Source organism: Mucilaginibacter sp. L3T2-6, from assembly GCF_030519355.1.
Lineage (GTDB): Bacteria > Bacteroidota > Bacteroidia > Sphingobacteriales > Sphingobacteriaceae > Mucilaginibacter.
This window is the reverse complement of record NZ_JAUMKC010000020.1, coordinates 1-57,671: the sequence shown is the minus strand read 5'-3', so window position 1 is coordinate 57,671 and position 57,671 is coordinate 1. Positions and strand designations below refer to the sequence as shown.

The 57,671-nt window shown below is 44.2% G+C and carries 42 protein-coding genes (1 of these 42 running past the window's edge); 32 read left to right on the top strand and 10 right to left on the bottom strand.

Annotation, left to right across the window (positions count from 1 at the left end; translation table 11 throughout):
• Positions 1-1,010: the 3' portion of a ribosome biogenesis GTPase Der gene (gene der / locus Q3W13_RS19510; protein ID WP_302866646.1), read on the top strand. It extends 292 nt beyond the left edge of the window; 1,010 of the gene's 1,302 nt are visible here — the last part of the coding sequence; its start codon lies beyond the left edge, outside the window; it ends in the stop codon at positions 1,008-1,010.
• Between the two features lie 59 nt (positions 1,011-1,069).
• Here the strand turns inward: der and Q3W13_RS19505 are convergent, their stop codons facing one another.
• Positions 1,070-2,284 carry a glycosyl hydrolase family 8 gene (locus Q3W13_RS19505; RefSeq protein WP_302866644.1) on the bottom strand — a complete coding sequence of 405 codons (1,215 nt, stop codon included), beginning with the start codon at positions 2,282-2,284 and terminating at the stop codon, positions 1,070-1,072.
• Positions 2,285-2,384: 100 nt separating this feature from the next.
• A complete protein-coding gene (locus Q3W13_RS19500) occupies positions 2,385-3,404 on the bottom strand; it encodes a LysR family transcriptional regulator (RefSeq protein ID WP_302866643.1) in 1,020 nt (339 codons plus the stop codon).
• An 89-nt stretch (positions 3,405-3,493) separates the two neighbouring features.
• On the opposite strand from Q3W13_RS19500, the gene Q3W13_RS19495 reads away from it, so the two are divergent.
• Genes Q3W13_RS19495 through Q3W13_RS19485 form a run of 3 tightly spaced genes read left to right on the top strand, consistent with a single transcriptional unit; the run spans position 3,494 to position 9,271 of the window.
• Positions 3,494-4,894 (top strand): TolC family protein, encoded by a 1,401-nt coding sequence (locus Q3W13_RS19495; RefSeq protein ID WP_302866640.1) that lies wholly within the window; start codon positions 3,494-3,496, stop codon positions 4,892-4,894.
• A 14-nt stretch (positions 4,895-4,908) separates the two neighbouring features.
• The gene (locus Q3W13_RS19490; protein ID WP_302866637.1) at positions 4,909-8,166 is read left to right on the top strand and encodes an efflux RND transporter permease subunit; all 3,258 of its coding nucleotides are present in this window, start codon (positions 4,909-4,911) and stop codon (positions 8,164-8,166) included.
• Complete coding sequence (locus tag Q3W13_RS19485) at positions 8,153-9,271, top strand: efflux RND transporter periplasmic adaptor subunit (RefSeq protein WP_302866635.1); 1,119 nt, start codon at positions 8,153-8,155, stop codon at positions 9,269-9,271. Before Q3W13_RS19490 ends, Q3W13_RS19485 begins: the two co-directional genes overlap by 14 nt.
• Positions 9,272-9,332: 61 nt before the next feature.
• Here Q3W13_RS19485 and recO read toward each other — a convergent pair whose 3' ends face one another.
• Entirely contained in the window at positions 9,333-10,058 is a 726-nt protein-coding gene (gene recO, locus Q3W13_RS19480; protein ID WP_302866633.1) for a DNA repair protein RecO, read from the bottom strand.
• The gene (locus Q3W13_RS19475) at positions 10,048-10,416 is read right to left on the bottom strand and encodes a diacylglycerol kinase family protein (RefSeq protein ID WP_302866632.1); all 369 of its coding nucleotides are present in this window, start codon (positions 10,414-10,416) and stop codon (positions 10,048-10,050) included. The genes recO and Q3W13_RS19475 overlap by 11 nt, the downstream gene beginning before the upstream one ends.
• A gap of 234 nt (positions 10,417-10,650) precedes the next feature.
• Between Q3W13_RS19475 and Q3W13_RS19470 the strand changes: the two genes are divergently transcribed.
• The 3 genes from Q3W13_RS19470 to Q3W13_RS19460 all read left to right on the top strand — a co-directional run bounded on the left by Q3W13_RS19470 (position 10,651) and on the right by Q3W13_RS19460 (position 15,509).
• On the top strand, positions 10,651-12,969 hold the full coding sequence (locus tag Q3W13_RS19470) for an RND family transporter (protein ID WP_302866631.1): 2,319 nt from the start codon (positions 10,651-10,653) through the stop codon (positions 12,967-12,969).
• A gap of 96 nt (positions 12,970-13,065) precedes the next feature.
• Positions 13,066-13,842 (top strand): SDR family oxidoreductase, encoded by a 777-nt coding sequence (locus Q3W13_RS19465; RefSeq protein ID WP_302866628.1) that lies wholly within the window; start codon positions 13,066-13,068, stop codon positions 13,840-13,842.
• A 68-nt stretch (positions 13,843-13,910) separates the two neighbouring features.
• Positions 13,911-15,509, top strand: a complete 1,599-nt coding sequence (locus Q3W13_RS19460; protein WP_302866627.1) for a DUF3943 domain-containing protein — start codon at positions 13,911-13,913, stop codon at positions 15,507-15,509.
• A gap of 73 nt (positions 15,510-15,582) precedes the next feature.
• On the opposite strand, the gene Q3W13_RS19455 is transcribed toward Q3W13_RS19460, so the two are convergent.
• Entirely contained in the window at positions 15,583-16,398 is an 816-nt protein-coding gene (locus tag Q3W13_RS19455; protein ID WP_302866625.1) for a phytanoyl-CoA dioxygenase family protein, read from the bottom strand.
• A gap of 126 nt (positions 16,399-16,524) precedes the next feature.
• Between Q3W13_RS19455 and Q3W13_RS19450 the strand changes: the two genes are divergently transcribed.
• Positions 16,525-17,421, top strand: coding sequence for an AraC family transcriptional regulator (locus Q3W13_RS19450; protein ID WP_302866624.1), 897 nt, complete (start codon positions 16,525-16,527; stop codon positions 17,419-17,421).
• Positions 17,422-17,487: 66 nt separating this feature from the next.
• Here the strand turns inward: Q3W13_RS19450 and Q3W13_RS19445 are convergent, their stop codons facing one another.
• The gene (locus Q3W13_RS19445; RefSeq protein ID WP_302866623.1) at positions 17,488-19,062 is read right to left on the bottom strand and encodes an alpha-amylase family glycosyl hydrolase; all 1,575 of its coding nucleotides are present in this window, start codon (positions 19,060-19,062) and stop codon (positions 17,488-17,490) included.
• A 329-nt stretch (positions 19,063-19,391) separates the two neighbouring features.
• Here Q3W13_RS19445 and Q3W13_RS19440 point away from each other — a divergent pair, with 329 nt between their 5' ends.
• From Q3W13_RS19440 to Q3W13_RS19420, 5 genes are all read left to right on the top strand, one after another.
• Positions 19,392-20,231, top strand: a complete 840-nt coding sequence (locus Q3W13_RS19440) for an alpha/beta hydrolase family protein (protein ID WP_302866621.1) — start codon at positions 19,392-19,394, stop codon at positions 20,229-20,231.
• Between the two features lie 532 nt (positions 20,232-20,763).
• The gene (locus tag Q3W13_RS19435; RefSeq protein WP_302866619.1) at positions 20,764-21,213 is read left to right on the top strand and encodes a 3-oxoacyl-ACP synthase; all 450 of its coding nucleotides are present in this window, start codon (positions 20,764-20,766) and stop codon (positions 21,211-21,213) included.
• 124 nt (positions 21,214-21,337) lie between these two features.
• Positions 21,338-21,715, top strand: a complete 378-nt coding sequence (locus Q3W13_RS19430) for an RNA-binding protein (protein WP_302866617.1) — start codon at positions 21,338-21,340, stop codon at positions 21,713-21,715.
• A gap of 400 nt (positions 21,716-22,115) precedes the next feature.
• Positions 22,116-23,312, top strand: a complete 1,197-nt coding sequence (locus Q3W13_RS19425) for a DUF5009 domain-containing protein (protein WP_302866615.1) — start codon at positions 22,116-22,118, stop codon at positions 23,310-23,312.
• 450 nt (positions 23,313-23,762) lie between these two features.
• Entirely contained in the window at positions 23,763-25,931 is a 2,169-nt protein-coding gene (locus Q3W13_RS19420) for a carbohydrate binding family 9 domain-containing protein (protein ID WP_302866613.1), read from the top strand.
• Between the two features lie 169 nt (positions 25,932-26,100).
• Here Q3W13_RS19420 and Q3W13_RS19415 read toward each other — a convergent pair whose 3' ends face one another.
• The gene (locus Q3W13_RS19415) at positions 26,101-29,712 is read right to left on the bottom strand and encodes an ABC transporter permease (RefSeq protein ID WP_302866612.1); all 3,612 of its coding nucleotides are present in this window, start codon (positions 29,710-29,712) and stop codon (positions 26,101-26,103) included.
• Positions 29,713-30,209: 497 nt separating this feature from the next.
• Between Q3W13_RS19415 and Q3W13_RS19410 the strand changes: the two genes are divergently transcribed.
• The 3 genes from Q3W13_RS19410 to ppsA all read left to right on the top strand — a co-directional run bounded on the left by Q3W13_RS19410 (position 30,210) and on the right by ppsA (position 33,725).
• Positions 30,210-30,413, top strand: a complete 204-nt coding sequence (locus Q3W13_RS19410) for a hypothetical protein (RefSeq protein ID WP_302866610.1) — start codon at positions 30,210-30,212, stop codon at positions 30,411-30,413.
• A gap of 84 nt (positions 30,414-30,497) precedes the next feature.
• Positions 30,498-30,704, top strand: coding sequence for a hypothetical protein (locus Q3W13_RS19405; RefSeq protein ID WP_302866609.1), 207 nt, complete (start codon positions 30,498-30,500; stop codon positions 30,702-30,704).
• Positions 30,705-31,097: 393 nt separating this feature from the next.
• On the top strand, positions 31,098-33,725 hold the full coding sequence (gene ppsA, locus Q3W13_RS19400) for a phosphoenolpyruvate synthase (protein WP_302866608.1): 2,628 nt from the start codon (positions 31,098-31,100) through the stop codon (positions 33,723-33,725).
• A 192-nt stretch (positions 33,726-33,917) separates the two neighbouring features.
• On the opposite strand, the gene Q3W13_RS19395 is transcribed toward ppsA, so the two are convergent.
• Entirely contained in the window at positions 33,918-34,184 is a 267-nt protein-coding gene (locus tag Q3W13_RS19395) for a hypothetical protein (protein ID WP_302866606.1), read from the bottom strand.
• Positions 34,185-34,274: 90 nt separating this feature from the next.
• Between Q3W13_RS19395 and Q3W13_RS19390 the strand changes: the two genes are divergently transcribed.
• The 3 genes from Q3W13_RS19390 (at position 34,275) to Q3W13_RS19380 (ending at position 39,973) form a co-directional block, all read left to right on the top strand.
• Positions 34,275-35,051, top strand: coding sequence for an ImuA family protein (locus Q3W13_RS19390; RefSeq protein ID WP_302866604.1), 777 nt, complete (start codon positions 34,275-34,277; stop codon positions 35,049-35,051).
• A gap of 199 nt (positions 35,052-35,250) precedes the next feature.
• The gene (locus tag Q3W13_RS19385) at positions 35,251-36,756 is read left to right on the top strand and encodes a DNA polymerase Y family protein (RefSeq protein ID WP_302866603.1); all 1,506 of its coding nucleotides are present in this window, start codon (positions 35,251-35,253) and stop codon (positions 36,754-36,756) included.
• Positions 36,757-36,760: 4 nt separating this feature from the next.
• On the top strand, positions 36,761-39,973 hold the full coding sequence (locus Q3W13_RS19380) for an error-prone DNA polymerase (protein WP_302866601.1): 3,213 nt from the start codon (positions 36,761-36,763) through the stop codon (positions 39,971-39,973).
• Between the two features lie 389 nt (positions 39,974-40,362).
• On the opposite strand, the gene Q3W13_RS19375 is transcribed toward Q3W13_RS19380, so the two are convergent.
• The gene (locus Q3W13_RS19375; RefSeq protein ID WP_302866599.1) at positions 40,363-41,541 is read right to left on the bottom strand and encodes a proline dehydrogenase family protein; all 1,179 of its coding nucleotides are present in this window, start codon (positions 41,539-41,541) and stop codon (positions 40,363-40,365) included.
• Between the two features lie 176 nt (positions 41,542-41,717).
• On the opposite strand from Q3W13_RS19375, the gene Q3W13_RS19370 reads away from it, so the two are divergent.
• From Q3W13_RS19370 to Q3W13_RS19335, 8 genes are all read left to right on the top strand, one after another.
• A complete protein-coding gene (locus Q3W13_RS19370) occupies positions 41,718-41,924 on the top strand; it encodes an RNA-binding S4 domain-containing protein (protein ID WP_302866598.1) in 207 nt (68 codons plus the stop codon).
• A gap of 2 nt (positions 41,925-41,926) precedes the next feature.
• On the top strand, positions 41,927-42,985 hold the full coding sequence (aroB, locus tag Q3W13_RS19365; RefSeq protein WP_302866597.1) for a 3-dehydroquinate synthase: 1,059 nt from the start codon (positions 41,927-41,929) through the stop codon (positions 42,983-42,985).
• Between the two features lie 141 nt (positions 42,986-43,126).
• Positions 43,127-43,951, top strand: coding sequence for a sugar phosphate isomerase/epimerase (locus tag Q3W13_RS19360; RefSeq protein ID WP_302866595.1), 825 nt, complete (start codon positions 43,127-43,129; stop codon positions 43,949-43,951).
• A 277-nt stretch (positions 43,952-44,228) separates the two neighbouring features.
• Positions 44,229-45,137 (top strand): prephenate dehydratase, encoded by a 909-nt coding sequence (locus tag Q3W13_RS19355; RefSeq protein WP_302866593.1) that lies wholly within the window; start codon positions 44,229-44,231, stop codon positions 45,135-45,137.
• A gap of 143 nt (positions 45,138-45,280) precedes the next feature.
• Positions 45,281-46,408: a chorismate mutase gene (locus Q3W13_RS19350; RefSeq protein ID WP_302866592.1), complete on the top strand. Its 1,128-nt coding sequence runs from the start codon at positions 45,281-45,283 to the stop codon at positions 46,406-46,408.
• A gap of 161 nt (positions 46,409-46,569) precedes the next feature.
• Positions 46,570-47,853, top strand: a complete 1,284-nt coding sequence (gene aroA, locus Q3W13_RS19345) for a 3-phosphoshikimate 1-carboxyvinyltransferase (protein WP_302866590.1) — start codon at positions 46,570-46,572, stop codon at positions 47,851-47,853.
• A 185-nt stretch (positions 47,854-48,038) separates the two neighbouring features.
• Positions 48,039-49,130, top strand: coding sequence for a chorismate synthase (aroC, locus tag Q3W13_RS19340; RefSeq protein ID WP_302866589.1), 1,092 nt, complete (start codon positions 48,039-48,041; stop codon positions 49,128-49,130).
• 111 nt (positions 49,131-49,241) lie between these two features.
• Complete coding sequence (locus Q3W13_RS19335; RefSeq protein WP_302866588.1) at positions 49,242-50,456, top strand: MFS transporter; 1,215 nt, start codon at positions 49,242-49,244, stop codon at positions 50,454-50,456.
• A 13-nt stretch (positions 50,457-50,469) separates the two neighbouring features.
• Here Q3W13_RS19335 and Q3W13_RS19330 read toward each other — a convergent pair whose 3' ends face one another.
• Positions 50,470-51,054: a TIGR00730 family Rossman fold protein gene (locus Q3W13_RS19330; protein WP_302866586.1), complete on the bottom strand. Its 585-nt coding sequence runs from the start codon at positions 51,052-51,054 to the stop codon at positions 50,470-50,472.
• 135 nt (positions 51,055-51,189) lie between these two features.
• On the opposite strand from Q3W13_RS19330, the gene Q3W13_RS19325 reads away from it, so the two are divergent.
• The 5 genes from Q3W13_RS19325 (at position 51,190) to Q3W13_RS19305 (ending at position 57,425) form a co-directional block, all read left to right on the top strand.
• Positions 51,190-53,808: a glycoside hydrolase family 2 protein gene (locus Q3W13_RS19325; RefSeq protein ID WP_302866585.1), complete on the top strand. Its 2,619-nt coding sequence runs from the start codon at positions 51,190-51,192 to the stop codon at positions 53,806-53,808.
• 52 nt (positions 53,809-53,860) lie between these two features.
• Positions 53,861-54,913 carry a sialidase family protein gene (locus Q3W13_RS19320; protein WP_302866584.1) on the top strand — a complete coding sequence of 351 codons (1,053 nt, stop codon included), beginning with the start codon at positions 53,861-53,863 and terminating at the stop codon, positions 54,911-54,913.
• Between the two features lie 90 nt (positions 54,914-55,003).
• A complete protein-coding gene (locus Q3W13_RS19315; RefSeq protein ID WP_302866583.1) occupies positions 55,004-55,390 on the top strand; it encodes a hypothetical protein in 387 nt (128 codons plus the stop codon).
• 168 nt (positions 55,391-55,558) lie between these two features.
• A complete protein-coding gene (locus Q3W13_RS19310) occupies positions 55,559-56,860 on the top strand; it encodes a hypothetical protein (protein ID WP_302866581.1) in 1,302 nt (433 codons plus the stop codon).
• Between the two features lie 55 nt (positions 56,861-56,915).
• Positions 56,916-57,425 (top strand): DUF3347 domain-containing protein, encoded by a 510-nt coding sequence (locus tag Q3W13_RS19305; protein ID WP_302866580.1) that lies wholly within the window; start codon positions 56,916-56,918, stop codon positions 57,423-57,425.
• Positions 57,426-57,671 lie beyond the last annotated feature (246 nt).

The following is a 57,671-nucleotide window of genomic DNA, read 5'->3' as shown; positions in this document are numbered from 1 at the left end:
ACCTTGACGATGAAATAGCCACCCTGCTCCGGAGAAGTAATAAGCCGGTATTTGTGGTAGTAAATAAGCTTGACAATACAGACCTGCTTTCGGACTCGATGGTTTTTTACAGTCTTGGTTTGGGCGAGCTTTACAATATTTCTTCAATGACTGGTTCCGGAACCGGCGAGTTGCTGGATGAAGTAGTAAAACATTTTGACAATGAACCGCTGGAAGAAAACACATTACCAAAATATGCAATCGTTGGCCGGCCAAACGTGGGCAAATCATCTATCATTAATTCCCTTATAGGAAAAGAGCGCAATATAGTAACCCCTATCGCCGGCACAACTCGTGATTCGATACACATTCATTATAATCAGTACGGTCATAATTTTATGCTGATTGACACTGCGGGTCTTCGCAAGAAAACTAAGGTGAAGGAGAATATTGAATTTTATTCGGTAATGCGCACCATCAAAGCATTGGAAGAAGCCGACGTAGTTATACTGATGATTGATGCTGTTGAAGGGTTTGAATCGCAGGATATCAATATTTTCCACCTTGCGGAGAAAAACAAAAAAGGCGTAGTAATAGTGGTAAACAAATGGGACCTCATCGAAAAGAATAGCAAGACCATTAAAGTTTTCGAGGAGCAGATACGTGATAAAATAGCACCGTTTACCGATGTGCCGATTGTGTTTACTTCCGTAACAGAAAAACAAAGGGTGTTAAAGGTTATCGAAACCGCGAACCAGGTTTATCAAAATAAGATAAGAAAAATCCCGACATCCAAGCTTAACGAAGTAATGCTGCCTATTATTGAGGCCTACCCTCCCCCGTCAATCAAGGGCAAGTATGTGAAGATAAAATACATTACACAAATAGCCGGCACATCGCCAATGTTTGCCTTTTTCTGCAATCTTCCGCAGTATATCAAGGAGCCTTACTATCGTTTCATTGAAAACAAGCTGAGAGAAAACTTTGATTTTAACGGTGCGCCGGTGCAGGTGTGGTTCAGGCAGAAGTGATCTGCGGATTGTAATTTGTGAAAATACGATCAGGGGATCTGAGGTTTGGAAATGTGATTTTACTTTACACGCCAGTAGTTTCCCGAAATAATTATCATATCAAGCAATTTAATGGTGTTGTCATAATAATCGTAATCCTTTAATTTAAAACCGTTAAGGTAATTCCATAACTTGTTAAGCCAGGCCTGGTTCTTCCCTTCAATCGTAGCCGAAACACCAAAGGGCGCAATAAAACTCAATGCTTCGAAATAACGGTGTTTGATATCGTTTCCGGCAAGAGTATAACCAGCGGAAAGGTTATAGGTATCATTATTGGTTGTCTCCATCACCCACCGGTTAATTTTACCGGCGATATGTTTTGAACGTTCATCACCGGTCATCAGGTAATCGGCGGTTATACGCCACGGAACCCGGCAGGCATTATAATTATATTGGCCGTCGTACGGCGATTCCAGGAAGTTTGGCTGCGCAGGTTTTGGCTTTTTATTGATGTTGACAATGAAGTCGGGGATTAATCCGGCATCCGGGCTATATTTATCCTGCATAGTGATAAAGAGTTTATAGCCGGTATTTATAACCTTATCCCACCGGGCATCATCGGTTGCCCGCCTGAACGCCTTAAAATGCGCAGGCATAAAATCTGATGAGCGGGTGGTAAAATAGTCCCTGCTTTCCCGCTCGATACCGTCGCTTAACAAAACCGTCCATGTTTGATGATTGATCTCGTGTTGCATAATGGCATTAATCGTCGCCTTTGCTTCTGCCTGGTAATTTATTTTACCTTTGCTGCCCCATTGCTTGTCTGCCAACAAAAGCGAGTAGGCAATATCAAGGTCACCGTCGCTGGCGGAAGTATTATCTGTGCTTTTATTATTAGCATATTGTGCCCAGGCCATCAGGTATTTGCTTTTTCCTGACGGATGGGCCCTGGCATAACGAAAAAGGTTATCATAAATATCTTTTGCCGATGCATCGAAACCAGCCATCAGCGCCATAATGATCATTCCGTATCCCTGACCTTCAGACACACATTGCTTCCTGCCTTTATTTTCAAACCAAATAAAATCTTCATTAGTACCAGGCACTTGTTTTATAAAGCGCGTTTTCCATTGGTTGTAAAAAGTTTTTACAGCATCGTCCAAACGGATTTGTGTAACATGGTTAGGCTTAATGGCCCCGGGAAAATACTTCACATGCTGAGGGAAAGGTTTAAGTATGGCTTGAGCGAAAAGAGAGTTTGTGTAGAAGAAAATTATAACCAGAAGTTTTTTCATCAATTTAGCAGGTAAATAACTAACCCAAAGTGTTTCCTGACGACTTTATTTTAGCATTGTATAGTTCATTAAAGCACTTAACCCTCTCAGATTCCGGCCGCTAATACTGATAGTTCCTGATGTCCTGTAGTCTGTTGACTACAGGGTTAGCGACTATCACGCCAGCGCGCTTCTTCACCACATGCTCATTTACAATTATTTTTTTCTCTGTTTCATCAACATTCATATCCGCACCCGAGAAATAGAGTTTCAGGCATTCCAAAAAATTTTGTATGGCTGGTGTTTGTTTGCAGGTAGCTGCAAACCAGGCGCGTTTGGCTACACTATGATGCAGCGGTTTCACAACAATATTACGCCCGGCAAGGTAGGGTTCAACAATCCAGTCCGCCATAACCGTAATGCCCAAACCCGCATTCACCATCTCGATGGTAGCATCGGTGTAATGGATACGGTGCAATGTTTTCGGCTTGACATGCTGCGTTTGTATAAGCGACTCTATCACAGGCGTATCCTGGTAAGAAGGGTCATACAACGGCAATATCAGTTCCTGCCCTTGAAAATCAGCAATTTCTATAATGTCTTTCTGCGCCAACGGGTGCTCTTTACTTATTACAGCGGTCAGGTGGTCTTCAAAAATAGGTTCATACCGGATTTTGGTGTTCACCATTTGTGTACGAATTATACCTATGTCCAGATCGCCGTTCATCAGGTATTCCAGCGGCCGGCGGGTGGCATCGCTTAAAATCTGGATATTGATATCCGGCCATTGCTTTTTATAGTATTTGATGATGCCGGGCAGCCAATGATAGGCGGTATAACATTGCATGCTGATAGTTAAATTACCAGTTTTGCCGTTTTTATAATTATTAATATCTTCCTCAAGCGATTTTATTTCTGCCAATATTTTCTCAGAACTCCGTAGAAACCTGTGACCCTGGTCAGTTAAATGTAACCTTTTACCCTGCCGGCTAAATATCTCTACCTCCAGTTCGCGCTCCAGTTCCTTTAACTGATGGCTTAATGCAGACTGCGTTAAATGCAGAGTTTGAGCCGCTTTTGTAAGTGTTCCGTCTTTTGAAATTGTGTCAATAAGCCTGAAATGATGGAGGGCGATATTCATTTATTAATTTTATTAATGATTCTCACAAAATTAATTCATTTTTTTCATATATCACCGATTTATACTTTTGCGGTGTAAAAAATACACGTATGTTAAAAACCTCGTTAAAACATTGCTTCTTAGGTTTTTTAAGTGTTTTAATCATCACCAAAGTACAGGCTCAAAAAGTACTCTCAATTAAAGACGCGGAGCAAATTGCATTAGCTAATTATAATTCAATAAAAGCAAAAGCAAACCAGTTGAATGCTACAAAAGCGTTACTTACGGAAACAAGGACAGAACAATTACCGGATGTCAATCTTTCGGCACAACAGGTTTATGGTACAGTCAACGGGCAAAATGGTCCGCTGTATGGTTACCGCGGTTTTAGCGTAGCATCCTCGGGGCCTGCACTGCCTGATCAAAACTGGAAAGCTGCTTTTGGTTCACTTTATCTTGCAAATGTTAGCTGGGATTTATTTTCTTTCGGCCGTGCGCGCGAAAAGGTGAAAGTTCAGCGCTGGGCGGTAAGCCGCGACTCAGCTGATCTGGTGCAGGAACAATTTCAGCACGAAATACGGGTTGCAAGCACATACTTGAATTTGCTTGCCGCACAAGAATTAAGCAAAGCGCAGCAAGACAATCTGCGCCGGTCTCTGGATTTGCAGAAAGTAATTGTAGCCCGGGTAAAAAGCGGCCTAAACCCTGGGGTAGATTCGGCGCAGGCAAACGCCGAAGTATCGAACGCCCGAATTGCATTGACCAACACACAACAAACCGTTGCAGAACAGAGCGCTCTTTTGGCACAATATATGGGTATTACCCCGCAGGAATTTGTACTCGACAGCGCTTTTGTTACCAAAGCGCCGGCTAATGCCGATCCACAGGCACAGGTAGGCATCGAAAATCATCCATTATTAAAATTATACCAGAGCCGCATTGGTGTGAGCGATGAGCTTGCCAGATATTACGGCACATTCAGCTATCCCACCTTTAGCTTTTTCAGCACTTTTCAGGGCAGGGGCTCGGGTTTTAAATATGATTATGCAACTAACCCCGCCGATTATAATGCCAGTTATGGCTCAGGCGTGCAGCCTACAAGGTACAATTACCTTGTAGGGGTTGGTCTGATATGGAATATCACTAATCCGTTTCGGGTGCGCTACCAGGTGAGGTCACAGAAATTCACATCGGCACAATTTAAAAACGAATACGACCTGGTGAATCAGCAGTTGCAAAACCAGCAGGCGCTCGCTGAAACCCGCATAGCCAACGCGCTGAAAAACTATCATGAGGTGCCGCAGGAAGTTAAAGCCGCGTCGGACGCTTATCTGCAGAAGACTACGCTTTATAAAAACGGGCTTGCAACCATCGTTGACCTTACACAGGCTTTATATGTGCTTAACCGTGCTGAAATTGATAATTACATAGCGCATAATAATGTTTGGCAGGCTGTATTATATAAAGCTGCTGCCACGGGCGATTTCGGGATATTTATAAATAACTTTTAACAGGCAAATAAACAATGGGAATGATTAAAGGCGCGCTGCAAAAGCCGATTACCATACTGGTGATTGTGGCCGGGTTGTTTTTTTTCGGTATAAATGCTGTCCGTAATATTAAAATCGATATTTTTCCCGATTTGGATTTGCCGGTCATTTATGTGTCGCATCCTTATGGCGGTTTTACGCCAAACCAAATGGAGGCTTATTTTGGTAAACAATACGTAAACCTGTTATTGTTTGTGTCTGGTGTAAAGAGTATCGAAACCAAAAACATACAGGGACTTACCCTGATAAAAGTAACTTTTTACGAAGGCACCAATATGGCGCAGGCGGCGGCTGAGGTAACAAGTTATACCAATCGTGCACAGGCGGGGTTCCCACAGGGTTCGCAGCCGCCATTTATTTTAAGATTTGACGCGTCGACACTGCCTGTGGGACAGTTGGTTTTAAGCAGCCCCACCCGAAGCAACAACGAACTGCTTGATTATGCGCTCGTATATGTTCGCTCTTCGTTTACAACAGTACCCGGTCTGATAGCGCCGGCCCCGTTTGGCGGTAACCAGCGTACCATCGTCATAAAAGCTGATCCGGAGCTGTTACGCGCACACAACCTGACACCGGATCAGATCGTACAGGCGCTACGGGATAATAACCAAAATTCACCCGCTGGTAATGTACGTATCGGGGACTATAATTACCTTACGCCGGCCAACACAACCATTAAAAAAGTACCGGATTTTGGCAATATCCCTTTGTTTAAAAACGGTATACAAACTGTGTTTCTTCGCGATGTAGCTACTGTTGAAGATGGCGCCGACATTACCAACGGCTATGCTTTGATAAATGGTAAACGCTCGGTTTACCTGCCGATTACCAAAGCTGCTTCGGCGTCTACATGGGATGTGGTGCAAAATTTAAAGAAAGCCATCCCCCGTTTCCAGGCCTTGCTGCCACCCGATGTTAAACTGAGCTTTGTTTTCGACCAGTCGGTATATGTAATTAACGCTGTAAAAAGTTTGGCCGAAGAGGGCGCTATTGGCGCCGTACTTACCGGACTAATGGTATTATTATTTTTAGGCGATAAACGGGGCGCGCTAATAGTTATCCTTACTATCCCAACCTGCGTTATTTCAGGCATATTCTTCTTGTACCTGTTCCATCAAACTATTAATATCATGACGCTTAGCGGCCTTTCGCTGGCTATCGGTATTTTGGTTGATGAATCTACAGTAACTATAGAAAATATTCACCAGCATTTTGATATGGGAAAGCCCAAGGCTCTGGCTGTATGGGACGCCTGTAAGGAAATTGCCTTCCCAAAGCTACTTATTCTGTTCTGTATCCTGGCTGTATTTGCGCCTGCTTTCACCATGGGCGGCATACCCGGTGCTTTGTTTTTGCCGCTTTCATTGGCTATAGGTTTCTCGATGATCGTATCCTATCTGCTGGCTCAAACCTTTGTGCCAATTATGGCCAACTGGATAATGAAGAACGAACACGAAGACAAAAGCCATGCTGATGGATTTGCGCTGGAAGATGAAGGTGAGCCGTGGGAACAAAAGGAACTGGCCATAAGGGTTGCAACAAAAGGCAACGGCCACAAGCTTACACGCTTTGATAAATTCAGACTGAAGTATCTGAATTTTATCGACAGGATGATGCCGAAACGCAGGCTGATCGTTGCCGGTTATGTGATAACCGCTTTTGCCCTGGCGTTCCTGCTGTTTAATTTAATCGGTCACGATGTGTTACCGAAGGTTAATTCAGGGGCTTTCCAGGTAAGGCTGCGCGGTGCTGACGGTACCCGGTTAGAACGTACCGAGGCAAGTACACTGAAAGCATTGAAAATATTGCAGCATCTTGCAGGAAAGCAAAATATAGAAATTACTTCAACAATCGTCGGCACTCACCCTTCATCGTTCTCAACAAATCCGATTTACATGTTTATGGCAGGACCTCAGGAAGCAGTAATGCAGGTGGCCATGGTTGAGGGTTATAAAGAGCCGCTGGATGACCTGAAAGAACGTTTCAGGCATGAGATGAAAAGGGAATTGCCGGATATAAGGATTTCATTCGAGCCAATTGAGCTTACTGATAAAATATTAAGCCAGGGTTCAACAACACCCATAGAGATAGCTGTAACCGGAAAAAACAAAAAACAGAATGTTGAATATGCCGGGAAAGTGGTAAAAAGGCTGCAACAGATTAACTATTTGCGTGACGTCCAAATTGCACAATCTTACAAATACCCGGCAATCAGTGTCGATATTGACCGTGTGAGGGCAGCCGAATTGGGAGTCAGCATAAATGATATATCCCGCACCCTTACAGCCTCGACATCTTCATCCCGCTTTACCGAGAAAAATAACTGGATTGATGAAAAAGCTGGTTTAAGCTACCTTGTACAAGTGCAGGTACCTGAGTATAAAATGGCGAGCCTTGACGATATCAGGCAGATACCGGTTTTAAGCGGACAATCACGGCCGGCGCTCGGCGATGTTGCTGCAATAAGGCAGGATACAACGTACGGCGAAAACGACAATATAGGGGCAGTGCCAACCTTGTCGGTGACGGCAAACATTCATAAGACGGATCTTGGCACTGCCACTAATGATGTAAATGACGCCATCAAATCGCTGGGTAAGCCCCCACGCGGATTAACCATCGAACTTCGCGGGTTAACTAAAACACTTACTGAAACCCTCGACAGCTTGCAGACGGGTTTGCTTGTTGCAGTAATAGTTATCTTTTTAATGCTGGCGGCTAATTTTCAGTCATTCAAAATGTCGCTTGTAGTGTTATCAACTGTTCCTGCGGTGCTGTTTGGCTCGTTATTATTGGTAAAACTTACCGGTGCAACGCTTAACCTGCAATCATATATGGGGATGATTATGTCTGTAGGGGTATCCATATCCAATGCAGTGCTGTTGATCACCAATGCTGAAGAGTTACGCAAACACAACGGCGATGCGCTAAAATCTGCCCGCGAGGCCGCCGCACTTCGCCTTCGCCCGATATTAATGACAAGCCTGGCCATGGTTGTAGGTATGATCCCGATGGCATCCGGCCTTGGCGAGGGCGGCGACCAAACTTCGCCGCTTGGCCGTGCGGTTATTGGCGGCTTGCTGGCTTCAACCTTTGCTGCTTTGCTGGTTTTGCCGCTGGTATTTGCCTGGGTACAGGGCAAGGCCTCCACCGATTCGGTTTCGTTAGACCCTGAAGATAAAGAAAGTAAATTTTATGTCCCTTTGCACCATCATGAACATGTTACAAAATAGATCAAGATTAACCCTTTTGTTGTTTTTTATAGCGACCATTTTTTTAACCTCGTGCGGTCCTGACAAAAAACAACAGGAAGAACAGGCGAAAACAATTGCCGAAGAAGATGCAGTGGAAACACCAACCGTTCAATTGGTACCGGTACAAAAAGGAAAGCTTAGCTCTGCTATAGCCGTGCCTGGTGAACTGATTCCCTATCAGCAGGTAGACTTATACGCAAAGGTAAACAGCTATGTTAAGAAACTTTTGGTTGATGTTGGCTCCGAGGTACGCCAGGGGCAATTGCTGGCCACGTTGGAAGCACCTGAGATAAACTCACAGCTGGCTGGAGCCCAATCACGTATTCAGCAGCAGCAGGCTATTTACTTTGCAAGCAAAGCTACTTACGACCGTTTAATGAATACCAGTAAAACCCCGGGGACGATATCGCAAAACGATCTGGAGCAGGCCGAAGCAAAGAAAAATGCTGATCTGGCAAATGTGGAAGCCGCCAAATCGGCCTATAAAGAAGTGGCAGCCAATGTTAGCTATCTTGAAATACGGGCACCTTTTGATGGTATAATAACCGCACGCAACGCCAATTTAGGCGCATACGTTGGTCCCGGCGGCAAGGGTACCGATCCACTCTTTGTTTTACAAGACCAACAACGTTTGCGACTGGTGGTTTCAGTGCCCGAACGTTATACCGGCGGCCTCACAAATAAGGACGAAGTTACCTTTTCTGTGCAGGCATTGTCAAACCAAAAGTTTACAGCCAGGATACAGCGTTTGGCGGGCGCTCTTGATGAAAAGCTGCGTTCGGAGCGGCTGGAGATGGATGTTTATAACAAGGACAAAAAGCTGCTTCCCCACATGTTTGCAGAGGTAAACGTACCGTTGCCGTCACGGGATAGCACGATTATCCTGCCGAAAACTGCCGTGGCTACCTCAACAGAAAAAGTATTCGTGGTGAAAGTAGTGAACCATAAAGCCGAATGGGTTGATGTTAAAAAAGGACTTGAGGCCAACGGCCAGGTTGAAGTTTACGGCAATATTAAACCCGGCGACCAGGTAGTAAAAAATGCATCAGACGAGATTCGTGATGGCTCAACCGTTAAATATTAGGGATTTACGAATTACGATTGGGCTGTTTCAAAATCGTAATTCGTAATGCTAAAATCGTACATCAGCTCAGCACATCCTCCAATACCTCATGCGATTTTATGTTGCCAAACCCTTCTATATGCAGCGCGAAATAATCAAGCAACTTGCCTATCAGATATCGTCGCTCATCGTTGCTTAGTTTAATGCCTGCTATGGTTTCAAAATTGCTTTGAAGCAAAAGTCTGAAGCTTTGTGTATGTGGCGGCGATAAATAAAGGGCACTGTCAGGCTTGTAGCGGCTGAATACACCGTTCTTCAAATCAAAATAATCGGTCTGCTCTGCCAGGTGACGATCCGGGTAAAATCCAAGATAACGACTTAGTTTTAACAAAAACAGCAAATGGAAGTTGTTGAAATCGGTTGTTTGATGGTCGAGCCATTGAATCGCACTAAAAATAAAATCAAACATATTTTCGTCTGCCGACTGCTGTCTTACTGCCTTGTAAAGCACCTCATTCAAAAACATGGCAACACTGCTTTTTATTACGTCATACGGGATTGACTGAAGCACTGGAGAATTCTTAAGTTCCTTTATACGCTGAACATTACCCCCCTCTTTGTGGTAAACTACCATGTCAAGCAAATGCAGCGGCTGCAGCATATTCCGGCTTATTTTGGCTTTTGGCTTTTTCGCGCCGTTGACGATGTACGATTGCAATCCGAATTTTTCAGTAAAAACCTGCACCACTACGCTGCTTTCTCCGTAATCGGTGGTTTTAAATACTATACCGCGTGTTTTATGCAGCATGGTTAAACAGTAACAATATTTTAGGCAGGAAAATGATAATAGCGGTTATAAAGGAAAATATAGCGGCAATCACAACAGCCCCGGCGGCCATGTCCTTTACATGGCCCGCTTTCTCGTTATACCCCGGCGATACCAGGTCGACCAGTGTCTCTATCATGGTATTGAATATTTCGGTAACGAGTACAATGGTGACACATAACATTATCCATTGCCATTCGCTTTTGCTGATTCGCATGAAATACCCCAACGGCAAAACTATAGCCGTTGCTGAAAGGTGAATACGGAAGTTAAGCTGACTGGCGGTAGCATAAGCTAATCCTTTAAAAGCATATCCAAAACTGCGTATAACTTTTTTCATCAATATGTTTCCAGTTTTATATAAAAATGTTGTAATTCAGAAGCGACAGAGAAGGGCCTGGAGTGATTTAATAACCGGCTAAACCGCCATGCGCAAATGCCTCTTTATTGATTTTTCGTTCAAATAGCCAATAACGAATATCGGAAATCATCCAATTCTCACATCTTTAAATCGCTGTTACAAATCTGCACATAATCTCGTAGTTTTACCGCCTTGACCTATTGACTAATTTAGATGATTTGGAAAAAGCTTGCTGATTTTATTTTAAAAAACCGTTTGAGTGTGCTTTTAGCGGTTGTATTGGCCAGCATATTTATGGGTTACCAGGCCAGCAAAGTGCGCATAACTTTTAACGGTGGCAAGGTATTGCCGGTAACCGATTCTGCATACATCAGATATGGTCAATTCAAAAAGCTTTTCGGGCAGGATGCCAATACCATGGTATTCGGTTTTAAATCTCCTAAAATATTTGATAAAGATGTTTATAATGACTGGCATGCAATCGCCAATCACATTAAAGCCATAAAAGGGGTTAGCGGCGTTATATCTGTTACGAATGTTTATGATATAGTAAAGGATACGCTGCAGCACAGGTATGTACTTAAACCCCTTGCACCTAACCTGCTCACCACTACCAAACAAGCAGATAGCGTTAAGCAAAAATTCTTATCATTGCCATTTTATAAGGGATTGGTTTTAAGCAATGACGGACAGTCGACGCTTATGGCGGTGAGCTTTGACGGCAAGATCATCAATACCCCCAAGCGTGTCCCCATCCTGAACGAGATACAAAAAGAAGGCAGGCAATTTGAGCAGAAGCACCACATCCAGATTCACTATTCTGGTCTGCCGCTTATACGTACCGTTGTAGGCGACTTGATCAAGAACGAATTTGTGCTTTTCCTTGGTCTTTCGTTATTTATTACGCTAAGTATCCTCACGCTGGTATTCCGTTCGGTTTATGCAGTTTTTTTTCCAACATTGGTGGTTTTAATAGGCGTAATGTGCAGTTTGGGCACCCTGGTGTTAATGCATTACGAAATCACTATTTTAACAGGGATAATGCCGTCGCTTGTGGTGATTATCGGTGTACCTAACAGCGTTTTTATTCTCAATAAATATTACTACGAGTACAGCATTAGCGGGGATAAAATGGAAGCAATGCGCATTGCTATACAAAAAGCAGGCCTTACCACGTTTGTTGCCAATGTTACTACAGCGATAGGCTTTGCTGTACTGTGTTTTACCAACAGCGAGTTGCTGGTGCAATTTGGCATGGTCGCATCAACCAGTATAATGTTAACTTATGTGTTAAGCATTATCCTTATACCCATCATATTCAGCTACCTGCCTAAGCCCAAAGAGCGCCAAAGCAAGATTAAAGACCGCAGGGTAATGCAGTCGCTGTTAAAAAGATTGGACTATACAGTCCATAACCACCGCCGGAGTATTTATATCGCTACCGTATTGCTGGTAATTGTGTGCGTGTATGGAATATCGCTTATAAATGTTAACAGCTACGTGGTAGACGATTTGCCCAAAACCAATAACACGCTGGAAGACTTACGTTTTTTTGAAAGTAATTTTAACGGAGTTTTGCCACTGGAAGTGAGTATAGACACCAGGCGAAAAAACGGGGTAATGAATAACGCCCTTATCCATAAGGTGGAAAAACTTGAGAAATTGATATCATCGCGTCCTGAGTTCAGCCGCTCTTTATCATTAACACAAGGGTTGAAGTTTTTAACGCAATCCTTTTATGGCGGCAAGCCGGAATATTACCGCCTGCCCGATGGTCTGGAGCAAGGCTTTATTTTAAGTTACGCGGGCAATTCCGGCAAAAGTACAGATATGCTGAAAAGTTACCTCGACAGCACGCGCCGGTATACCCGTGTCACGTTCGAAATGGTCGACATTGGCTCAAAAAAAATGAATGTTGTTCTGAGTGAATTACAGCCGCACATCGATTCGATATTTAACCCAAAGAAATATCATGTGGAGCTAACCGGCTCAAGCATTATTTTTATAAAAGGCGCCAATTATATGGTTATAAACCTATATGAAAGCCTGGCATGGGCCATTTTCCTGATAGCGGGCGTAATGTGGGTGCTTTTCAGAGGAGTGAAAATGATAGCCATTTCTCTATTGCCTAACCTGATACCGCTTGTTATCACCGCGGGTTTAATGGGTTTTTTCGGTATCCCTTTAAAGCCATCCAGCATTTTGATATTCAGTATTGCGATGGGCATTTCATCCGACCAAACCATTTATTTTATAACGAGATACCGCCACGAGCTTAGGCATACTAAAAAAAGTATTTCCACCATTGTGTCGGAGACAATCAGGGAAACCGGTATCAGCATGATCTACATCGCTACCATATTGTTCTTTGGCTTCGGCATATTCGCAGCATCAACTTTTGGCGGAACGCAAGCCATAGGGATATTAATTTCTATTACATTATTGGTCTCAATGATCAGTAACCTTACTTTATTACCGGCGTTTTTGCTGAGCATGGAGAAAAGGGCAAAGCCAGTTGAACAGGTTGATTGAGCTGACTTGTTGATTATGTTAATAATTGCAAATGCTATCTTTGAAAGATTGGACCCAATCGATATACGTTAACTAATTCAACTAAGCAACTTATCTATGAATTTACATCTTACCAATAAAATTGCTATTGTCCTGGCAGCAAGCAAAGGCTTGGGTAAAGCTATCGCCACATCATTATCAAACGAGGGCGCCAAAGTTATTATTGCTTCGCGCAGTGCTGATGAGTTAAACAAAACCGCTGTTGAAATAAGTGATCAAACCGGCAATGAGGTTACTGCTATAACAGTTGATGTTTCGGATAAAGAATCGATACAAGATCTTATTCAGCAAGTCTCCGATAAATTTGGGCAGATAGATATATTGGTAAACAATGCAGGCGGTCCGCCATTTAATAAGTTTGAGAATTTTGACGATGAGGCGTGGCAAAAAGCATTCGACCTTAATTTGATGAGCGTAGCCCGCACCAGCCGCCTGGTCTTGCCACATATGAAGAAAACAGGCAGCGGGCGTATCATCAATATCATTAGCGGCTCGGTTAAGGCAGTACTGGGGAATTCGGTGCTTTCAACCAGTATGCGTATGGGCGTTGTCGGCATGGCTAAATTAATGGCTGATGAATTTGGCCCTTATAATATTACTGTGAACAATGTTGCGCCGGGAATGATTTTGACAGACCGGTTAAAGCATACTATTTCGCAAGGTATCGACCCGGAAGAAGGATTAAAAGAGAAAGCTAAAAACATTCCGATGGGCCGCATAGGTAAACCGGAAGAACTGGCGGCGGTGGTTGCATTCCTTGCATCCGAACAAGCGTCGTATGTCAGCGGCACCACCATACAAGTTGACGGCGGGGCTAACAGGAGCATATTTTAATTTAGAATTTCTTAACAGTTAAAACACTTTCACATAATATCAGTTGTGTTCATAAATCACAACATATTATGGATATTTCTTACCAATCCTCAGGAAGGCATAATATATGCTGCTTATTATCGCCCAAATACATCCTATTGTTGGCGTTTTTGCTTATTTCAATAAGTACTATAGCACAAAAAGTAACACCGCCTGATACCATAAAACCTAATAAAGGCGATCCCAACCAACAGTTAAAACAAATTAAACAAGTTAAGGCGCAAATGCTATCCGACTCAACAAATGGGGAGCCTAAAAAAAATGTGCCGATTGATACGACTATTTTCAATAAATACGGCGACCTGTTAAACGACGACATCAGGTATAATAAAAAGTACCCGTTATGGAAGCCCGCGGTTGAGGTGCTTGGCATAAACGTATTTACGAACGGACTTGACAGAGCGCTAGGCGAAGATTTTTCGCATGTTGGGCCTGCCACATGGAATGTTAACATTAACAAAGGCTGGGAATGGGACTCTGATAGATTCGGCATTAACTTTTTCGGTCATCCATATACAGGCTCGATGTATTTCAACGCGGCCCGGTCACAAGGATATGGCTATTTTCAGTCAATCCCATTTGCTATCGGGGGCAGCCTGATGTGGGAATATTTTGGTGAAACTACCCGGCCGTCGTACAATGACGTTATCAATACGCCGTTAAACGGCGCCCTGCTGGGCGAGATGTTTTATCGCCTTAGCTCAAATATTCTTGATGACCGGGCCCGGGGAGCAAATCGGGTATTCCGCGAAATTGCGGCAGGACTGGTTGACCCTGTGAGAGGGCTAAACAGGCTGCTACAAGGAAAAAGTTTCAGGCATACCACTACTGAAGTATATCAAAAAGAACCACTTAACATCACCATATATTCGGGGGTGCATAAAATAAATACTGAAAATAGCACAGTTTTCGGCACTGGACCAACAGAAATGTTATTAAATATCCAGTTTGATTATGGTAATCCATTTGAAGACATTTACCGCAAACCTTTCGATTTCTTTAAACTTCGCTCGGAATTCAGTTTTGGTTCGGGTCGTAAATTTCTGGATAACTTAACCGGATATGGAATACTGGTGGGCAATAATACTAACATTGGAAAAATGTCTGTTTTATATGGTGCTTTTCAGTACGATGATTATTGGGACAACAAAACTTTTGAACTGGGTGCTTTAGGTTTTGGCGGCGGTGTATTTACAAAGTATCCTATCAGTAAAAATGTAATGCTTTACACAAATGCCCATATGGCGGTAGTTCCCCTTGCCGGAAATAGCACCCGTTTCGGGCCTGATACCACGCAGGTGAGGGACTATACTTACAACGATGGTCTCGAGGCGAAAGTTGAAAGCACTGTTAATTTTGGAAAAGCAGCCACCATTTCTTTAGTGTATTATTACTTCTTAATGCATACATATGTAGGTGCTGCGGGTAATAATTATATCAGCATATTGAAACCCCGGATTACTTTCAGGCTTGCTGAAAATATAAGTCTCGGGTTTGAACACTTTATTTATTATGATGACCGCTATTTAAAGGCATTGCCTGCGGGAATTCATTCATCGCGGACGGAACAAAAAATATTCCTTTCCTGGTTTTTGGAAGACCAGCAGCGGAAAGGCCGGTATAATTAAAAAAAACAGGAAACCGGGCGAAAGCGGCAGGATTATGGCTTATGGCTTCGTTACGGTTTCCTGCACATTGATACTACAATAATTTCGGGTTCAATTCCGAATTTATCTCCGAGCCGATAGGCACGCCCATCAGCCATTTTTCGTGATCATTTTTTTGCCAGCTGTTTTGATATGGGGTAACACGGGCGCCATCGGCAACATAAATAATGGTCATTACGTCGCGGCGTTTGTTTGAATCATTGCCATTTGCGTGGTGAATAGTAAAGCCCCTGTGCCATGTGGCGTCTCCTGCCTTCATAGTTGTGGCCCGGCTGATCGGGAAATTTTGTTCTTTAACATAATCTGCATAAGCGCTCTCCGATTCGTCAGATATCTCATAATTGAAAATCGAACCCTTTGTGTATGAATTCGATGCGAATGTAAGCATACCCATTTCTATATCGATGTCTACCAGCGGCATCCACATGGTTATGGTATTAAATGTATCTATCGGCCAGTAATACTGATCCTGGTGCCATGGGGTGGGGCCGCCGCCGGGTTCTTTAAACAAGGCCTGGTCGTGGTAAAGGCGTACGTTGGCAACCCCCATCAGGTCGGCAGCAATTTTCGCCATACGTTTGGCCAGCACAAACTTGCGCACATCCTCATCGCATTGCCAAAGGTTCATAATTTGCAGGAAAGCCTTTCCATAGGTATCCCTGTCTTTGAGCGCGCGTTTTTCGGTATTATACCGGTCGGCAGCATCAACTATGACGGGCCGGTATGCGGCTATTTCTTCTTCTGAAAGGACGCCTTCCATTAATGTATGACCTTTCTCCCGGAATTCATCAATATTATTCTGCGGAACTTGTTTAAAATCGTCAAGCGATGGCAATGTTTCTGTGCTCATTTGGGCTAATTGGTTTATAATCAAAGTAAATTATACTTCTCTAAAAAAAAAATGTATTAAATGGTGTAATTATGGATTATTTTATCCCTATATTTAACCTATCGTAAAAAATTAATAAAATATACTATGATAAAGGCTTCTTACGAAATTCTGCAGCCTGTAAATGGCCAGTCGTTCCTGTTTCGCAGGTTCGACAGTTCGGCGTTTGATGCCCCTTATCATTTTCACGCCGAATATGAATTAACTTATATCCCTGAAGGACGCGGCAAACGGTACATCGGCAGCCACATGCAGAATTTTATGAGTGGCGACCTGCTGCTGATCGGCCCAAACCTTCCGCATTGCTGGAAATTGGAACCGGGTAAAGATGAACAAGCCAGCGCAGGCGCTATAGTAGTGCAGTTTGATGGCGCCTTTTTAGGCACTGATTTTTTTAATAAGAATGAACTGCAGCACATTAAGCGGCTATTCCAGAGAAGTGCGAGTGGCATAAGCTTTTATGGAGAAACACAAAAAGCGGTCAGTCAAAATCTGCTCTCCATGAGCAAAGAAGAAAACGGCTTCAGACTGCTTATAGGTTTACTGGAGGCTTTACAACGTCTCGCCCAGTCAACAGAATACCACTTGCTCGACCAAAATCAGGCAGTTGGTGAGCGCTCGTTGGCGGAGCAGGAGCGCATTAATCCGGTATTTGCTTATTTGGTTGAAAACTTCAGAGGACCAGTATCACTTGATGCTGCGGCCGGCATTGCCAATATGACTACCAATGCATTTTGTAAATATTTCAAAAAAATTACCCGTAAAACGTTTATGGAAACGATAATTGAGTACCGTCTCAATTATGCCATTCAGCAATTGGTGCAAACTGATAAAGCCATCTCCGAAATAGCATTTGAAAGCGGTTTTGGGGATGTATCTCACTTCTATAAAATGTTTAAGGTCAAGATGCATCTGAGCCCGCTAAACTATCGCAAAAAATTCCGCCGCAGCTTTGATGAAGCGGACGAGAAGGTAGTGGCGTGAGTTTATAGAGCCCGGGCCAGAAATCAAGGCAGGAAAACATTAGCTAACTTGTTTTGGTTATGAAAATCAGTACGTTGCCATCGCTGTAACGCCGTACGCAGGCAATTTCACCGTCAGTGTGCTTCCATCTGTAACAGGCGTTTGGTTTCCGTAAACCACCTTCAGTTTATGGCCTAAGCCGCGCACAAGGTTTGCGGTCACCGGCTTATTTGAGAGGTTTACAGCAACTATAAATTGATTATCACCCTCGTATCTCATGAAGCTGAAAACCTTATCATTGTCGTTGCCCAGCGTTTTATACGCTCCCTTTGATATTACCGGGTTAGCTTTGCGGATGGAAATCATTTTACAATAGAAGTTCCACAACGAATTGGGATCCTTTTGCTCTTCTTCTAATGATACGCCATCATTTGGCTTATCATTATTAAACGTGTCTTTATGCGGTCCCTTTTGCTTGTACCAATAGGCCATGCCCTTTCCCTGGTCAGATTTATACCATTCAAAAGCCTCGCGGTCAGGTAATTCGTTGGCGTCAGTAGGGCCAAAACTGGCGCTGTTGCCGGTCATACCTATTTCCTGCCCGTAGTATATAGAGGGCACCCCGCCTATCAGCAAGTTAAGCGCTGCGCCGACTTTCAGCTTATCCACATCTCCTTTAACAGCAAAACTAAAACGGGGCGTGTCATGATTCTCCAAAAATACGATTTGCTGTTTTCCGGCTGGAGTAGCATTAAAGGTAGAATCAGCATTTTCAGTTAGCATTTTTTTATCAAACGCACGGATAGAATAACATAACCTGAATGCAAATACCCTGTCGACCCCGCCACGGTTCAAATAATCAAGGCCTAACGACAGCCAGTTGGCTTGTTCAGCAATTATTTTTAGTTTAGGATTTACCGCCCTTAACTTGCCGATAAGCGGATTCCAGAAAGTGTCGAACAGGTGCGGCATCAGGTGTTTGCCATCCAGGTCGTCCATCATGTGGTCAAGCCTGAAGCCGTCCACACCGTCATTGAAGTTACCATCACCATTGGGATCCATCCAATATTTAAAAAGGCGGTAATTGTAATCGAGTACCTTCGGGCTGTTTAAGTTAACGGTTGTAATTTTCCGGTACACGCTGTCATAACCCAATAGCCCGTTTACACCAAACACTATACTGGTTGGTTTAGTATGCGCTTTATCATCATAGATAATATAATCAGCGTATTGTGAACCTGGGTTATTTATGCCGTCTTTCCACCATACATGGTCTTCGGTAACGTACTGCGTTTCCATATCCATATAGAATTTCATGCCGCGGCGGTGCAGTTCTTCTACCAGTGCAAGGTAATCTTTCAGGGTACCATACTTTGGGTCGATCTTCTTAAAATCGCTTGAAAAATAGTTGTGGTAAAAAACAGACTCATAAAGCGGCGTGAATAATACTGCGGAAACTCCCAATTTTTGCAGATAATCCAATTTAAGGCGAACGCCGTTCAGGTCGCCATGTAAATCACCATTGCTATCGTAAAAGCTGCGTTGAAAAATATGATATATAATTTCTTCCTGTCCGGTTATTTTTTTCCGGGCTAATGCATTACTGTTAGCTGATGTTAAGACACTTAGCAGTGCAATGCTTATTAATATTTTAATCTTCATTTAGTGTTTATTGGCAGGGGATGAAACTATATATCATCCAAACGAAAAACAATGCACAACTTATTATAAACATGGCAAATTTTATCTTTAAAAATTATCATAAACACCATCGCTTAGTGTAAATATTACAATTTGAATAATATACCCCAATAATTTAACAATTTCCTCATATTATAAGTTAATTATTAGTTATTCCTTTGCAGCACTATTGTCAGGTCATTTTAAAAGCCTTGAAATTATTAGCCCGCGGTTGTAGCGAATCATGAGCCTTTTGCGTTACAACTTTAAAGGTTATACTACATTGAAAACATACCTTTACTACACGATTAATGCTCACATTCAGGATAAGAAGGGAACCGGTTTCGCAGATGCCCAGATTCAGAACTTTAGAAATATCAAACCCGTCATACGAAAACAACAATTTACGTTTTATTACAGTAAAAACCCCTAATCTGCGGGGCAGAGGAGATATCTGTGCTTATGTTCCGCCGAATATCGGCCCTGCAGACACCTTACCCGTCGTGATACTTTTGCACGGCGTTTACGGCAGCGCATGGAGCTGGCCGTTTAGCTCGGGCGTGCATTTAAAGGTGCATGAGCTTATTGAAAAGGGCAAATTGCCGCAAATGATTATCGCTATGCCGTCAGACGGTATGTGGGGGGATGGTTCCGCTTTTTTACCGCTGGATGGTTACAACTTTGAAAAATGGGTTGCCGAAGATGTGCCCGACGCCTTGTCCGAATGTATAAGAGGGGTCAATGAAACCTCTCCCTTATTTATAGCCGGGATGTCGATGGGGGGATTCGGAGCGCTGCGCATCGGCGCTAAATACGGCCATAAGTTTAAAGCTATAGCTGCACATTCAGCGATGACCAGCCTGGCCCAGATAAAATTCTTTGCTGAAGAATCGTTAAAGCATTATGCACAAGATAACATAATAGACGAGGATGTGTTAGCCACTTTTTTACATCACCGCAAGCAATTGCCCCCAATTCGTTTTGACTGCGGGAGCCACGATTTGCTGATTAACTACAACCGTGTGCTTCACAAAAAAATGGATGAAGCGGGCATACCTCATACCTACCAGGAAAATGACGGAGGACATGAATGGCCTTACTGGTCAAAAAACATTATTCAGTCACTTAATTTCTTCGCCGGTCACCTGTAAGGACTATACTAATGAAATAGTATAAACAGGCTCATTATTAACAATAGCAACGAAAAGAGCAATATGGTTTGCCGCTGGTTGTCAAGCTTTGTCTTCTTGTAAGTTTTGTTCATAACATCTCAATTTATCCAATCAATACGGCAGTGGTGGCGGTAAGAGATGAAACAAGGTATAGGGAACTTTGTTTCAGATAATTTTCAAAAATATACATTAAAACCATAAATAGCTTATTTATAGTTATTTAAATTTTTTAACGAAATTAATTATCATAAAACAGTCAGTTTTTTACACTTTGATAAAACACAATTAACATTCCATCGTTATAGAGACGTAAATGCATTCTCGCATTTATAATTGTGATAAGGTTTAGGTTGAAAATCCCCAAGCAGCGAGTGCAAGGGGATTTTCTTTTTTAGGGAATCAGGGCGCCCAAAGCAAGAGCTTGGTCTGCGCCTTTTTTAAACCCGGTTTCTTCCGAAACTAATCGATAAAGTCTTATCTTTCCGGCTTCATCTACTTCTGTTATTTTGAAATGACGCTTAAACAGCAACTATACAACCAATGCCTGAGTTATATTCAAAACCGAATGGACGCAGCGCAGCAGGCTATTGAGGACGCGCAAAAGGCATCAACCGACGATACTAAAAGCAGCGCAGGTGATAAATACGAAACAGGGCGCGAAATGATGCAGCAGGAAACAAACCGCAATATGGCCCAATTAAATGAGGCAAATAAATTAAAGGTTGCGCTAAACAAAATAAGCCCGGGCATTGTTTCACCTAAGGCAATAGCCGGAAGCGTGGTTTTAACCGATAATGGGAATTTTTACCTGGCCATAAGCGCGGGTTTGTTAAACACTTCTGCAGGCCAATATTTTGCCGTATCGCCCGCATCGCCTCTGGGTTTAAAACTTTTGGGCGTAAAAGAAGGTGATGAATTTAAGTTGAACGACAAAACCTATCACATTAAAAAGGTTGTTTAATATATTTAAAAAATTTGTTGCGTGTATTTGTAAATAATTGCATTAAGTATAAAATATCTATTACTATATTTGAGGATAACACAACGGTGATAAATAAAGGAAAGCCGTTATAATTTAAAATTTAATGAACATATTCGTAGGGAGCCTCCCATTTTCACTTGGGGAAGCCGATTTAAAACAGCTTTTTGAAGCTTATGGTGAAGTTAGCACTGCCAAAATTATTATGGACAGGGAAACCGGAAGAAGCAAAGGTTTCGGGTTTGTAGAGATGCCTGACGACGAGGCTGCTCAAACGGCAATTTCAGGCTTAAATGGTGCTGACGTTAAAGGCAGATCAATTGCTGTTAGCCAGGCAGAAGAAAAGAAACGCGACGACCGCAGGGGCGGCGGTGGCGGCTATGGTGGTAACCGTGGCGGCGGCGGCGGCTATGGCGGTGGTAACCGTAGTGGTGGTGGCGGCTATTCAAGGGACAACAACCGTGGTGGTGGCCGCTGGCAGTAAAAATATAAGGTAAAAAGCCCTGTGAAAATCAGGGCTTTTTACTCTCGCGCCTACCTGTGAGAGCAAATCTGATTATTGCTATTGGTCCGTCAGGCCTTGCCGTAAATCGTTGTTGATTTTTACTAAACCTTATTGACCTGTAAATTGAAGAAATTTCCGGATCAACTTTTTTATTGCCCTTACCAGGCATTGAAGCCTGATACATTGCCATAGCTTTTGTCACTAAGTATTATTGCAGCCCTGCTATACCGTTACTCCAACCATCGGTGTTATCGCTTTTTAAATATATTTTAAAAGTGCGCCCGCTTTTTGTATTTATAACACAAACAATACATTAAACTTTGGTTAATACCGCCTATATTTATCAATAGTTATAAACAAGCGATTAAACCCTTTGCAAATGTCGCAGCCAAAACGACTCCTGTCTATTGATGTGCTTCGGGCGGTCAATATGTTTTTCATGATATTTGTTAATGATCTGAGCGGGGTAAGGCACGTACCGGAGTGGATAGACCATGTGAAAAGCTGGGAAGACGGCATGCATTTTGCCGATACTATATTCCCGTTATTTCTTTTCATCGCTGGTTTGTCAATTCCCCTTGCAATTGGTCGCCGACTTGAAAAAGGTGATTCCTTCAGAACCATCGCAAGCTATATCCTTTTGCGCTCATTCGCGTTAATTGTGATGGGCTTTTTCCACGTAAATATGGAAGAATACAGCAAGCAGGCTATTCTGCCCGAACCTGTTTGGGAATTACTGCTAACAACAAGTTTCTTTTTAATATGGCTGGATTATCCTGAGGCGATGGCCAAAACGCGACGGTATGTATTTATTGGTACAGGTATCGGCATATTGGTTGTACAGGGGTTATTATATAAAGGCATTGGAGACGAAGGCGGCACCCGCTGGCTCGAGCCGTCATGGTGGGGCATCCTTGGCCTGATTGGCTGGGCTTACCTGGTTTGCTCCGGAGTTTACCTGCTGGTAAAGGGCAATTTTACATGGCTGGTAGTGGCATTGGTGGCCCTGGTATTGGTTAACCTTATTTCGCACGGCGGTGTTTACCTCATGTTCCGCGAAAAAATATACAGGTTGAGCATCTGGGTAATTAAAGATGGCTCATGCGCGGCATTAATGATGTTTGGCGTGGTAATATCCATGCTTTATTCGAAACTGATTAAAGGCGGTAGCTACGGCAAAGTGTGGCCGGTATTTACGTTATTGGGTGCGGCCCTTATCGCTTTGGGGTTTTTGGTGCGGCCTTATACGCAAGGCATCTCAAAGATACACTCCACACCGGCATGGATTTATTTATGTACCGGTATAGGCATAGTCGTATTCGAGCTGATTATTTTCCTGGTGGACGTAAAAGGTAAGGTAAACTGGTTTAAAATTATAAAGCCGGCAGGCACCAGCACATTAACCTGTTACCTTATTCCGTATTACCTGGTGGCGCTAATGTCGCTGGTGCATTTCAGGTATCCGCACATTTTAAACGAGGGTACGGGCGGTATTATCCGTTCGTTTGCCGTCTCGTTTATAGTAATTTTAATAACCGGGATGTTGGAGAAGAGGAGGCTGAGATTAAAAATTTAAAAGATGGAAATAATTCGGGTTATGGTAAATCCGTAAGAGTTAGTGGTACCTGTAAAAATAAATAGCCGCATAAAAGCGGCTATTTAGCAAAAAAAGAGGAAGCGGGCGCTTTCTCTTTTTTGTAGTAACTGACCTCATTATTCATCATAAAGAACTAATTGGTTAGGACGAAAATAATAATTAAACAAATATATAATCTATAAAATTAATAGACTAATTTTTTAACGATTTTTAACAAAAAAAATGCATTTTTCTTTAGGAACATATTAACAAATGGCAATTTACCAACATTTACAGGATTGTTACATACGTTTTAGCTCATTTTAGCCAGTTATTGTATAGTATTAGAATGTAACCGATAATTTTGGGGCTAAACCAGTATAAACCGGGTATTGATTAACATAATTTCACAAAAAACCAATATATTTTTATCTTAAAACTTAACCAGATTTGAAGCTTAAACTTTTACTTGTTCTATGTCTTTTTTCGCTGCATATATGTGCCCAAAAGATAAATGCCGGCTTTCAATATCATATCCATCGCGCTGCCTCGCCTATAAAAATTGACGGTATAATGGACGAGCCGGCCTGGCAAAACGCCGAATCAGCAAAGGACTTTTACATGGTTTTGCCCATGGATACGAGCAAGGCAAAAGTGCCGACTGAAGTGCGCATGGCCTATGACGACAAGAACATTTACATTATCGCCATATGCTATAAAGTAAACAGTAAAGCCAGCATGGTTGAATCGTTAAAGCGCGATTTTAGCTTTGTGAAGAACGACAATTTCATTTTTTTTATGGATACCTATAACGACCTGACTAACGGGTATTCATTCGGCGCCAATGCTGCAGGCGGTGAGTGGGACGGTACGATGTACGAAGGTGGCAAGGTTGACCTTAACTGGACCAACAAGTGGGAATCATCTGTAAAAGATTATCCTGATAAATATATTTTTGAGGCGGCTATACCATTTAAAGCCATCCGTTACAAAAAAGGCGTTTCTGAATGGGGAATAAACTTTAGCCGGAATGACTTAAGAACCACTGAAAAATCCAGCTGGACACCCATCCCAAGGCAATTTCCCACTGCATCACTGGCTTACACCGGTACGCTGGTTTGGGATAATCCGCCGCCAGACCCAGGTCAGAATATATCACTTATCCCCTATCTGTTAGCCGGCGTAACCAAAGACTACGCCAACCATAAGAACGCGGCCTTTCATGTTGAAGCAGGGGGCGATGCAAAAATAGCGGTCTCATCAGCGTTAAACCTTGATCTTACCATTCACCCGGATTTTTCGCAGGTGGATGCTGATAAACAGGTTACCAATTTAAGCCGCTACGAACTATTTTACCCCGAGACGCGCCAGTTCTTTTTAGAGAACGGCGACCAGTTTAATAATTTCGGTTATGCATCTATAAGGCCATTTTTTTCGCGGCGAATAGGGCTCACCTCAAATATTATAGCAGGTGCGCGACTCAGCGGTAAACTCGATCCTAACTGGCGTATCGGGGTGATGGATATGCAAACCAACAGCAACGCCGATAATGGTGTGCCCGCGCAAAACTTTACTATGATCGCCCTGCAGCGCAGGGTTTTCGCCCGCTCTAATATTGGCTTCTTGTTTGTGAACAAGGAGTCGTTTAACTATCCGCCCGGAGCATTGCTAACCGGGGCTAATTCAAAATATAATACCAACTTCGGCCTGGAATATAACCTGGCATCAGCCGACAATCTTTTTACAGGCAAGGCGCTGTTTTTAAAATCATTCAGTCCTGATAAGAAAGGACACGACTTTACCCAGGCAGGCAACTTGCAATTCGCCAACAAATACTGGACTATTGGCGGTCAATACGAATACGTAGGCGAAAACTATAATGCTGGCGTAGGCTATGTGCCAAGGCAAGGGTATATCAAGACCAATTCCTACATCAGCCGCTTGTTTTTCCCCAAAAGGGGCATTGTGCTTAGTCATGGTCCGCAATTGAATTTTACCGATTATTACGACGTTAATTTTAAGCCCACCGATAACCGAAGCTTTTTATCATACCAAATCACTTTCCGCGACCGTAGCGTACTGACCGCCTTGGTCGAACACGACTATGTAAAACTGTTAATGCCGTACGACCCGACAAATTATACCGGTAACTTCCTGCCCATCGGTAATGAAAGCCGCTGGAACAATGCTGAACTATCTTACTTCTCGGGGCCGCAGCAATTGTTTACGTATGATTTAACACTTGATTACGGCGGTTACTACGCCAATGGCAAAAAGATAAGTATTGCAAATGATGTAGGTTACCGCTTTCAGCCTTATGTGAACATACAAATTGCCACCACTTATAACGACTTACGCTTGCCGCAGCCCTGGGGCGATAAAGCTTTCTGGCTGGTAGGACCCAGAATTGATGTTACCATGACTAACAAGTTTTATGTCACCGGCTTTTTTCAATACAACGAGCAGGGTAAAAACATCAATATTAACACCCGTTTGCAGTGGCGCTACCGCCCTGCATCTGATTTCTTTATCGTGTACACCGATAATTACCTGCCAAGTCCATTTTTCGTAAAGAACAGAGGACTGGTATTTAAATTTACTTATTGGCTGAATAATTGACGACTGAGTAATTAAGTTGATAAATTGGCTGAGAGGGCGTATTTGTAATATAATGTCAGCATTTTATTGAGTACGTACCTGCTATTTTGTTTTTAGTCAATCTTGAAAGCCTCAAGTCGGAAGCTTGAGGCTTTCAAGATATTTATAAGCTACGTGCCTGCATTTACCGTTATTCGCTTCTTAAGCTTTTCACCGGGTTTGCCATTGCTGCCTTCATTGCCTGGAAACTTATGGTTGCAAGTGCAATAAATATAGCAGCAAGGCCGCCTGCGGCGATTAGCCACCAGCTGATACTAATGCGGTACGCATAAGCCTGAACCCACTGATGCATGTAATACCATGCTATCGGCGCCGCGATAGCAAAGGCAACGGCAATAAGTATGATAAATTCCTTCGAGAACAAATATAAGATACTACTGGCAGTAGCCCCAAGCACCTTACGGATACCAACTTCTTTTACCCGCTGCACGGCCATAAACGAGGCCAGACCATACAAGCCCAAACAGCTTAGAAATATGGCGATTGCAGCAAAAATTTTATATAAAGCCGCCAGCTGCGTTTCCTGCTTATAAAAACCCGCTATTTTTTCGTCGAGGAATTTGTATTCATAAACAAAATCTGGAAACGTTTTATCAAATACTTGTTTAACAGCTTGCAAGGTGGAGGATATATTTTTAGTAGACAGCTTTATACCAGCCTGGTTATACATGGCAATGTCCTGGGTAATAACTACCGGAGCGAGTTGCTGGCGGAATGACCGGTCGTTGAAGTCCTTTAGCACCCCCACAACCGGACAGGTTATTTGTCCATTCCATATACTTATTTCTTTATTCAATATGTCTTCCGGTTTCTTTAGTCCAAGGCTTTTTACAAGCGCTTCATTTACCAAAAACTCCTTAGTCAGTGACGAAGGCTGCAAGTTGTGCCCGGCTATCAGTTTTAATTTGTAGGCCGGCACATAGCCTTCATCGGCAAACTTGGTTATCGCCTTAAAATCAGTCTCTTTTATTGCATGGTTATACTTGAGTGTAGTCCATGTATCGCTGCCATTTTCAATAGGCGTATTAGAACTGATACTTACCGCTTGCACGCCGCTGATTGTTAACAATTGGTTCTTCAGGTAATCCAGCCGGCTCATGCGCAAGCTATCAACACGAAACGGAACATTAATAACAGCATCTTTATCAAAGCCCAGTGGTTGATCCATAAAATAATTCATCTGCTCAACAATAATTAGCGTTCCGATAATGAGCGTTTGTGCAATAATGAACTGAAACACCACCAGGCCCCTTCTTAATGAAATTCCCTTTACATTGGTCGAAGTAAGTTTACTCCTTAAAGCATTTACCGGGTTAAAGCGCGATAAAACGATTGACGGATAAAAACCAGCCAGCGCAGTTACAATAAGTGTTACCGCCAGAAGAAAAAGAATTATTAAAGGGTCACTCAGCAGGTTAAACGAAAGCGAGAGCTCCAACAATTGATTTATATAAGGCAATGCAAAAAATGTGGTAGTAGCCGCAAGTATTACCGCACAGATAACGATTAAAAAAGTCTCGGCCAGGAATTGGGCACGCAACTGCGATACGTTACTTCCCAAAACCTTCCGCACGCCAACCTCCTTCGCCCGGTTAACGGCCTGCGCAGTAGACAGATTAATAAAGTTTACACAAGCAATTAACAGGATGAACGCGGCAATAAGCCATAACACATTCAGCAATTGATGGCTTATGGTTTTATTGCTATAGTCGCCTGCCTGGGTATCAAAGTGTACTGCATTTAATGGCTGTATCAGATAGGTATCCCTGTTTGCAGGCGACTGTACCTTTTGTGAGTAAGCTTTTAACTGCTGATTAAAGTTATCGGTATTCGTATTTTTAGGCAGTAAGATATAGCAGCCAAAATCAGCCACCGTTGCATCCCACTCCCTTGATTTTGACAAGTAGTCCCCGGTAAATCCTGTTCCAAAGCTTACAACAACTTTTAGCTGAAAGTCTGTATTTGAGGGAATAGTGGCGAGGATGCCCGATACCTTTAATACATCTGTACCATGCTCGAACATATAGCCGCCCATTTGTAATTTGATGGTCTTACCCATTGCCACTTTCCAGTCGCCGAAATACTTTTCTGCCGTTTCCTTTGTAAGGAATACATTGTCCGGGTCATTTAACGAGGCATATGAACCGGCAAGCAGCGGGAAATCAAATATTTTAAAAAACGAGGGAGACATATAAAAAACACCCCGCTGTTCTTTAAATACTTTTTCGGTATTTCCGTTATTGTTCAGTACGAATAGTTGATCGTTCTGGCTTGCAAAAATTGGGGCCACCTCCTCAATTTGCGGGAAAGCCGTTTTTAAGCCTACAGGCAATGGAAAAGGGATATCCTTTCCATAAGAAACATCGCCTGTTTCTGCGTGATGATATTCGGTTAATACCCTGTAGGCGCGATCTTTTCTTGCGTGAAAATCGTCGAAGCTTGTTTGATACTGTATAATGACAAAGATCACCATACAAACTGCGATACCGACGGCCAAACCTGTGATATTAATGGCGGCATAACTTCTATTTCGCGTAAGGTTACGCCAGGCGATTTTAAAATAATTTCTGATCATATAATTGCGATTTAATTTCAAACCAGGCCACTTTAAAGCGGTTTGATGTTGTGAAATTATCGCTGTAGTTGCAGATTCAGGTCTCAAATTATAACTCGGGAGCTCTTTATCCTTGTTTGCTTTATATTCTGCGGGGCTTAAGCCTGTTACTTCTTTAAAAATTCTGTTAAAGGTGCTTTTAGAGTTAAAGCCCGAATCGTAGGCCATGCCAATGAGCGTAATCCGGTCGTATGCCGGATCGTTCATTTTACGGATCACCCCGGCAACGCGATACTCGTTAATAAAATCGCTGAAACTTTTCTTGAGCCCCTGGTTAATAATGCGTGAAAGCTCATGCGTAGTGAGGTCAAGTTTTTCGGCCAGAGAAGTTAATGTTAAATCCGGGTCCTGGTAATACAAGTTGGTCTTCACCACTTTTTTTAGCCACGCTCCTCTTTGTTTCAATTCGGTTTGGGGTAGCGCTTTTAATGCGGCAGGCATGTCTTCAATAACACTCACTCCCGGCCTCAAATAAGATGCCACCGCCGTCCATATGGCAGTGATACTAAGCAGCAGGTATAATGGATGATACGTGTAAATGCCGTGTTCTGTATGAAAAAAGATAAATGCAACAACGGTAAACAGCAGCCACAACAACCACACCATGCAAAAAACATTTATCTGTCGCTGCAGCCATCTTAAACCGAGCCTGTAACGGTCGCCGCCGGTAAATTCCTGGCGGCCATAAAAGCCCTTAATCAGCATTTGCGATAAATACAGGTAAATGCCAACCGAAATCAAACTCAACGTTTGCAATACGGAGCCTAACCGCTCCACTCCTATTACCGGGGCACACAACGGCATTAATAAAGGACTAAAATGCAGCAGGTGCTTAAAACGAAATTGAAAATGGGGCGTGGTTGTTTTGAGCACATAAAAATAGATGAGTGGCCCAGCTGCCAATGAGAATGGCAACCAATACCAATCATAACTATACAGCCCGGTATCAATGGCAACCACCTTCGCTAACCATAAAACCACTGCAGCCAGCGCCAGCACCAAAAATCGGTTTGCAGCCAGGTTTATCTTTTTGTTAAACCATAGCAGCAGGCTAAAATTTAGCACAATGAATATCGCCCCGATAAAAACAGGGTCATAAGCGTTGATATGGAAACTATAAGTATTCAAATCTGAGGCTTGGTGTCAATCGCTGTTCCAAACTTATAACATATTGATATATAAAAAATTGCATTTCTTTAAATAATTGCACTGTACCGGAAGCGGACATTAAACGTGCGGTTTCGGTTAACTATCCCGGCTAAAACTGAACTTTCTTCGGGTACGATATACCTATGCCGGTGTTCTGTTCCAGCACGGAACACCCCGAATAACATGGAACACACTGACTATCAGATCTATGCATTTTAAAAATCTTAAAAATAACTGATACTCAGTAATTTATACAGGGGTTTACATGCCGGGTTTACACGGTAAGGTATTTAAAAAATTTATTCTTCCGCTTTAAATCTCAACTTCTAAAAACCAAACCTTATTGCTATTATTAATCTTAAAGAAAATTTATTTCAGATACCAATATACTCTTCGCCGGTCACCCCTATTCGCTTTGCCATTTAAGCAAGACGCAGGCTGAATTCATTTATTTATTTACCCATAAATATCAAGCCGTGAAAAAGATGATCATTATGCTGTTACTGTCTTTCTTTATGTTAGACACTTATGCCGCAACTGCACACCTGCAGCAAGACACCTTGAGAAGAAAAAAAACGACCCCGATGCGAAAACGCAACAAACGCGACACGATGAGAAAGGATTCGCCTTATCATCGCCGGGACACGATGATCCACCATACACCCATCAAAAAAAATTAATAAATTTGAGTAAGATAAAAATCTTCCGTACTACCGCCGGAGATATATAATCCCCTGCGGTAGTACGTTTTAACCGGGTATTTTATGAAAAAGTCGGGAAAACAAAAAACAGTTGAAAACCCGGCCGTACAGGCTGGCGGAACCAACGAATTGGCCGGGTTACCAGCTGATACGAGTCAGCATGGCCTCCCTACGGCAATAAAGCAAATGGAAGAGCCGGACAATGCCGCCAAACCAGCCTTTTACAATGGCGCAGGCACCGACCTGGCACCCACCCGAAAGAAATCATGAATGCCTTAAAACCGCATAGGAACAGATTATGGCTTGCAGGGATTTTGTTATTCGCCGGCCGGCTTTTATTCATTTCGCTTCGCCTTCCCCTTTGCTGGTAACAACCAGGGTTTAATTATTGTAATATGCGGGGTTTTGTGTGTGACAACAGGACTCATTATCTTCTGGAGAAATTTTAAAGACTGGCACTCATATTCGGATTGTGAAACGTAATATTTCGCCCGGGCGGGAGGTGCCTGCAGCAATTATTCCGGTATTTTTTACCTGCTGTATACTTGGTAAACGCAAAAAAACATCCTAAAGTACGCCTTCAAAAATATATAGTAAAAAGCTATTATAAATAAAAATACGGCTATAAATTTGGCTTAAACGCCTTATTTAAAACCATTTTTCATGATTGTTGAACAGCACAATACAACAGCAACTGCCGCCTCCTTCGTCCTTAATTTCCAGCAGATTGACAAAACCAAATTACCGTTAACCGGCGGTAAAGGCGCCAACCTGGGAGAACTATGCCGGATTGACGGCATACGGGTGCCGGATGGCTTTTGCATTACAACCGAAGCCTATAAGGAAATTGCAACCGGCCACCCTGGCTTGGATTCGCTGCTGGATAAATTGGCCTGCCTAAAAGCAGATGACCGAAGATCCGTAGCTGAAATCAGCCTGAAAATACGTGCTGCAATTGAACAAGCGCCGGTTCCCGACCACCTCGTAAACATGATTTGCAGCCAGCTGGAACAATTGGGACTTAACGATGCTTATGCTGTTCGCTCCAGCGCAACCGCCGAAGATTTACCAGCTGCTTCATTCGCTGGCCAGCAGGATACTTATCTGAATATTACCGGGAAGCATGCTATCATAAAACACATCAGTAAATGCTGGGCATCGCTCTTTACAGATCGGGCGATTGTCTATCGTATTCAAAACGGATTCGACCATCGCAAGATCCGGCTCTCGGTGGTAGTACAAAAAATGATTTTCCCGGATGTGGCAGGGATAATGTTTACGGCTGATCCGGTGACTTCAAACAGGAAAGTATTATCCATTGATGCAGGTTTTGGTTTAGGCGAAGCATTAGTCTCCGGTTTGGTTAATGCAGACAATTATAAAATACGCGATAGCGTTATCACCGATAAAAAAATACCAGCAAAAAAAATAGCGATTTATGCGGAACCTGATGGCGGCACTAAAGAACATACCATCGATACCGAAACCCAGAACAGGCAAGTTTTAACCGACGAGCAAATTCTAGAGCTTGAAACCATCGGAAGAAAAATAGAAGAACATTTTGGCTGTCCGCAGGATATTGAATGGTGCATGGCAAATGATTCCTTTTATATTGTTCAGAGCCGGCCAATTACAACCTTATACCCTATCCCTAAAGTTAAGGACAAGGAAAACCACGTATACCTTTCTGTAGGTCACCAGCAAATGATGACTGACCCGATGAAGCCGCTGGGCATATCATTCTGGCAGATGATTGCAGTACGCCCTATGTTTGTAGCCGGGGGACGCTCATTTGTAGACGTGGCGCAGCAACTGGCCCCCGCGGCAAGCAGGGCAGTATTAATTGAGGGAATGGGCCAGCATGACCCGCTCATAAAAGATGCATTAGTGACCCTGGTTGACCGCGGCGATTTTATAAAACTGCAGCCGGAAGAAGAAAATGCAAATCCTGGGACACCTCTGGTCCCTCATTCAGAAATTGAGAATGACCCGGCGATTGTTGCTGAACTGATCAGCAACGATGAAGCATCAGTAGCAGAGCTTAAACAAAGTATCAGCACTAAGTCTGGCCTCGAAGTATTAGATTTTATTGCCGAAGATATCCGCCAATTAAGAACTTTTTTGTTCGACCCAAGGAGCATGTCGGTAATTATGGCTGTTATAAACGATTCGAACTGGCTGAATACAAAGATGAACGAATGGTTAGGCGAAAAGAATGTGGCTGACACGCTATCACAATCGGTCTCCAATAACATCACTTCAGAAATGGGACTGGCCCTGCTGGACGTGGCAGATATAATTCGCAATTATCCTGAGGTAGTCGATTATTTGCAGCATGTAAAAAGCGATAACTTTTTGGATGAGCTGGTTAGATTTAAAGGCGGACCGGAAACCCGGGCCGCAATACAAACTTACCTGGATAAATACGGTATACGTTGTGCGGGCGAGATTGACATCACTAATACACGTTGGAGGGAAAAGCCTTTGATACTTATCCCCGTTATTCTCAACAACATCAAAAATTTGGCGCCGGATGAGGGCGCCAGGAAATTTGAACAGGGCCGGCAAAAAGCCTTACAAAAAGAAGCTGAGCTGCTAAGGCGATTGAAGCAACTGCCTGACGGAGAACAAAAAGCAGCCCAAACCAAAGAGAAAATCAGCAGGCTGCGGAATTTCGCCGGCTATCGTGAATATCCAAAATATGGCAAGATCAACCGTTTTTTTGTTTACCGGCAGGCTTTAATGAAAGAAGCAGCAGGGCTGTTAAGGGCAAATGTAATCTGTGAAATTGAAGATATTTACTATCTGGATTTTGAAGAACTCCGGGAAGCCGTACGCACACAGTCTGTGGATTACCGGGTTATTAATCAGCGAAAACAAGAATTCAAGACGTACAAAAAACTTAATCCCCCAAGAGTTATGACTTCTGAAGGTGAAATAATTACAGGCCGGTATAACCGTGAAGGCTTCCCTGACGATGCGATTATGGGTTTGGCTGTTTCTTCGGGAATAATCGAAGGCCGCGCAAGGGTAATTCTGAAAATGGAAGATGCCGAAATTGAGGAAGGCGACATCCTTGTCACCCCTTTTACCGACCCCAGCTGGACACCGCTGTTCATTTCCATAAAAGGTTTGATAACCGAAGTTGGCGGCCTGATGACCCATGGCGCCGTGATAGCCCGGGAGTATGGTTTGCCGGCAGTTGTAGGTGTAGAAAATGCCACAACACTGATAAAAGACGGGCAACACATCAGGCTAAACGGAACGGATGGGTATATAGAATTACTTTAGAAGATTTTCAATAACGAGATTGGATTCATTATTAGCTGAAGCTAAATTACAGTTGGATTTAGTCGGGTGAAATAAAATGAGTATGTGTGATGGCTTTTACAACTAAATACAGTTTGGCTAAATGGTTAATGCTTAATTATTTAATTTACCTAAGTATTTAACCTAACGGAAGGAGCAAGCTTGTTGATTACCTTATCCCTCCACCTTCAAAATAAACCTCGCCAGCTGCTCCTGCTCCTCTACACTCAGCACGTTCCCGTCATAAATCCAGTATCCTTCGGCATCAAATAGTATCTGCCCTAAATAATCGGGGTCATGTTCAAAGGCCGTGTACAGCTGGTAGGCGGTTATTCTGCCTTTGCTTTCTAAATCGGGTATCACGCGTACCACTTCGCCGGGCGCGTTTTTGCGCTTTATCCAGGCTTTACCCTCTGTTAGTAGTAATGAATTGTTCATCATGATGAAAACAAAATTGGAAAAAATTTTGTAATAATTTATATAAAATGCTAAAAAAATTAGCATAACTTTGTGTTACGGAAATGAACAATAATGCACGAGCCCAAAAAAGATATCATCAGCAAGCTGCAAAAGGATATTTTGCTTTGGCAGGGTTTTACCCCTCCAGCCGCCGGTAAGGCTAAAGGCGTAGGGCTCGGCCCGCTGGAATCTGCATTCCCAAACAAGGTTTTTCCAACCGGTGCCATTCACGAAATGCTGTGTCCAGACCGCGAACACACCGCTGCAACCGCCGGATTGATAAGCGGTATATTGTCCAGCCTGATGAAGCAAGGCGGAGCATGCCTTTGGATAGGTACAATGCGCAGGCTTTTCCCACCGGCAACGGCCTTGTTTAATATAGAGCCCGACCGCATGATTTTCATCGACTTGCAGCGCGAACGCGATGTGCTGTGGGCTATGGAAGAAGCTCTCAAATGCGAAGGGCTTGCCGCAGTGGTAGCCGAGGTACGCGAAATAAGCTTTATGCAATCGCGCCGTTTGCAGCTGGCTGTTGAAGAAAGCAAGGTGACCGGCTTTCTGCTACGCACCGACTTAAAAAAGCTGACCACTACCACCTGTGTAGCCCGTTGGAAGATTAGCCCGTTACCCAGTAAGCTTGATGAAGGACTTCCCGGAATTGGTTTCCCCCGCTGGCAGGCAGATTTACAAAGAGTACGCAACGGCACACCCGGCAGCTGGCAGCTGGAATGGGCGGGCGGGCAGTTTATGCCTGTTGAGGAAAACATAGCAGCAAAAGGTATCGGTTATGAACCGGCGAGGGTGCATACGGGAGAATTTATGCCTGAGGAAACAAGGATGGCGGGATAATTTTTTGCAGGAATGTATCTATTGAAAGGGCCGCACCGCAGGTGGGTAATATTATGAATAACGTTTTTGCGTGCCGTTAAGCAGGCTACTATCACGCTGATATGCAACGCGGTGTTTCATAACTGCGACACGTAACTATTTGAATTGGTATTTTTTACTAAAATCAGGCCCCGATGGAGCCAGAAGCAACTACCCCAAAATGAAAAAGCGTTTCCTATCTCTTTGGTTCCGTCATTTAACGACGGACTGGCTAACGCTCCGGCGGCCCGAGTTACGGGATACACCTTTTATTTTGGCAGCACCTGAACGTAACCGCATTATTGCGATGGCTGTAAACCCTGTTGCCGAATTACAAGGCATAACGGTTGGCATGGCCTCTGCCGATGCCAAGGCGATGGTACCCGAAATACAAGTGATTGATGATATTCCCGGTCAAAATTATAAATTGTTAAAGGCGCTTGGCGAATGGTGTATCCGATATACTCCGCTGATTGCCATAGATATGCCCAATGGATTGCTGATGGATATTTCGGGTTGCGCCCATTTATGGGGGAGCGAGCATGACTACCTGAAAGAAATAGTCACCCGCCTGCGTAGCAAAGGCTACGATGTGCGTGGAGCGATAGCCGATACAGCGGGAGCGGCATGGGCAATTGCCCGTTTTGGCCGGGTTAAACCTATAATTGAACCTGGTGCGCAGGCCGAAGCATTATTAACCCTGCCGCCAACAGCCCTTCGTCTTGAACCCGTAGTGCTGAACCGGCTGCAAAAGCTTGGCTTTTATGCTATTAAAAACTTCATTACCCTCGGGCGTTCAGTATTGCGCCGTCGTTTCGGCAGTGAATTTATGTTGCGTCTCGACCAGGCTTTGGGTATTGAGGATGAACCTTTGCAATTGCTTCAGCCCGTTGAACCTTACTCGGAGCGGCTGCCTTGCCTGGAACCTGTACGGACAGCTGAGGCTATTGAAATTGCCATCAAAACGCTCCTTGTAAATCTTTGTCACCGTATGGCCGGTGAAGGCAAGGGCGTGCGTACAGCTATACTAAAATGCTACCGTGTTGACGGCAGGATAATACAAACTGGCATCGGCACCAATCAGCCCACGCATCATGTAATTCATCTGTTTAAACTGTTCGAACTAAAAATTTCTACTATCGAGCCTGCTTTAGGCATTGAGCTGTTTACGCTTGATGTGCCAAAATATGAGGACGTTTCGTCGGATCAGGAGGCATTATGGTCGCCGGAAGGCTGCGGACTCACCGATACCAGCCTGGCCGAGTTGCTCGACAGGCTGGCCAACAAAATCGGCGCCGGTAATATTCACCGTTACCTGCCGCAGGAACATTACTGGCCGGAGCGCTCATTTAAACCGGCCATCTCATTAAAAGAAAGGCCAGCCACCTCCTGGAGGACAGACAGGCCCCGCCCTTCGCTGCTGCTCAACAAGCCCGAGCGTATCGAGGTAATGTTTCGTATACCCGACTATCCGCCAAGCTTATTCATTTATAAAAACAAAATCCACCGTATTGAAAAGTCTGATGGGCCGGAACGGATCGAGCGGGAATGGTGGATAGAGGACGGAGAGCACCGTGACTATTACCAGGTTGAGGATGAGGAAGGGCAGCGGTATTGGCTGTTTCGGTTAGGGCATTATACAGGCGACCAGAGCAAGCAATGGTTTATTCATGGTTTTTTTGCATAGTGTTATGGAATATGCAGAGCTACAGGTAACAAGTAATTTCAACTTTCTCCGGGGTGGTTCTCATCCGGAAGAGTTGGTAAGACAAGCCATTAAGCTTGGTTACCACGCTATTGCTATAACCGACAGAAATACTGTAGCTGGCCTTGTTCGTGCCCATCGTATCGCTAAAATCGAAAATTTCAAATTCATCCCTGCCTGCCGACTTGATTTATTGGACGGCCCAAGCCTGATGGCGTATCCTACCGATGTTTACGCCTGGACCCGGCTGTCCGGGTTGCTAACCAAAGGCAATCTTCGCACTGAAAAAGGCAAATGCGATTTATATAAAAAAGATGTTTTTGAGCATGCCGGAGGAATAAAGTTTATTGTGATTCCCCCTGCCCAGCTAAATGAGCGGTTTGATTTTGATGATGATTTTAAGCGAAATCTTAAAGAATATAAAGCAGCTTTAGGTGAAAACCTTTACATAGCCGCCAGCCAATTATACAATGGCGATGATGCCAAACGCCTTTATCGTATATCGAAATTGGGTGTACCCATGGTGGCTACCAATAATGCATATTATCATGAAAAATCCCGTCGTGAGCTTCAGGATGTAGTCACTTGTGTACGCGAGAAGTGCACCATCAGCAATGCGGGTTTTAAACTTCATGCTAATGCCGAGCGGTATTTAAAAGAACCCCGGGAAATGAAGCGCCTGTTTGCTGATTACCCCGAGGCCATTACCCGGACCATTGAAATTGCGGATGCCTGCCAGTTCTCGCTCGACACCTTAAAATACCTGGAACCCGAATGGGTTAGCCCGGACGGACGGACTGCTGATGAGCATTTGGCTGAGCTTACGTGGGAAGGTGCTAAAACCAGGCTAAAAAAGGGCATGACAGAAAAAATCCGTAACCAAATACAATTTGAGCTGGATTTTTTTAAACGAAAAGGGTTTGCTCCGTATTTTTTGCGGATATATGAATACACTCAAAAGGCAGAAGAATTAGGCATATTGCACCAGGGGCGTGGCTCTGCAGCAAATTGCACGGTTTGTTATTGCCTGGGGATAACACCAGTTAGTCCGGAAGAATCGAGATTGCTCTTTGAAAGGTTTATGTCAGACGCGCGTGAGGAATGGCCCGATGTAGATGTTGATTTTGAACATGAGCGGCGGGAGGAAATTATGCAGTGGATATATGAAAAGTACGGCCGGGAATATGCTGCAATAGTTGCAACCGTTACACAGGAACGGCACAAAGGAGCCATCCGTGATGTGGGCAAGGCTATGGGGTTATCGGAAGATACCATTAAACGACTGGCCGGGGCGATCTGGGATTTTTCAGAAGAGGCCTTTGACCGTGAACGCATTATTGCACAGGGCCTGAATCCTGATGATCCTTACCTGCACAAGGTTCTGCAGCTTACTGAAGAGCTGATGGGTTTCCCCCGGCAACTGGGGCAGCATACCGGGGGTTTTGTCATCACCCGCTGCAAACTCAGTGACATTTGCCCGGTGATGAATGCCCGAATGGAAAACCGCACTCAATTGGAATGGAACAAGGATGATTTGGAAATACTGGGTATTTTAAAGGTGGATGTGCTGGCTCTCGGCATGCTTACCTGTATTCGCAAGGCTTTTGATTTAGCTAAACAACATTATGGCTTAAATCTTACGCTGGCCAATATTCCGCCGGAAGACACCGCGGTTTATGATATGATATGCCATGCTGATACGCTTGGCGTTTTCCAGATAGAGAGCCGTGCACAGATGTCAATGCTGCCTCGTCTGAAACCAAGGGTATTTTATGACCTTGTAATAGAAGTAGCCATTGTTCGGCCCGGCCCTATACAGGGGGATATGGTGCACCCATATTTGCGCAGACGGGACGGAATCGACCCGATTGAATATCCTAAAGAAGAATTACGGCCTGTTCTGGAACGCACCAAAGGTGTCCCTTTGTTCCAGGAGCAAGCTATGGAAATTGCCATGGTAGCCGCTGATTTTAAAGCCGAAGAAGCCGATCAGTTACGCCGTAGCATGGCTACATTTAAAGCTAAAGGAGAAGTGAGTAATTTCAGGGATAAGCTGGTGAAGGGCATGGTTGGTAAAGGATATGAAGAAGAGTACGCCAAACGCATATTTAAACAGTTAGAAGGCTTCGGCAGCTATGGTTTTCCCGAAAGCCATGCCACCAGCTTTGCTTATTTGGTATATATTTCAAGCTGGCTTAAATGCCATTACCCGGATGTTTTTGCCGCCTCGTTATTGAACAGTCAGCCCATGGGCTTTTACCAGCCTGCGCAAATAGTAATAGATGCGCAAAAGCATGGTGTTGTGGTTCGGCCTGTTGATGTAAATCATTCCATGTGGGATAATACTTTAGAGGAGATAGATGGAAAATATTGCGCCCTTCGTCTTGGTTTTCAGCAAGTGAAGGGTTTAAATGAAGAGGATATGTTAGCCTTGATTAAATCGCGCGGAACAGGTTACACAGCTATCCACCAAATACATGACGCCGGTGTGCCACAGGCCCAGATTGAAAAGCTTACGGATGCAGATGCCTTCCGCTCTATAAACCTCGACAGACGGGCCGCATTATGGGAAGTACCTGCATTAAGCGATAAACCCATCGGCCTTTTTGCCGGGCAACCATCAGAAAGCAGTAAGGAAGCGCAGATTAGTCTGCCCTTTATGACACCCGCAGAGCACGTAATACAGGATTATGCAGCCACCGGGTTATCGCTCAAGGCGCATCCGGTAAGCTTTGTGCGGAACCAGCTGAACATGCTTAATGTTACCGAAAACGGCAAACTGCCTTTGCTAAAAAATGGCGACCGAGTAAAGGTGGCTGGATTGGTTACCGTACGCCAGCGGCCGGGCACAGCCAAAGGTGTTTTATTTATTACCATTGAAGATGAAACCGGCTTCAGCAACCTGGTGGTCTGGGATCAGGTTTTTACCACTTATCGAAAGGAAATTTTGCAATGCCGGCTGTTAATGGCTGAAGGCAAGGTACAAATTGAAGGCGAGGTTATTCATATAGTGGTGAAACGCTGCTATAATATCACCAGGCTATTACGGGGGCTCACCCCAGTTGAAACTGATGATGTGCCTGTGCTCACTTTAGCCCGCGGAGATGAAACTACTTCGCCTGTTCCTGATGAACGCAACACGCCAAAGGAAAAGCTGGTAAAGAATGATCCGTTTCATAAGGGGAGGAATTTTATGTAGAGACGGGAAAGTCCGAAAAGTCTGTAAAGTCCGGAAGGTGAAATATTAACCCGTAACAACAATTCTAAAACCTTGCAGGTTTGAAACCTGTGCAACTGACACGGGGGCAATTCATACGTCGACGATAAGTACGGTATTGACGTAGATGATCTGTATCAGATAGATGATATATTGCCACCAACCTAAAAGGATAAATACATAATCGAGATTACACCCGGCAGCCAGTTAAATTTCTGATTACGGGGATGAACCGGGTAGCAATTCCGTCGCTGGTCTTCGCCCCGGCCGCTGCCTCTCCCGGCAATAACAAAATTTATAAACTAACCAAGCAAAAGCAAACAGTTATGCCGACTGCACTTTTAATAAGGCTCTGTATCTCTACGGCTACTTCACTTTTTTCTACGTTTCACTTCCTTCGTTATCAAGCTTAGTTCACGGCTCATCTGGCCTGCTATAGCCGTATTTTCCTGCGCGCGGCGGAACAAATAGGGCAATACAGCTTTTATAGGGCCATAAGGCACATACTTTGCTACGTTGTAATTCGCATTGGCGAGGTTAAAGCTCAGGTTATCGCTCATACCCAGCAATTGAGAAAAATATACGTGTGGGTGTTTATGGTCAATTCCTTTCTTATCCATCATTTCCGCCAGCTTACGGCAGCTTTCTTCATTATGAGTGCCGGCCACAAAGGCAACGCTATCGATGTTATCAGTACAGTAATCTAATGATAGGTCATAATCCCTGTCTGATGATTGCTTGTCGGGCTGTATGGGCGACGGATATCCTTTTTCATCTGCACGCTTGCGCTCTTTCTCCATATAAGCGCCGCGAACCAACTTTGCGCCCAGGATAAATCCATCATTTACAGCAGCCCGGTGGTCGTCTTTTATCGATTGCAATTTATCATGACGATATAGCTGGTACGTATTATAAACTATCGGTCTTTCTTTATTAAAGCGCTGCATCATATTCAAAGCCAGGCCATCAATAGTTTTCTGTATCCAGCTTTCTTCCGCATCGATCATTACAGGAATATTGGCTTTATAAGCCCGCTCACAAACAGCTAATATACGGGCTTGCACTTTTGCCCACTCTCCTTGCTCTTCACTGGACAGCACTGTACCTGCATCAAGTTTTTCTAACAGTGAAAAACGCCCCACACCAGTAATCTTAAACACGGTAATTGGCACAGCTTTGTCCACCGCCGCTCTGTCAATCGTACGGATGATTTCGTCGCGGGTGCTGTCAAATACCTGCTCGTCGTCCTCTCCTTCTATCGAGTAATCCAGTATAGTGCCAACACCACCGTCGTAGAGGTTTTTGATAGTTTTGTCGCATTCGGCAATGGTTTCACCTCCGCAGAAATGTTTAAAAATGGTAGCCTTGATCAAACCTTTAATAGGCAACCCTATCTTAATGGCAAAATTGGTGACCGGCGGGCCAATTTTCACCAGGAAGTTAACATTGATTACTTTAAACAACCAATAGGCGCGTTTAAGGTCAGAATTTGAGGCATGCCGGAAAGCTATCTCCGTATTCTCGAAAGACAAATTATTTTTTTCAGTCATGGGTCAGTTAGTAGCCAGTCCATAGACCATGGACCATAGTCGATAGAGAATAACAGGTAGATACCGGCTATGGTCTACGGTCCATGGTCTATGGACTACAAGCGAAGCGGATGCAAAATTATAAATTGCAAGCCAAATATCTCATTATTCGTTGAATAGTTTATTTTTGCTGCCCAATGATTGAATTTAAAGTTGACGGCGACCATATACCGCTGATACAATTATTAAAAGCCACCAACCTGGTACAAACCGGCGGCGAGGCGCAAATAGTTGTAACAGAGGGACAAGTAATGTACAACGGCCACGTTGACTACCGCAAACGCCTGAAAGTGCGCCGGGGCGACACTGTTGAATTTGCCGGTGAGGTTATCAGAGTGATATAATTATGAAAACCATCCAAAGCGATAGTTACCCTATTTTTTTTGAAGACAGCATTGCCGAATTAAAAAAATTCGTACAGACAGGCAATTATTCACGCTCTTTTATCCTGACAGATGAGCATACTTCCGTCCATTGCCTCCCCCTTGTGCAGGCAGCATTTGCAGGCGAAGAAAATTTTGACATCATTGAAATTAACTCGGGCGAAGAAAACAAGAATATCGATTTCTGTATCGGCATCTGGAAGATGCTTATCGACTTTGAGGCCGACCGCAAAGCTTTAATGATCAACCTTGGTGGTGGCGTAATTACCGATATGGGCGGATTTGCCGCATCAACCTTTAAACGCGGAATTGATTTTGTGCAGGTGCCTACTACTTTATTGTCTCAGGTTGATGCGTCTGTTGGGGGAAAAACAGGTATCGATATGGATAATATCAAGAACATCATCGGCACGTTTACACAGCCAAAGGCAGTATTTATTTCCGAAGAATTTTTAAAAACACTTCCTCCCCGCCAGATACTATCCGGAACTGCCGAAATGCTGAAGCATGGCTTAATCATGGACGCCGCTTACTGGCAAGCGTTAAAAAACAGCGATCTTAGTAAACCCACGCCTGAACTTATTTACCGCTCGGTAGAAATAAAAAATGAGGTGGTTATTCAGGACCCAAAAGAAAAAGGCATCCGCAAGGCACTGAATTTCGGGCATACGATCGGTCACGCAGTGGAAACCAACTCATTAATAAACGATAAAGACCCGCTTACTCATGGCGAGGCCATAGCTTTAGGGATGATCTGCGAGGCATATCTTTCGTATAAAAAAACCGGCTTGCGTGCTGATGAACTTGACGAAATTGCAAAAGTTGTCCTCGGCCTTTATCCTAAATACAACCTGGCTGCTACCGATTATAAGCAACAGTGCGCCATTATGCTAAAGGACAAGAAAAACCAGAACGGCAAAATAAACTGCACTTTACTTACAAGGATTGGTGAATGCTCCCTCGACAATATTTGCACAGAGGAGGAACTTTGCGAGAGTTTAGCTTATTATGCGGGTTTGTAGCAGGAGATAATCTTTTGACAGTGTGCTTCTCAGGAATAGAACCGCTGGCTACGTTTCTAATAGCAGTGTTGCTACCGTTAGTGCCATAAAACAACCAATTTAGTACATAGGATTTAACCTGATTTATTACCACATTTGGCTATGCAAATCAAATTCTTTTGCCCCAAATGGGGATCTGATAATATTACCTGGGATAATTTCTGCGCTAAAGTAAAGGGAGCCGGTTTTGACGGCATCGAGACACCTGTGCCGTTTGAGGCCGACGAACGCAAAGAAATAGCTGACGCATTAAAAAACCACGGCCTTTTATTAATCGGCCAATATTACCAGTCGTTCGAAAAAGATTTGGAACTGCAAAAGCAGAGCTATAAAAAGCACCTGGAAAACATAGCGGAACTAAAGCCCATCCTTATCGATTCGCAAACTGGTAAAGACTATTTCACCGCCGCACAAAACAGCGAGTTATTCAAATTGGCATCCGAATTTACAGAGCAAACAGGTATCACGGTTGCACATGAAACCCATCGCAATAAAGCGTTGTTTGCCGCGCATATAACCAAACAGCTATTGGATGCTAATCCACGCATAGTTATCACCGCTGATTTCTCACATTGGTGTAACGTATCCGAAAGCCTGCTGGAAGACCAGGAAGAAGCTGTGGATACCGCCATAAGCAGGACGTTGCATATCCACGCGCGGGTAGGTCACGGCGAGTCGGCCCAGGTAAGCGACCCGCGTGCTCCGGAATGGGCGGCCGAAGTACAAGCGCACCTGAACTGGTGGGACAAGATTATAAACCACCGTTTGTCAAGCGGCGCTGAATTGACAACCATCACACCGGAATTCGGTCCTGCGCCTTATATGCCTGCGCTTCCTTACACCAAAATGCCGGTTGCTAATCAGTGGGATATTAACGTTTATATGATGACTTTACTAAAGGAACGGTATCACCATATTGCAGGGTAGTGAATTAAACGATTCAAACCAGGAATGTCCGGTGTCACCAAATAATATTCTGTTTACCTCCTCAATTTTCAAAAAAATAAAATTTTCTATTGACAACATCATTTTAAACCGTACATTTACGTCGGAATAAAAAAACAATGAAATTTAACAGCGCATATTTTTACGGATACTACTTTTACTTTACCAGTAAGAGCCGGGACTGATATGCACTAACAAACATATAAGAAACTGAAAAGTCCCGGCCCGAAAGAGCCGGGACTTTTTGCTTAAGGGAAATATGAAAACAGAAAAACCTAGAGTTGCCATACAGGGGATACGTGCTTCCTTCCACGAGGAGGCCGCATTTCAATATTTTGGAGAAGATATTGAAACCATTGAATGCAATTCATTTAAGCAAACATTTGAGGCCTTAAAAAATAAAAAGGCCGACTATGTGGTGATGGCTATCGAAAACAGCATCGCCGGCAGCATTTTACCGAATTACTCACTGCTGCTTAGCTATGGTTTCCCGGTAATTGGCGAAGTGTACCTGCCTATACAGCTGCACCTGATGGCATTGCCGGGCGTAAAATTCGAGGACATTAAATATGTAACTTCCCACCCTATTGCTATCCGCCAGTGCGTAGATTTTTTTGACGAATATCCGCAGCTGAACATTGTGGAAAGCAATGACACTGCGGCCTGTGCCAAACGCATCCGTGATGAGCAGTTAACCGACACTGTGGCCATCGCCAACTCATTGGCTGCACGCCTTTATGGATTAGACGTGCTGGAGCGCCGGATAGAATCGAACAAAAAGAATTTCACCCGTTTCCTGATATTAGCTCATCATGAAAATGTACCAAAAAAGAATCATAATAAGGCTTCACTGTGTTTCCAGGTAAGCAATACGGTAGGCGCTCTGGCCAAAGTGCTTAATATTTTTGCCGAGCAGGAACTGAATATGAGCAAAATTCAAAGCATGCCGGTGCTGGGTAAACGTAATGAGTACAATTTTTATGTAGATGTGGAATGGAACGACACAAAACAGTACGACACCGCCATACGCCAGATATTAAAATACACCCAAAACTTTAATATTCTGGGTGAGTATGAACGCCACGACGAAGAAGGCAACAGCTTGCCGAAAGACGCGGCAACCGAAAGAGTCCCGAGGAAGTATATTAAAATGAAGAAGATGAGCTGAAGTCGGAAAAGTCCGGAAAGTCGGAAAGTCCGAAAGAAGGTAAAAGCTTACAAAAAAAATTAAATAGACAACAAATACAATAATTAACCATAAAAACTTTCCGGTACTTTTCGGACTTTACCGACTCCCGGATCCAAAAAACTATGAAACTGAATTTAAACATACAGCCATTATCATCCTGGATTAAAACAAACAACGAACCGTTGTTGATTGCAGGACCGTGCAGCGCCGAAACTGAAGACCAGTTGGTAGCCACTGCGCATTTATTAGCCAGGACAGGCCGCGTATCAGCCTTACGTGCAGGTATCTGGAAACCGCGTACCCGCCCGGGTGAATTTGAGGGTATAGGCAGCATTGGCCTGCAATGGCTCAAACGCGCCAAGGAAGAAACCGGTCTGCCAACAGCCGTGGAAGTTGCCAATGCCAAGCATGTAGAAGAAGCATTGGGCGCAGGGGTTGATATTTTATGGGTGGGCGCCCGTTCTACCGTGAACCCCTTTACCGTACAGGAAATTGCTGACGCGCTACGAGGAGTAGATGTGCCCGTAATGATTAAAAACCCCGTAAACCCTGATCTGTCTTTATGGATTGGCGCTATCGAGCGTATCAATAACGCGGGCATTACCAAACTTGCAGCTATTCACCGCGGTTTTTCATCGCACGAAAAAAGCGCTTTTCGCAATGAGCCCATGTGGGACCTGGCCATCAGCCTTAAAACTATTGCCCCTGAACTGCCTTTAATTAACGATCCAAGTCATATTACCGGCAACCGCGACCTGATTGGCTATATCTCTCAAAAAGCGCTTGACCTTGATATGCAGGGTTTGATGATAGAATCGCACATCGACCCTACTGTAGCCTGGACTGATGCTAAGCAACAGGTTACCCCCGAGGCATTGGCCGATATTATTGAACACCTTACTTTGCGTAAGCCGGAGATACGCAATGCCGATGTTAAGGACAAACTGCAGGAACTGCGTAACCAGATTGACAAAATTGACGACCTGGTTATCCAAAAAATGGCTGAACGTATGAAAATTGTTGAGCAGATTGGCAACTACAAAAAGGATAACAACATCACCATTTTGCAGGTTAATCGTTGGGACGATATTTTGCAAAAACGTACCAGCTACGCCAAAGCCTTGAAACTTAGCACCGAGTTTACTGAAAAACTGCTGGAGCTTATCCATGCTGAATCCATCCGTAAACAAACCGAGATCATGAACAAGGACGAGGCTGGACAGGCTGCAGAAAAATTAACGCACGCGTAATTTTTTTGTGTGGAGTTGCAGAGACAAGTGCAGATACAGAAATATTGCGCCTCTGCAACAATTTTAAATATAGGGAAGCAATACTTGCATCTCTTAACATGCAAATTATCAAATGCACAATCAGGGACGCAAGTATTGTGTCTCTACATGCAATGTTTTAAATGAAACACAACATCATCCTTACCAAAAGAGACAAATCTGCGAAAGGTACGGTGCACCTCACCGGTTCTAAAAGCGAGTGCAATCGTGCTTTAATTATTGAGGCGTTGAGCAATGGTAAGGTTAAAGTAGAGAATATATCAGATGCGGCCGACGCCGTTTTGCTGGCAGGCATTCTGCGTTCAGATAAACAATTGGCTGTTAGTGGAAATGATAATTCTGCCAGCGAAAATACGGTATCCGAAATCAACATCGGTCCTGCCGGTACGGCAATGCGCTTTTTAACTGCATATTTTACCTTGCAGGATGAAGAAGTAATATTAACCGGCAGCGCGCGCATGAAACAACGGCCAATAGGCATTTTGGTGGACGCCTTGCGGGAGATCGGCGCGCAAATTGATTATGTTGAAAATGAAGGCTTCCCTCCTATACATATAAAGGGCGGTTTGGTGCAGGAATCGAACAAGGTTAGCGTAAAAGGAGATATCAGCAGCCAATACATTACGGCATTATTGCTTATTGCGCCACGGCTGCCTTTGGGTTTGGAACTGCATATTGAAGGTGAATTAACATCAAAGCCCTATGTAGAAATGACGCTGGCGATGTTGCAAAGTGTGGGTATACAGCACAGCTGGGAAGACAATGTCATCGCGATAGCAAATCAGGAATTTGCCGAGACCTCCATCCATGTGGAACCGGACTGGAGCGCCGCATCTTACTGGTACGCCATAGCCGCATTGGCAGATGAAGCGGAATTATTTCTGCCCGGCTTAACTCAATACAGCCTCCAGGGCGACAGCGTTATCACCGAGATAATGGCTAACTTTGGGATCACTTCACAGTTTAAAGATGGAGGTGTATACTTGCAAAAAGAACCGAAGCCGGTTATCCGCAAGATATTCGACATGAAGGAATGCCCGGACCTGGCCCAAACCGTAATTGTGGTTTGCGCGGCGCTGGGACATGAGGCTACCTTTACAGGCCTTGAAACCCTCAAGATAAAAGAAACCGACCGTATTGCGGCATTGCAAAATGAGCTGGCCAAAATTGGTGTAAAGCTGATTGAAAAAGGCCAGGTTTATAAGCTGGACTGCAGCGAAAAAAGCATTCCCAACCGTATATTTGTAAACACCTACCACGACCACCGCATGGCTATGGCCTTTGCACCGCTCGCTTTGATAGTTCCGGAAATTGAATTTGAAGATGCTGATGTGGTAGAAAAATCGTATCCCGCATTTTGGAAGGATTTGAAGAAGGTGGGTTTCACAACGGAGGTAAAGAGCTAAAGGTTAAATTTTGTCATTGCGAGAAGGAACGACGAAGCAATCCCTTCGCATGCATTACGGACTACGCATAGAGGTTAAATCATAACGACGAGATTGCTTCGTTCCTCGCAATGACAAACGGAGAATCGTAAAATCAGTTTAATCGCTGAAATAATCCTCAAATCGGTGTAATCAAAAAAAATATAATGGCAGGTAATTCATTCGGACAAATATTCAGGATAACAACTTTTGGCGAATCGCATGGCGAGGCTATCGGCGTAATTATAGACGGCTGCCCGGCGCAACTTAAGGTGGATTTGGATTATATACAGGGCGAACTGGATAAGCGTAAACCAGGTCAGTCAAAAATCACCACGCAGCGTAAGGAGAGCGACACGGTAAAAATACTTTCCGGTGTGTTTGAAGGTAAAACAACGGGGACACCCATTGCCATGTTGATACCGAATGAGGATCAGCGTTCAAAGGATTATTCGCACAACGTAGATGTTTTCCGGCCGTCGCATGCAGACTACACCTATCAAACTAAATATGGTATCCGCGACCATCGCGGTGGTGGCCGCTCATCTGCCCGGGAAACTGCGGCGCGTGTGGCAGCCGGCGCATTAGCCAAATTACTGCTAAAAACACAAGGTATTGATATTGTTGCCCACGTAAGCAGCGTTGGCAAAATTGATGCACCTAATGTTGAAATAAAAAGTGCGCAGGAGTTTATAGACGAGCGCGAGAAAAACATTGTCCGTTGTGCTGACCCGGCAACCGCAGAAGAGATGATACAATTTATCGATTCCGTACGCAAACAGGGTGACACCGTCGGCGGAAAGGTTAGCTGCCATATTTTAAATTGTCCTGCCGGCTTAGGAGAGCCTGTTTTTGACAAGCTGCATGCTGATATGGGCAAGGCCATGCTGAGCATAAACGCTGTACACGGCTTTGAATATGGTTCCGGCTTTGCAGGCAGTGAAATGCGCGGCACCGAGCATAATGACATATTTATTAAAAATACTTCAGGCGACGTCAAAACCCTCACCAATTATTCAGGCGGTATACAGGGCGGCATCAGCAATGGCATGCCGATAGAATTTAAAGTCGCATTTAAACCTGTAGCTACCATTATGCACAACCAGGCAACTATCGACTCACAAGGCAACGCTGCGGAAATATCCGGCAAAGGCCGCCATGACCCTTGCGTGGTGCCGCGTGCCGTGCCAATTGTGGAAGCTATGGCTGCGCTGGTTTTAGCCGATCATTTATTAAGGCACAGGAGCAGCGTTATATAACGAATAACAGAAAGACTAAAGATCGAATCTTTTTATTAATATAAGGCGGTTTGCTTTGGTCTTTCTCCTTCGGGCTTTATCCTTTCGGCGCAGCCGTTTATATTTGCCGCTATGCTGGCCTCCTTCATCCAATTATACAAAAATGCATACAGCGGACTCTCGCGTAACAGCTGGTATCTGAGCGCGGTAATGTTGATCAACCGCAGCGGAACAATGGTAGTGCCGTTTATGAGCATTTATTGTATCAGGCAACTGCATTTTTCCATTGTGCAGGCGGGCATAGTGATGACCATGTTCGGTGCAGGCTCCATCAGCGGCGCTTTTGTAGGTGGTAAACTTACTGACAGGATAGGCTTTTACGACTTGCAGGTTGGCGCTCTTTTCAGCGGCGGCATACTTTTTCTTGTTTTGGGTTATCAAACAACCTTTTTAACCGTATGTATCGCTACGTTTATTTTAAGCTTTTGCAATGAGTCGTTCCGGCCGGCAAACTCCACAGCAATAGCGCACTACAGTACGCCTGAGAATAAAACCCGTTCCTATTCGCTTAACAGGCTGGCCATTAACATTGGCTGGGCTGTCGGAGCGGGCTTGGGCGGCCTGGTTGCATCTATTAATTATCATTTGCTGTTTTGGGTTGATGGCATTACCAATATACTCGCCGCATTGCTGCTGTTAAAACTGATGCCGAGGGCAAGCGTAGTGAGTACCATAAAAAAAATGGAGGAGGGCATCCAAAAAATGTCGCCATACAAAGATGGGATTTACCTGTTTTTTATCCTGTTTTCTACTTTATTCGGCATGTGCTTTTTCCAGTTCTTTATTATGGAACCGGTGTTTTATAAGCTGAACTGGCACTTTAGCGAACGTTTTATCGGTACACTGATGGCGCTTAATGGCATACTCATTGGCGTAGTAGAGATGCTGTTGGTACACAACCTGGAAGGAAAAAGGCATGGATTGATTTATGTGGTGGCAGGCGTTTTAATGGGCGCGCTTGGTTTCATTCTTTTGATCTATTTGCAGGCAAGTGTATTTGCCGCACTGCTTGTGGTAATATTAATGACTTTTAGCGAAATGCTGAGCATGCCGTTCCTGAATTCGTTTTGGATAAGCAGGAGTAACGAGTATAACCGGGGAGAATATGCGGCATTGTACACAATGTCGTGGTCGGCGGCACAAATTTGTGCGCCGGTGCTGGGTGGTGTTATAATAGCTTATGGGGGTTTTAGCTTGTTATGGTGGGCCCTGTTTGGCTTAAGTGTGGTTGCCGGGGCGGGGTATTATTGGTTGTATAGATTTATTTCCAGGCAGCCCGGAGTTTAGGGAATAAAGCACTTTACGTCAAATTTCTATCTCTAAACCAAACTTCATCCGGCTTGATTTCGATGTTATTCATCAGGTTTACCAGTTCAATCGGGTCGCCGGAACTTAATACAAGTTCCCGGTTGGCCGGTTTCAGGTATCGCTGCTCTACCATCAGATCCATCTGCTGCAGCAGCAGGTCGTAAAAACCATTTACATTTAGTATGCCTACCGGGTGGTTGTGCAAACCCAACTGCAGCCAGGTTAACACCTCAAAAAATTCTTCCAGGGTACCAAAGCCGCCGGGCAGCATGATGATCCCATCACAGAGATCATTCATGATTTGCTTGCGCTGGTGCATGCTATCAACAATGTGCAGCTCGGTCAGACCTGTATGACCAACTTCCTTGTCCATTAAAAATTGCGGGATAACCCCTATAGCTTTACCGGCTTTGGCCAAAACTGCATCCGCCAATAAGCCCATCACGCCAACCCTGCCGCCGCCAAATACCAAAGTTATGCCGCGGGTTACCAAAACTTCGGCTAGTTGTTCAATAGCAGCGGCCAGCACTTTATCGCCGTTAAAATTGGCTCCGCAAAAAACACAAATCGCTTTCATAATAAGTAGTGCTTTTGTAGGGCCGAAGGTCGTAAAAAGTATGTTATGGATTAAAGTTTACCGTATTATTTTATTAAAATTGTTAACCAATTACATCCACCGGGTATTCGCGACTTCAATTGTCAAAAATCATTTATGATGAAAAAAACGCTACTTTTCGCTCTGCTCGCTGTAGCGGGCTGTTATTCGTTTGCGCAGGTACCTGCCGAAAACTACCGCCAATTGCTGAAAGAGGGCTGGAACATGCAGTCGGCAATAACCGACGTTTCTTCCGGGAGCCAAATTTCGACCACCGCATTTAATGCCGGTAACTGGTACAAAGTGAGTGTGCCCACCACAGTTATTGCAGGACTAATAGCCAACAAAGTTTATGATTTCGATCCCTTCTTTGGCCGTAATTTCGAAAAGCTGAATGATGCCCGGCTGGATAAACCCTGGTGGTTCCGCAAAGAGTTTAAGCTGCCCGCATCAGAAAACGGGAAAAATGTAGTATTAAAATTACAGGGAGTAAATTACAAAGCCAATGTTTGGCTTAATGGCAAATTAATTGCCGACTCTACTCAAGTGATGGGTCCGTTCCGCATCATCGAGCTGGACATTACTAAGAATATAAATTATGCCGGCAGTAACGTATTGGCGTTAGAAGTTAAACGGCCCTTCGACCCTAATAAACGCGGTGGGGACCTTGCTATCGATTATGCCGACTGGATACATTATCCGCCCGATTTCAATAACGGCATTATCAATAATGCAGAGATAAAAACGTTCCGTAAAGCAGGCGTTGAATATCCGTTGGTAACCACTAAATTCGACTTGCCGTCGCTTGCGGTAGCCCATTTAGAAGTTGATGCCATGGCGGTTAATTATACCGACGAGCCACAGGACGCTACGGTTAAAGGCAAAATAAACGGAACAATCAGTTTTATACAAAAAGTACACCTTAAGCCGCGCGAAAAGAAACAGGTTACCTTTAGTTCCGCAAAGTATCCGCAGCTGAATATTAAAAAACCGCGCATCTGGTGGCCCTGGGAATATGGTAAGCCTGAGCTAAACCGCATCGAACTTTCCATGCACACCGGCGGTAAATTAAGTAATCAATTATCCGAAACCTTTGGCATCCGGCAGGTATCGTCGGTAATGATTGATAACAACAAGGCCCGGGAGTTTGTAATAAACGGCAAACCGATTATGCTGCGCGGAGCTGCCTGGTCGCCCGATATTTTCCAGCGCCGCTCAAGACTGCGCCAGGAGCAGGAACTCAAACTTGTCCGGGATATGAATATGAACATCGTTCGCTCCGAGGGCAAGCTGGAAGACGACAGTTTCTACGAAATTTGCGACCGCGAGGGCTTACTGGTAATGAGCGGCTGGATGTGCTGCGGCGCATGGCAATATCCCGAAAAATGGGATGCCGCTAAAAGAAGTGTGGCTATGGCGTCGGACAGCAGCGTAATGTATTGGCTTCGTAACAAGCCTTCTATGCTCACCTGGCTTAACGGCAGCGACATGCCTCCACGTGATAAAAAGGTTGAAGCAGACTGGCTATCCATCGAGGCCGATTTGAAATGGCCTAATCCGACTATCGCCAGCGCTAATGAGACTGCATCAAAAGTATCCGGTCCAACAGGCGTAAAAATGGCTGGCCCCTATGATTGGGTTCCCCCCGCCTACTGGGAGGCGGATACCGGCAAATATGGCGGCGCCTGGAGCTTTGCTACAGAGATTTCTCCCGGCCCTTCTATCCCACCCTATGAAAGCTTAATTAAATTTTTGCCGAAAGACTCCATCAATAATAAAAGCTCGGATTGGCTGTACCACTGCGGCACCATGCAGTTTGGCAACACTAAAATTTTTGATACCGCCCTGTATGCACGGTATGGAAAGCCCGCAGATATGATGGATTACATAAACAAAGCCCAACTGCAGAATTATGAAGGCCACCGTGCCATGATGGAAGGATATGGCTTAAAGAAATATAATAATGCAACCGGCGTGGTGCAATGGATGTTAAGCAACCCATGGCCAAGCCTCATCTGGCATACCTACGATTATTACCTCTACCCTGCGGGCACATATTTCGGTATGAAGAAATCGCTCGAGCCGCTGCATGTGATGTATTCGTATAACACCAACAGTGTTAACATCATTAACTCATGGCAAAAGGCGTATAGTGGCTTAAAGGTTAAAGCAACGGTTTATAACCTGGACGGTAGCCAAAAGTTCAGCAAGGAAGTAACCGCCAATGTGGCCGGCGATGGCACCAGGCAATGCTTTGTTTTGCCAACTATTGCCAACTTAACCGATGTTTATTTTGTAAGATTGGAACTTAAGAATGCTGCCGGCAAAGTAGAAAGTATCAACTGGTATTGGCTATCTTCAAAAAAAGACGAGCTGAACTGGAAAAAATCGACATGGTATTATACGCCACAGTCGGCCTTTGCAGATTACAGCCCGCTCAGCAGCATGCCTAAAACTACTTTAAAAGTAACGCATACAGCAGGTAGTAACAAGGCCCGGCCTGCCTACCAGGTAACGATAAAGAACACGGGTAAAGCAGTCGCATTTTTTGTACACATACGGGCATTAAAAGAAAAAGGCGGAGATGACATACTACCGGTAATATTCGGGGACAATTATATCAGCCTTGCACCTGGCGAAAGCAGGACAATAAAATGCAGCTATGAAAGCAGGGATGCAGGGAGCGGTAAACCTTATTTTTTGGTGAATGGGTGGAATGTGGATGAGGTAAAATAGCCTGGTACATATTTGGTGGTTTAGTAACCCGCTGTTTATATTTGTTAATATTATGAAAAAAATCTATCCGGCTATCTTGCTGGCCGCTTTTCTGCTGCTCAGTATATCGTCATCAAAAAGCCTAACCGGCGTATTATCAAACGGAGAACAACCGCAGCTGGCTGTAGATGCCAAAGGAGTAATACGTGTCGTGTTCGGCAGGCAAGACCAGGTATTTTGTGCTACATCAGTTGACAAAGGCTTCACTTTTTCAGAACCGGTACTGGTAGCTACAATCCCGGGCATGCATTTAGGCATGTCGCGCGGACCGCAGCTCGCTAGTTCAGACGGTATATCGGTAATCACCGCGATGGACAAAACCGGCAATATTCATTGGTTCAGGCTTTATGGCAACTCCGGTAACTGGCAGCCTATGGGCATGGTCAATGATCTCGGCAAATCCGCACCTGAAGGTTTGATGGGGCTTGCTGCTGACCATAAAAATAATTTTTACGCCGTTTGGCTCGACACGAGGACAGGCGGCAGAAATCAAATCTATTTTTCTTCACTAACGGCCAGGGCCGGTAAATGGTCAAAAAATATATTGGCTTACCAATCTCCGGACGGGCACACCTGCGAATGCTGCAAACCCAACATCGCCGTAAAAAACGGTGAAGTTGTAATTATGTTCAGGAACTGGCTTAATGGTTCGAGGGATTTATACATAACCAAATCAATTAACGGCGGTAAAACTTTCGCTGCTGCCGAAAAGATGGGCCGTGATACCTGGAAACTGAACGGCTGTCCGATGGATGGCGGCAGCATTTCTATCGACAACAGCAATGCCATCGAAACTACCTGGCAGCGCAAGGGGATGGTCTATTTTGCCGAGCCCGGAAAGGCCGAAATATTCATTGCAAACGGCCGCAACCCGGGTATTGCAGGTACGGGCGCCGATCCATTGATATCCCTTCAGAATAATGATACTGTTAAGCTGGTATCTGTCAAAAATAAAAATGTTATCACCGTAGGAAACGGCGGCTATTTGAAATCGGCCCGGTTGCCTGGCGATAAAATCTTTTGCGTTTGGGAAGATAATAAGACCATCAGGTTTAGGAATTTTTAAAGTGTTATTTAATATCCCGCCGCTCAATTTTACATCATCTAAACAATTATTATAATCGCGTGTACAATTAATCGGTAACTTTGCCTTTGCATGAAAAAAGCTGCTGTATTAAGTATCACCGCATTTTATTTGCTGCTGACAACGGGAATGTTCGTCTGCATGGTGCATTGTACAGCTGCAAACTTTGCTTCCACGCCAGTCATGCCAATGGCTATGGGTCACCATGGCATGGCTTGCTGTAAACAAAGCAAAAAAGACTGCATCCAAAAGCATGGCAGTTATGTTATTAAAGAAAATATAAAGCCTGCAACCGAAGTACAATTCGGCCAGGTTGCTATACCGGCACCTCAGCTGCAATTGGCAAATTTTGTAACAGCGACACCTTTTGTCCGGGTTATTTTACCGCAGCAAACCAAGGCGCCTCCTGATAAATCGGGCAGAGCCATTATTATACAAAACCATTCCTTCCTTATTTGATGAGGCATAGTCCTCTTCTATCCCGGCAGGGGCAATTTCTGCCCGTTGCCTCAATTCACTATTTATTTTATTTGATGGCCCGCCATCTGTAATCATACATTTATGAAATACTTTCTTACAGTCGTTTTTTGCGGATTGATGTTCAGCGCATTCTCCCAAAAAATGAATATGAACGATACTGCAAAGCATCATCACATGATGATGACTGACACTGCCAAAAAGAAAAAAATGCCCGGAATGGATATGGGCGAAAAATCAATGGGTGGCATGGAGATGATGATGAGCAGTTCCCAATCCAAAAATCTGCCGATGGAGCGCAATGGCTCCGGCACCAGCTGGCTGCCGGACGCTTCGCCTATGTATGGCATAATGTTTCATCACAAGGAATGGATGTACATGCTGCACGGCAATATCGCATTCAGGTATACCAACCAGGACTTTGCCAATAAAGGCAGCCGTGGCGGGCACAAGGTTGATGCGCCCAACTGGTTTATGGGCATGGCGCAGCGTCCGGTAGGTAAAAACGGACTGATCAGCTTTAACCTGATGATGTCGCTCGATCCACTGACGGAACACGGACCTGGTTATCCGCTGCTGTTTCAAACCGGTGAAAGCTGGAATGGAGTCCCCCTTGTCGACCGCCAGCATCCGCACGACCTGTTTGCGGAACTTGCTGCTACATACACGTACGCCTTCTCAAAAAAGACCGACCTGAGCTTTTACCTGGGCTATCCCGGCGAGCCTGCCCTGGGGCCTGTTGCCTTTATGCACCGGCCGTCTGCCCTTGCCAACCCCGATGCCCCCCTGAGCCATCACTGGTCGGACGCCACGCATATTACATTTGGCGTGGCTACCGTTGGCTTCCGGTATGATCAATTTAAAATAGAAGGCTCGTTATTCACCGGCCGGGAACCTGACGAAAACCGTTACAATTTTGACAAACCGCGCTTTGATTCATGGAGTACAAGGCTTGATTATAATCCCTCGGAGAACTGGGCGCTGCAAGTGTCGCACGGCTTTATTAAAAGCCCCGAAGCACTTATGCCTGCAGAAGATGTACATCGTACCACTGCCTCAGCAACATACAGCCTGCCTTTCGGCAACAGTAAGACATTCAACGCCACTGCGGTTTGGGGCATGAACAAAACCGCAGGTCACGCCGCTGATAATTCAATTTTACTGGAGGGCGATATCCGCATCAAAAAGCTGGATGCCTACACCCGGTTTGAATTCGTACAGAAAACAACCGAAGAACTGAATTTAAACCCGCTTGCTTATGGCGACGACACGATTTTTCCTGTAAATGCTATCACCCTGGGTTTGAATTATGATTTATTGAAGGTTGGGCCACTAAACCTTGCAGCCGGTGGCCAGCTTACTTATTATGGCGTGACAAAAAAACTGACCAGTCTTTACGGCTCTGGTCCGATGGGTGGTGAAGTATTTTTAAGACTTTATCCGCGTTTATAATAAAGGATGTCTTAATTTTACTATACCGATTAATCAACTTAATAAAATAAGCTATATGAAAATTTTAAAAGCATTATGCCTTATATTGATAATGGCGCTTATAATTCCATCAGCCAGGGCCAGCCGCTTAGCCGGAAACCCCATAGACAAAATTGTGACCGCTTACCTGGATGTTAAGAATGCACTGGTAAATGGCGACGGTAATACTGCTTCGGCAAAGGCCAAAGATCTGGTTAATGCCCTGTCGGCCAATACGGCCGCCGAATTATCAGCTGATCAGCAAAAGACTTTTGCGAAATTTCGGGATAAATTATTATTCGATGCCCGGCATATCAGTTCGGTAAACATTGTAGATCACCAGCGGGAGCATTTCGAAAATTTATCAGCAAATATGTATGATGCCCTGAAAGCGTTAAAATTGAATACCACAACACTTTACGAGCAGTATTGCCCAATGAAAAAGGCTTATTGGCTGAGCGAGACCCAGCAAATTAAAAACCCTTACTTCGGCAGTCAAATGCTTACCTGCGGAAAGGTAACAGCAACGCTGGCGCCTGCAAAGTAAGTACTGGCTATTTATGCGTACCGCGCCGCATACCTGCGAACAGCGCTCATCGCGTAAAGTTCTTTTATTCCTGCGTGCTGGTCTTTCCAGCACGCTTTTTTATTTTTTATTTATGGTAATGATGCCAAAAATAGTTGGTGGTAATAGGGAAAAAAAGTGCTAAATAGCCTATGCAGATATAAGGGGAATCGGGCTCTGCAGCGGTGCAACCTGCCAGCAATAATATTTGCGAACGATACCATGGCC

Excerpts from the sequence above, each read along its gene's own strand:
- Q3W13_RS19315 (WP_302866583.1), top strand. The coding sequence starts at position 55,004 with ATGAAAAAAGCTGCTGTATTAAGTATCACCGCATTTTATTTGCTGCTG.
- Q3W13_RS19470 (WP_302866631.1), top strand. The coding sequence starts at position 10,651 with ATGATTTGGAAAAAGCTTGCTGATTTTATTTTAAAAAACCGTTTGAGT.
- Q3W13_RS19430 (WP_302866617.1), top strand. The coding sequence starts at position 21,338 with ATGAACATATTCGTAGGGAGCCTCCCATTTTCACTTGGGGAAGCCGAT.
- Q3W13_RS19395 (WP_302866606.1), bottom strand. The coding sequence starts at position 34,184 with ATGATGAACAATTCATTACTACTAACAGAGGGTAAAGCCTGGATAAAG.
- aroC (WP_302866589.1), top strand. The coding sequence starts at position 48,039 with ATGGCAGGTAATTCATTCGGACAAATATTCAGGATAACAACTTTTGGC.
- Q3W13_RS19350 (WP_302866592.1), top strand. The coding sequence starts at position 45,281 with ATGAAACTGAATTTAAACATACAGCCATTATCATCCTGGATTAAAACA.
- Q3W13_RS19305 (WP_302866580.1), top strand. The coding sequence starts at position 56,916 with ATGAAAATTTTAAAAGCATTATGCCTTATATTGATAATGGCGCTTATA.
- Q3W13_RS19490 (WP_302866637.1), top strand. The coding sequence starts at position 4,909 with ATGGGAATGATTAAAGGCGCGCTGCAAAAGCCGATTACCATACTGGTG.
- recO (WP_302866633.1), bottom strand. The coding sequence starts at position 10,058 with ATGCTGCATAAAACACGCGGTATAGTATTTAAAACCACCGATTACGGA.
- Q3W13_RS19335 (WP_302866588.1), top strand. The coding sequence starts at position 49,242 with ATGCTGGCCTCCTTCATCCAATTATACAAAAATGCATACAGCGGACTC.
- Q3W13_RS19460 (WP_302866627.1), top strand. The coding sequence starts at position 13,911 with ATGGATATTTCTTACCAATCCTCAGGAAGGCATAATATATGCTGCTTA.
- Q3W13_RS19445 (WP_302866623.1), bottom strand. The coding sequence starts at position 19,062 with ATGAAGATTAAAATATTAATAAGCATTGCACTGCTAAGTGTCTTAACA.
- Q3W13_RS19405 (WP_302866609.1), top strand. The coding sequence starts at position 30,498 with ATGAAAAAGTCGGGAAAACAAAAAACAGTTGAAAACCCGGCCGTACAG.
- aroA (WP_302866590.1), top strand. The coding sequence starts at position 46,570 with ATGAAACACAACATCATCCTTACCAAAAGAGACAAATCTGCGAAAGGT.
- Q3W13_RS19495 (WP_302866640.1), top strand. The coding sequence starts at position 3,494 with ATGTTAAAAACCTCGTTAAAACATTGCTTCTTAGGTTTTTTAAGTGTT.
- ppsA (WP_302866608.1), top strand. The coding sequence starts at position 31,098 with ATGATTGTTGAACAGCACAATACAACAGCAACTGCCGCCTCCTTCGTC.
- Q3W13_RS19360 (WP_302866595.1), top strand. The coding sequence starts at position 43,127 with ATGCAAATCAAATTCTTTTGCCCCAAATGGGGATCTGATAATATTACC.
- Q3W13_RS19390 (WP_302866604.1), top strand. The coding sequence starts at position 34,275 with ATGCACGAGCCCAAAAAAGATATCATCAGCAAGCTGCAAAAGGATATT.
- Q3W13_RS19385 (WP_302866603.1), top strand. The coding sequence starts at position 35,251 with ATGAAAAAGCGTTTCCTATCTCTTTGGTTCCGTCATTTAACGACGGAC.
- Q3W13_RS19325 (WP_302866585.1), top strand. The coding sequence starts at position 51,190 with ATGATGAAAAAAACGCTACTTTTCGCTCTGCTCGCTGTAGCGGGCTGT.
- Q3W13_RS19425 (WP_302866615.1), top strand. The coding sequence starts at position 22,116 with ATGTCGCAGCCAAAACGACTCCTGTCTATTGATGTGCTTCGGGCGGTC.
- Q3W13_RS19435 (WP_302866619.1), top strand. The coding sequence starts at position 20,764 with ATGACGCTTAAACAGCAACTATACAACCAATGCCTGAGTTATATTCAA.
- Q3W13_RS19375 (WP_302866599.1), bottom strand. The coding sequence starts at position 41,541 with ATGACTGAAAAAAATAATTTGTCTTTCGAGAATACGGAGATAGCTTTC.
- Q3W13_RS19465 (WP_302866628.1), top strand. The coding sequence starts at position 13,066 with ATGAATTTACATCTTACCAATAAAATTGCTATTGTCCTGGCAGCAAGC.
- Q3W13_RS19440 (WP_302866621.1), top strand. The coding sequence starts at position 19,392 with ATGCTCACATTCAGGATAAGAAGGGAACCGGTTTCGCAGATGCCCAGA.
- Q3W13_RS19500 (WP_302866643.1), bottom strand. The coding sequence starts at position 3,404 with ATGAATATCGCCCTCCATCATTTCAGGCTTATTGACACAATTTCAAAA.
- Q3W13_RS19505 (WP_302866644.1), bottom strand. The coding sequence starts at position 2,284 with ATGAAAAAACTTCTGGTTATAATTTTCTTCTACACAAACTCTCTTTTC.
- Q3W13_RS19455 (WP_302866625.1), bottom strand. The coding sequence starts at position 16,398 with ATGAGCACAGAAACATTGCCATCGCTTGACGATTTTAAACAAGTTCCG.
- Q3W13_RS19485 (WP_302866635.1), top strand. The coding sequence starts at position 8,153 with ATGTTACAAAATAGATCAAGATTAACCCTTTTGTTGTTTTTTATAGCG.
- aroB (WP_302866597.1), top strand. The coding sequence starts at position 41,927 with ATGAAAACCATCCAAAGCGATAGTTACCCTATTTTTTTTGAAGACAGC.
- Q3W13_RS19475 (WP_302866632.1), bottom strand. The coding sequence starts at position 10,416 with ATGAAAAAAGTTATACGCAGTTTTGGATATGCTTTTAAAGGATTAGCT.
- Q3W13_RS19370 (WP_302866598.1), top strand. The coding sequence starts at position 41,718 with ATGATTGAATTTAAAGTTGACGGCGACCATATACCGCTGATACAATTA.
- Q3W13_RS19330 (WP_302866586.1), bottom strand. The coding sequence starts at position 51,054 with ATGAAAGCGATTTGTGTTTTTTGCGGAGCCAATTTTAACGGCGATAAA.
- Q3W13_RS19310 (WP_302866581.1), top strand. The coding sequence starts at position 55,559 with ATGAACGATACTGCAAAGCATCATCACATGATGATGACTGACACTGCC.
- Q3W13_RS19380 (WP_302866601.1), top strand. The coding sequence starts at position 36,761 with ATGGAATATGCAGAGCTACAGGTAACAAGTAATTTCAACTTTCTCCGG.
- Q3W13_RS19320 (WP_302866584.1), top strand. The coding sequence starts at position 53,861 with ATGAAAAAAATCTATCCGGCTATCTTGCTGGCCGCTTTTCTGCTGCTC.
- Q3W13_RS19450 (WP_302866624.1), top strand. The coding sequence starts at position 16,525 with ATGATAAAGGCTTCTTACGAAATTCTGCAGCCTGTAAATGGCCAGTCG.
- Q3W13_RS19355 (WP_302866593.1), top strand. The coding sequence starts at position 44,229 with ATGAAAACAGAAAAACCTAGAGTTGCCATACAGGGGATACGTGCTTCC.